Below are 57,671 nucleotides of genomic sequence, written 5' to 3'. Positions count from 1 at the left end.
ATCCGGATGCAGCGCCGGTAACAGTTCACCGCGCTCATCTGCCAGCACCGGGATCACACCCTCTTTCAGATAGCGGTTTACTTCATCAATATCATGAGCATAGCGGGCACAAACACCTTCCACGCAGCTTTCGCCGTCATAGAGTGCCTGGGCGAAAGAGACCGTACAGCGGATCACGGTCGGTTTGCAGACATCCAGCATCACCACATCAAACCCGCTGTGATAGAGACGCAGAGCCACGCCGGTTGCCAGGTCACCCGCGCCGCGGATCACCACCCGTTTGACTCTGCGGATCTCCGCCGGGCTCTGTTTCATTGCCCCGCCCGGTGCGTCATTCATCACCTGCAGCAGTTCGGCCAGAATACTGATCGCGATTTCATGCGGCGTTTCCGCGCCGATATCATAACCGATCGGAGCATGAAGCCGTGAAAGCTGCGCTTCAGATACCCCCGATTCGCTTAATTGTTTAGTGAAAGTCTGTACTTTGCGGCGGCTGCCGAGCAACCCGAGGTATTTTACCGGTTTTTCGATAAGGCAGTTGAGGGATTCCAGATCCTGGCTGTTAGTGGCGATAATCACATAATCTTCCGGCTGCGGATCGAGCTGATTCACCGCATCGGTAAATGACGGCACGTGCCACAGGCGGGTTGACGGCGGGAACAGATCCGGCTCCAGACTCCCGGCATACACATCCGCCACATGAATATCAATATTCAGGAAAGCCGCCAGCTGCGCAATGGCGCGGTTGACGTGACCGCCGCCGAGCAGGATCAGACGCGGACGCACACCGTGTACCGCAATATATACCGACATCGCACCGCCGCAGTCGGAGCCGACCGCATGCTGCCCGTTGCGGGCCATCCGGCCGTGAAACATGCGGGAGCGCCCCTCGTGCAGCGCTTCCACCGCCTCTTCGATCACTTTGCGCTCCACCATACCACCGCCGATGGTACCGATAGTTTTTCCGTCCCCCAGCACCAGCATTTGTGCGCTGTGACGGGGGGTGCTGCCTGAACATTCAATAATTTCCGCCATGGCAAACGGGCAATTTTTCTCAACCAACTTCGCTGCTTCGGTAAAAATTTTCATAAACAGACCTCAATGGATATCCCTGCATTTATCATTGATATTATTGTCGCTGCAATATGTGTGTAATTGCGGGATCTTCCCTGACGGCACCGAACCATACTGCGTTCAGCGGTGTGCCGCGGAGCCAGTCTGCCAGTATGTCCGGCGAAAAATTCTCATTTTGAGAAAAACGGTTTATCAGCCAGATCCGTAATGCATCCGGCGGTGCTGATTTCCACATCCCCTGCGGGTGCCGGATCAGGCGGCTTATCGCCCCCAAATCCAGCGTATCACCGCTGTTTAAGCCGGTAACGGCAGAGAAATGTGACCACCGGTGTACATTATCAGGCCCGACAGGCGTCCCCAGAAGCCGGCCGTCTGTCACAGCAATAACACAATCACTGTAATCAGGTATGCAAGGTTCATGCTCAGCCGGCGCTTTTATGCCAAAACCGCGAGCTCCGTCAGCTTCGGCTAAAATAACATCAACGGCATTCTGCTCCGCCAGGGCATTAATGTCCGCAGAGGAGAAACCGCTGACCTTATTATTCTGCGGGTTCCAGCCGGTATAACAGGCAAATGAGCCGCGATTTGTCACCGTATCCGGCAGGCGGACCGGATGACAGGCGAGAATGACCGGAAACCCCTCCCGGGGCAGAAACATATGCGTGGTGGTGGTGATCATCACCTTTTTTCCTAACCGGGAAAAAGCCCGTGCCAGCCAGAACAGGCAGCTGGTTTTGCCGCCCGCACCGACGATACTGATCACCATTGCATGGCCGCCCGGATGTGTATCACATAACCGGCGCAGCGGTTCAGGTATAGTGGCGCAACTTCGGACAGGGATCTGTGTATTGAGAGCCGTTGTCATCGTCATTACCGAATCCTTTGAATATCAGTCACTTTCTATGTTTATCAGCGGAGTGTATATCCATTATGCCGTCTCACCTGACCTCAGCCGATACCGCTTTATCCTATTTATCGATCCGTAAGCCGTATTGCCCGCAGGAAACAGACTGCATCATGACGGCGGCCGGGCTCTCCTCACGGATGGGTGAATGGAAAATGATGCTGCCGTGGGACCGCGGCGGTGCCACTCTGCTGGACACCAGTCTGGCTAATGCGCTGCATTTTTGTCACAGGGTCATCCTGGTGACCGGCTTTCGCGGCGCGGAACTGGCCGCGCGTTATCAGTCCGTAAAACGCATTCATATTCTCTATAATCCGGAATATGAAACCGGACTGCTCTCCTCACAGCGTCTGGCCGCACAGGCGGTGACCAGCGAATACTGTTTTCTCACCCACGGTGATGTGCCGTTTCTCACCCCGGAAATCTGGCAGACGCTGTGGGCACAGCGCGGTGATGCCGCACTCCTTCCCTGTTACAAGCAAGTTCCGGGCCATCCCGTGCTGCTCTCCCGCGCATGTCTGCTCGAGGCACTGTCACATCCGGCGGGTAATACCATGAAAAAACGGCTGCTGGCCGGTCCGCACCGTTTCCTGAATATGCAGAGTGATGCGGTGATTACCGATATCGATACGCCGGAGGTTTATCAGCATTATCGCGGGTAATCCGGATGTACACTATTACATCCATCCCATTAATAACATTAATTGTTAACATCACTTTTCCATTATCAATGTGATACGTTTTTTCTTTTTTTGAGAATCTTATTCACATGTTAATCCCATGGTAATAAAGATATTTTTTATTGATTCATATTCTCATTTAGCGCTGTGCGAGCTGTTTCACACTTTGCTGCTAAGATTAGATTTATCTCACATTTTTTTATTTCTCTGAACGCGAAATCGGCGGCTGCAAACAATCCTGGCGTAATTGTTGCAACTGTGAGTGCATACAGTTGCATGTCCCGCTCCACCGGCATGCCCCCTCATATTGCAGCAAGGAGAGTTTTATGGGAGATATAATGCGTCCCGTCCCGTTCGGCGAACTTCTGAACCGGATCTTTGAAGAATATAAGGCGAGCCGTTCCATTTTTGGTATCAATGAACGGCAGTTTTACCGCAGAGAGCATCAGCATCCTCTGATGTCCGTCTTCGGTGAAACCTGCGAGACGCCGATCGGCCCTGCGGCCGGTCCCCATACTCAGCTTGCTCAGAATATTGTGGTTTCCTGGCTGACCGGCGGCCGTTTTATCGAGGTGAAAACGGTTCAGATCCTCGATGAACTGGAGCTCGAAAAGCCGTGTATCGATGCTCAGGACGAATGTTTCAACACCGAATGGTCCACCGAATTTACCCTGCCGAAAGCCCACGACGAATACCTCAAAGCCTGGTTTGCCCTTCATTTGTTAGAAGCCATTTTTGACCCGCGCACCAAAGGCGAGGCCAAATCCTTCATCTTTAATATGAGTGTCGGTTATAACCTGGAAGGGATTAAACAGCCGCGTATGCAGCAGTATATCCACGCGATGATGGATTCCTCTCAGTTACCGGTCTTCGCGAAATACCGGGAGGAAATGAAAGCCTTTATTTCCCGTCCGGGCTTCCTGAAAGAGCTGGGTCTGGAGGATCGCAAAGCCGATCTTCTGGCTATGACTGACCGTGTACCGGGTGATTTATCCAAAGGCGTGACCCTATCCACCATGCACGGCTGTCCGCCGGATGAAATCGAGGCTATCTGCCGCTACATGCTGGAAGAGAAACGCATCAACACCTATGTGAAGCTGAACCCGACACTGCTCGGCTTCGCGCGTGTCCGTGAAATCCTCGACACCTGCGGTTTTGATTATATCGGGCTGAGTGAGGAGTCGTTCTCTCATGACCTGAAACTGGATCGCGCCCTCGAGATGTTACAGCGCCTGCTGGATCTGGCGAAGGAAGTAAACCGTGGCTTCGGGGTGAAACTGACCAACACCCTCGGCACGATCAATAATAAAGGGCGCTTACCGGGCGGTGAGATGTATATGTCAGGCCGTGCTCTGTTCCCGCTTTCCATCAACGTTGCCGCACTGCTTTCCCGCCATTTTGACGGCAAACTGCCGGTTTCTTATTCCGGCGGCGCCAGCAAATTTAATATCCGCGATATTTTTGAATCCGGTATCCGTCCTATCACCATGGCAACTGACCTGCTGAAACCGGGCGGTTATATGCGTCAGACGGAATGTCTGCGCGAGCTGGATGAATCTGATGCGTGGGGTATGACGCAGATTGATGTGGGCAAACTGAATGCGCTGGCAGAACGCGCCGTCAGTATGGAATATACCCAGAAACACTGGAAATCAGATCAGGAAATCGATGCGGGCGGCCCGCTGCCGCTGACCGACTGCTATGTCGCACCGTGTGTGACCGCCTGTGCCATCAAACAGGATATCCCTGAGTATATCCGCCTGCTGGGCGAAGGACGCTATGCGGATGCGCTGGAACTGATTTACCAGCGCAACGCTCTGCCGGCTATCACCGGTCATATCTGTGATCACCAGTGCCAGTACAACTGTACCCGTCTGGATTACGAAAGCGCCCTGAATATCCGCGAACTGAAAAAAGTGGCGGTGGAAAAAGGCTGGAAAGAGTACAAAGCCCGCTGGCACAAACCGGCCGGTTCCGGTGATAAGAATCCGGTGGCGGTGATTGGTGCCGGTCCTGCGGGTCTGGCGGCCGGGTATTTCCTCGCCCGTGCCGGTCATCCGGTGACGGTGTTTGAGAAAGAAGCCAATGCCGGTGGTGTGGTGGCGAATATCATCCCGCACTTCCGTATCCCGCGTGAAACCATTGAGCACGATATTCAGTTTGTCGCCGACCACGGCGTGAAATTTGAATACGGCTGTGACCCGCGTCTGACCGTCGATAAGCTGATGGAGCAGGGTTTCACCTATGTGCTGGTCGGGATCGGGACAGATAAAAACAGCGGCGTGAAACTCGCCGGGGATAACCGTAACGTCTATAAATCCCTGCCGTTCCTGCATGATTACAACAACAACGCACCGCTGAAAATGGGCAAACATGTTGCCGTTATCGGTGCCGGTAACACCGCGATGGACTGCGCCCGCGCCGCCAAACGGATTGCCGGTGTGGAAGATGTGACCGTTATCTACCGCCGCTCTCAGGCAGAAATGCCTGCCTGGCCGGAAGAGTATGAGGAAGCGGTGGAAGATGATGTGAAATTCATGTTCCTGCACAATCCGGAGCAGTTCAATGCTGACGGCACCCTGCTGGTCCGCACCATGAAGCTGGGTGAGCCGGATGAGTCAGGCCGCCGCCGTCCGGTGGCGACAGAAGAGACTGTCACCCTGAAAATCGACAGCGTGATCACCGCTATCGGCGAACAGCAGGACTGCGAAGTGCTGTCACAAATCGGTGTACCGATGGGCGACGACGGCTGGCCTGCGGTATACCGCAACAGCGGCGAAACCACCCGAGCCAATGTGTTCCTGATTGGTGACGTACAGAGCGGCCCGTCTTCTATCGTGGCAGCTATCGGTGATGCGGGCCGTGCAACGGATGCCATTCTGGAGCGCGAAAATATCCTCTCTCACTACAGTGATAAATACTGGCTCAATGTCGACCCGCAGGATATCACTGACCGCAAAGGCGCTATCGCCGTGCAGATGGTGGACAGCGACGACCGCGAAGCGTTCGTGAAACAGGAAGCAGAGCGCTGCCTGGAATGTAACTACATCTGTGCGAAATGTGTGGATGTGTGCCCGAACCGCGCCAATATTTCCGTGGCGATTCCGGGCTTCCGTAACCGTTATCAGACCCTGCACCTGGATGCGATGTGTAACGAGTGCGGTAACTGTGCCCAGTTCTGTCCGTGGCAGGGCAAGCCGTACAAAGACAAAGTCACTATCTTCAGCCTGCCGGAAGACTTCGAAAACAGCACCAACCCGGGCTTCCTGGCTGACGGCAGCACCTTTACGGTCCGCCTGGACGGCAAAGTCAGCAAACTGCAGCTGGATGCTGACGGGGAATTCAGCCGGGCTCCGCAGGAACTGGAAGAGATGTGCCGCATCATGAGCCATGTTCATAAACACTATCGTTATCTGTTAGGCCGGGTGGAGAAATAATTATGCTGATTCTGAAAAACGCCACCATCACTGAGTTCGAACCGGCGCAAATCCGCGAAGGGACCGATATCGCCATTGAAGGTGACAAAATTGCGGCTGTGGGTAACGGGCTTCATTCCCGTTACCCGGGCGCGGAAGTCAAAGAGATGAACGGCAAACTGGTGATGCCGGGAATTGTCTGCTCCCACAACCACTTCTATTCCGGTTTATCACGCGGCATCATGGCGAATATCGCACCAAGCCCGGATTTTATCTCCACCCTGAAAAATCTGTGGTGGCGGCTCGACCGCGCACTGGATGAAGAATCCCTCTATTACAGCGGCCTTATCTGTTCCCTCGAAGCAATTAAGAGCGGCTGTACCTCGGTGATTGATCACCACGCCTCACCAAACTATATCGCCGGTTCCCTGAAAACCCTGCGTGACGGCTTCCTGAAAGCCGGTTTGCGCGGCATGACCTGCTACGAAACCACCGACCGCAACGGCGGCCTGAAAGAGCTGGAAGCCGGGGTTGAGGAAAATATCGCCTTTGCGGAGCTTATCGACAGCGAGCGCAAAAGTGGTAAATCCCGCTATCTGGTGGAAGCCCATATCGGGGCACACGCACCGTTTACCGTGGCAGATGAAGGTCTGAAAATGCTGCGCGAAGCGATTAAGAAAACCGGCCGCGGCCTGCACATCCATGCGGCGGAAGACAGTTATGACGTCTCTTTCAGCCATGACAAATACGGTAAGGATTTGCTGATCCGCCTCGGTGAATTTGATCTGATTGATGAAAAAACCCTGATCGCCCACGGCCTGTATCTTTCTTCCGCAGATATTGAGCTGCTGAATAAAAAAGATGGCTTCCTGGTTCACAACGCCCGCTCCAATATGAACAACCACGTCGGCTACAACCACCGCCTGGGTGACTACAACAACGTGGTGCTCGGCACGGATGGTATCGGCTCCGATATGTTAGAAGAAATGAAGTTTGCTTTCTTCAAACACCGCGATGCGGGCGGTCCGATGTGGCCGGACAGCTTTACCCGTTTCCTGTGGAACGGTAACCGCCTGCTGGCACGCAACTTCGGCAAACAGTTCGGCCGCGTGGAAGCCGGTTATCAGGCTGACCTGACCATTTGTGATTACACACCGCCGACACCGTTCACCGGGGATAACCTGCCGGGCCACCTGGCCTTCGGTTTAGGCTCCAACAGTGTCAACAGCGTGATGGTCGATGGTGTGATGGTGTATGAAAACCGTCAGTTCCCGTTTGATACCGGACCGCTCTTTGCAGAAGCACGCAAAGCCGCGAAAAAAATGTGGGCCCGGATGGACGCACTGTAATAAAAAAACCATGACCTGCGGCAGTGCCGCAGGTCTGAAGAGCAATGTAGGGGTAACCCATGATCGAACAATTTTTCCGCCCTGCCACCTTAGCGCAGGCAACTGAGCTGAAACAACGCTTTCAGGAAAGCGCCGTCTGGTTTGCGGGCGGCAGTAAACTGAATGCGGTACCGACCAAAACTGACCGCACTGTCGCTATCTCACTGTCACTGCTGCCGCTGCAATCCATTGAGTGGCAGGACGGCATTCTGCGTATCGGTGCGGTTGTCACGCTGGAAGCGCTGCGTGAAAGTCCGCTTATCCCGCGTGCGCTGTATGATGCGCTCGGTTTTGTTTATTCACGCCACATCCGCAATCAGGCCACCATCGGCGGGGAGATCGCCGCCTGTCAGCGCGAACATGCTCTGCTGCCGGTGCTGCTGGTGCTGGATGCACAGGTTCAGCTGGCCAGCAATGATGTCATTTCGCTGGAAAGCTATCTTGCCGCCCCGGAAGACCGCCTGATCACCCATCTGATTTTACAGGACCCGTTCCGCCGCTGCGCCACCCGCACGGTCCGCGAAACAGCGGACGGCTGGTCTGTCGTCACCGCCGCGGTAGCTCTGACCGGCAATAATGAGCAGCGGATTGCGGTTGATGGTGTTGGCTGCGGTATCAGCCGCCTGCAACAGATCGAGGCAAAAAACCTCAGCGGGGAAGCGCTGGAAAAAGCCGTCAGTCAGGCGGTGAAGCCGAAAGCGGATTTGCTGGGCAGTGAAGAATACAAACGCTATATCACCGGAATTTTAGTTTCAGACCTGCTGACAGACTGCCGGCAAATGGGGGAGGAATAACGAAATGAACGTCCATTTTATACTTAACGGCACCCCGCATTCGCTTGACTGCATTCCGGGCGAAAATGTCCGCACTATTCTGTTCAGCCTGGGTATGCACTCTGTGCGTAACAGTGATGACGGCTACGGCTTCGCAGGCTCCGACGCCATTTTATTCAACGGCCGTATTGTTAACGCCTCGCTGCTGATCGCCGCACAACTGGAAGGCGCAGTGATTGAAACCGCCGAATCACTCGGCAAATGGAATGAACTGAGTGATGTTCAGCAGGCCATGGTCGATGTGGGGGTGATCCAGTCCGGTTATAACGACCCGGCGGCCGCCCTGATCCTGACTGACCTGATTAAACGCATCCCGGAACCGGATCGCGATCAGATTGATGATGCGCTTTCCGGTCTGTTCAGCCGTGACGCCGGTTATCAGCAATTCTATGAAGTTATTGATCTGCTGGTGAAACGCCGCAAAGATCCGCACTACAAAGCCGATAACGCCCCGGCGTTCCGTGATGACCTGACCGTTGTCGGGAAAGTCACACCGAAAACTGATGCTGCCGTGATGGTGCAGGCAAAACCGTGCTATGTGGAAGATCGCATTCCGGCCAATACCTGTGTCATCAAAATGCTGCGCAGCCCGCACGCGCACGCACTGATCACTCATCTCGATGTCAGCAAAGCCGAAGCGCTGCCGGGTGTGGTGCATGTGATAACCCACAAAAACTGTCCGGATGTGTATTACACCCCGGGCGGGCAGAGTGCACCGGAACCGTCTCCGCTTGACCGCCGGATGTTCGGTAAAAAACTCCGTCACGTCGGTGACCGTGTCGCTGCCGTTGTGGCAGAAAACGAAGCTATCGCACTGAAAGCATTATCCTTAATTGAAGTCAGCTATGATGTGCTGAAGCCGGTACTGTCTATCGATGAAGCCAAAGCCGATGGCGCACCGCTGGTGCACGATGAGCCGGTAATTTATGTTAACGGCGCACCGGCTGACCTGGCAGAGCAGAATAAGAACGCGGCAGATCGCGGCGAACATTTGCAGATTAACTTCCCGATCGGCGCAAAACCGTGCAAAAACATTGCTGCCGGAGTTCACGGCCATATCGGGGATCTGGATAAAGGCTTTGCGGAAGCGGACACCGTTATCGAGCGCACCTATGAATCCCGCCAGGTTCAGCAGTGCCCGACCGAACCGCATATCTGCTACACCTACATGAACGGTGACCGTCTGGTGATCCACGCCTCCACTCAGGTGCCATGGCACTTACGCCGCCAGGTGGCGCGTATTCTCGGCCTGAAACAGAACAAAGTACATGTGATCAAAGAGCGTGTCGGCGGCGGCTTCGGCTCCAAGCAGGATATCCTGCTGGAAGAGGTCTGTGCGTGGGCGACGTATGTTACCGGCCGTCCGGTGTCATTCCGCTACACCCGTGAAGAAGAGTTTATCGCGAACACCAGCCGCCATGTGGCGAAAGTGAAAATCAAACTGGGCGCGAAAAAAGACGGGAAAATCACCGCCATCAACATGGAATTCCTGGCGAATACCGGCCCTTACGGTAACCACTCACTTACTGTGCCGAGTAACGGCCCGGCGCTGTCACTGCCGCTCTATCCGTGTGATAACGTCGATTTTCAGGTGACGACTTACTATTCCAACATCTGTCCGACCGGCGCATATCAGGGTTACGGGGCACCGAAAGGTAACTTCGCCCTGACCATGATCCTGGCCGAACTGGCGAAAGAGCTGAATATCGATCTGCTGGATCTGATTGAAACCAACCGCGTGCATGAAGGCCAGGAACTGAAGATCCTCGGCGCTATCGGCGAAGGTAAAATGCCGACATCCGTACCGACCGCCGCAAGCTGCGCCCTCGGCCCGATCCTGAAAAAAGGCCGTGAGCTTATCGACTGGGATTCCCCGCGCAAACAGGACGGCGACTGGAAAACCGGACGCGGCGTGGCGATTATCATGCAGAAATCCGGGATTCCGGATATCGACCAGGCAAACTGTATGGTCAAACTGGAATCTGACGGCACCTTTATCGTCCACTCCGGTGGTGCGGATATCGGGACCGGTCTGGATACCGTGGTCAAAAAACTGACCGCCGAAGTGCTGTGCTGCTGCCCGGATGATATTCATGTTATCTCCGGGGATACTGACCATGCGCTGTTTGATAAAGGGGCGTATGCCTCCTCCGGTACCTGCTTCTCCGGTAATGCGGCAAAAATGGCGGCAGAGAATCTGCGCAAGAAAATCCTGTTCTACGGTGCGGCACAAATCGGTGAGCCGGCGGAGGATGTCACCCTTGCGGCACCGGGTGTGGTGCGCGGTAAGAAAGGTGAAATCAGCTTCGGGGATCTGGCGCACGCTGCCGAAGGCGGTACCGGGTTTGGTGTGCTGGTGGCAAACGCCAGCTATATCACCCCGGACTTTGCCTTCCCGTACGGGGCAAACTTTGCCGAGGTGGCGGTGAACACCCGTACCGGTGAGATACGCCTGGATAAATTCTACGCCCTGCTCGACTGCGGTACGCCGGTGAACCCGGATCTGGCCCTGGGTCAGATTTACGGTGCCTCCATGCGTGCTATCGGCCACAGTATGTCGGAAGAGATCCGCTACGACGCCAAAGGTGTGCCGCTGACCCGCGATCTGAAAACCTACGGCGCACCGAAGATCGGCGATATTCCGCGTGATTTCCGCGCGTTCCTGGTGCCGAGTGATGATCAGGTCGGCCCGTACGGCGCGAAATCCATCTCGGAAATCGCGGTTAACGGCGCTGCACCGGCCATCGCCACGGCCATTCATGATGCCTGTGGTGTCTGGCTGCGTGAATGGCACTTCACACCGGAAAAAATCCTGCGCGGCCTGGGCAAAATGTAATTAAACCAACCTGCCCTCACCGGTTCCGGTGAGGGCTTTTTGTAAGCAGAGGAGTCAGCTATGTCGTCTGAACATACCGTCAAAGCGGTACGCGGGAAGTTTCTGGATATCACCCGCGTAGTGACCTCGATGGACGATCTGCCCGGTGCAGTCCGCCTGATCGACGACGGACTAATGCTAATCCGGCACGGAAAAATAGAGTGGTTCGGAGAGTGGGAAGAGGGAAAACATCTGATCCCGGAAACTGTCCGTGTCCGCGACTACACCGGGAAACTGGTGGTGCCGGGCTTTATTGATACCCACGTTCACTATCCGCAGAGTGAGATGATCGGCGCTCACGGCGAGCAGTTGCTGGAATGGCTCAACCGCCACGTGTTCCCGACCGAAAAACTGTATCAGGATATTGATTACGCCCGTGAAATGTCGGCGTTTTTTATCAAACAACTGCTGCGCAACGGCACCACGACTGCGCTGGTCTTCAGTACTGTTCACCCGGAATCGGTCAACGCCCTGTTTGATGCGGCAAGCCAGCTCAATATGCGCCTTATCACCGGTAAAGTGATGATGGACAGAAACGCGCCGGACTATCTCACCGACACACCGGAAAGCAGTTACGAAGAGTGTAAGGCGCTGATTGAACGCTGGCACAAGAACGGGCGCCTGCTCTACGCCATCACCCCGCGTTTTGCGCCGACCTCCAGCCCGGAACAGCTGGCGGTATGTCAGCGGCTGCGCGAAGAGTATCCGGACACGTGGATTCACACTCATCTTAATGAAAATAAAGCAGAAATTGAGTGGGTAAAAGAACTCTATCCGGACAGCAAAAACTACCTGGATGTCTATCACCACTACGGTCTGACCGGTGAACGCAGTGTGTTTGCGCACTGTATCCACCTTGAGGAAGAAGAGTGGGACTGCCTGCACGATACCGGCTCGGCAGTGGCATTTTGTCCGACATCAAACCTCTATCTCGGCAGCGGCCTGTTTAATCTGAAAAAAGCGCTGGCGAAAAAAGTGAAAGTCGGGATTGGTACGGATGTCGGTGCCGGGACGACCTTCAACATGCTGCAGACACTGAGTGAAGCCTACAAGGTGATGCAGTTACAAAAAACCTGTTTAACCGCCTTTGAAGCCTTTTATCTCGCCACACTCGGCGGGGCACATTCATTAGGGCTGGATAACTGTATCGGTAACTTTGCCGCCGGCAAAGAAGCGGATTTTGTGGTACTTGAACCGACCGCGACCCCGCTCCAGCAGTTGCGTTATGACAACTCACGCACGCTGGCGGAGAAATTGTTTGTGATGATTGCGCTTGGTGATGACCGCACCATTTACCGGACTTACATCGACGGACGTCTGGTCTATGAACGGACCTGACGCACACCAATGCTGTAATTAAAACACACTTTCATTTCATTCTCGGGGTCTGCAATTATGTCTGATAATACAACACCGGATAACACCGGGGCGGCAGCGAAAGGCGCACTTGATGCGTACTTTAAAATCTCCGCCCGCGGCAGCAGCGTCAAACGGGAGATTCTGGCGGGCGTCACCACCTTCCTCGCCATGGTCTATTCTGTCATCGTCGTCCCCTCTATGCTCGGTAAGGCCGGATTCCCGCCGGGCGCTATTTTTGTCGCCACCTGTCTCGTCGCCAGTATCGGTTCTCTGATGATGGGGCTGTGGGCAAACCTGCCGATGGCTATCGGCTGTGCGATTTCACTCACCGCCTTTACCGCATTCAGCCTGGTGCTCGGGCAGCAAATCAGTATTCCGGTTGCGCTCGGCGCCGTCTTCCTGATGGGGGTCATTTTTACCCTGATTTCCGTTACCGGGGTGCGAAACTGGATACTGAAAAACCTGCCGATGGGGATAGCCCACGGTACCGGGATTGGTATCGGCCTGTTTTTACTGCTGATCGCCGCCAACGGCGTCGGCCTTGTGATCAAAAATCCGCTGGAAGGTCTGCCGGTGGCAATGGGGGCGTTTACCTCCTTCCCGGTGGCGATGTCGCTGATCGGGCTGGCGGTGATTGTCAGCCTGGAAAAAATGCGCGTGCCGGGCGGGATACTGCTGGTGATTATCGGGATTTCGGTTATCGGCCTGATTGTTGATCCGAATGTCACGTATCAGGGGCTGATCGCCATGCCGTCACTGAGCGGTGAGGACGGAAAATCCCTGATATTCAGCATGGATATTATGGGCGCCCTGCAAACGGCCGTTCTGCCAAGCGTACTGGCGCTGGTGATGACAGCGGTGTTTGATGCCACCGGGACCATCCGCGCAGTGGCCGGGCAGGCAAATCTGCTGGATAAAGATAATCAGATTATCAACGGCGGCAAAGCCCTGACCGTGGACTCCGTCAGTTCCATTATCTCCGGTGCGGTAGGTGCCTCTCCGGCGGCGGTATATATCGAATCCGCTGCGGGGACAGCCGCAGGCGGCAAAACCGGGCTGACAGCCGTGACCGTCGGCGTGCTGTTCCTGCTGATCCTGTTCTTCTCGCCGCTCTCATACCTGATCCCCGGGTATGCAACTGCTCCGGCACTGATGTATGTCGGTTTGCTGATGCTGAGTAATGTGGCAAAACTGGATTTCGATGACTCCGTCGACGCGATGTCCGGACTGGTGTGTGCGGTCTTTATCGTTCTGACCTGTAATATCGTTACCGGTATTATGCTGGGCTACGTCACCCTGGTGATTGGTCGTCTGGTGGCAAAAGAGTGGCGCAAACTCAACACCGGCACCGTGATTATCGCCATCGTGTTAGTCGCATTCTATGCAGGCGGCTGGGCAATTTAATCCGTCTGACAGAACAAACTGAATATCCGTTAATTATTATCATCACAGGGAGCGCGAAAGCACTCCCTGTATTTGCCGGTAAAAAGGCTGAATCGCTCATTTTTATATATTGTCTGTTCTGTTTCCGGGAACAGATTCAAATCTGATAATAATCAATAGTTGATAAATACCAATCAAATAACGTCTCCGGCCAGTGAATTCGCGCTGAAAACCATCAGCAGATAATCAAAAACCGATGTATATAACGTAAATCGGAATCAGCACTTTTTGCACCTTGTGTTTTTTTTCCCCGGAGTTAAAACAGTGCTGTTATCAGCAATATTGTTATATCTGCTGTATGACAAAACCATTAAACGGAAAATAAAATAAGGATATATGATGAAAGAATTAAGTCTGGTTGAGATTGATATGGTTTCCGGCGCCGGTATTTACTCTGATGCGGGTGCATTAATCGGCCGCGGCGTGGGCAGCATCGTTGGTTACTACAGAAAAAATGAGCAGAGCGCAGGCCGTGGTGAGAAATTCGGCAAAACTATCGGTGGTATCGTTGACCAGTCTGTTTCCATAATCTCGTCATGGGCAGGCAAAATAAAACACGCTTAAGTGTCGCCTCACTTTCAGGCAAACGGGACACGCGTTGTGTCCCTTTTTTCATGCGCCGTTTTATATCTCTTATTCATACATCAGCCGCCCCTGAATATCCGCAATACTGACCGTGACAATGCATCCGGCATTAAAATGCAGAAAATCAGATTCGATCCCGTCAGAAAAAATAACACCATTTTCCGGCATCTGCGATTCAAGCTGTAATGTCACCGAATTATCAACCGCCCCGAAAATCAGCGATGTTCCGGATGTCCGTCCCGGGAACGGTTCCCGCACACTGTACTGCAACCGCTTTTCATCCCAGCCGATACCGGCACGCAGCGGATGTGAACTGCCGCCGGTTACCCCCAGCGCACCGGCCAGAACGGATTGCAGCCAGCCCGTGGAACCCAGCCCCGTCGAGATAATCACACCGGAGGAAGACTGGGCTTCCGACTGCCCGCCGTGACTGAGAATATAACGGGCCGATGTGTGACTTTTCGGCCCGATAAACAGGTCATTGACCGCCAGCATCTGCTGACCGTCATTGGTGACCGCCTGTGCAAAACTCAGAACTTTCGACGGCATATCCCGGTTCAGTGTCCGTTTCACCACCGACTCCAGCTGCGGCAGTTCAAAAGGCAGCAATATACCGTCCCAGCGCGCAGGGTCGGGATTAACCGCGATCACCGGCTGGCCGTTCAGGTATTTCAGGGTATTTGCCACCAGCCCGTCCCGGCCGATAATCACCACAATATCACGGTCAGAAAACTGATAGCCCGGCAGCAGCGTGCGATCCGGAACCTGCACCTGTCCCGCCTGAAGCAGGATCCGTTTCGCCTCTGTCAGCTGCGCCTGGTAGCGATCGTGTTCCGCCAGGTAATCACTGACAGAGATACCGTTATGCTCCAGATAAAACTTCGCCTGCGGCCAGGTATTGAAACGGGCGATCAGCTCCTGCAGCCGGGTTTTCTGTGTGACCAGGACAAACCGTACTTCCTCCCGGCGGCTCATGCTTTACTTCCTTTTTTCATCATCTGACTGAACATATCCGGCGCGATATTCAGCTCACCAATTTTTCCGGCATTCTGTGCCAGTGATTCAAAGGCCATCGCCATCAGCTGCTCCGGCGCCATCCGGCTCAGGGCAAGGGCTTTGAGATTTTCCACCGGCAGTTCGCGGTACGCTTTCATTTTGGTTTCAATCGCGTATGCATCCGCATCGGACTGAACGCGCTGGTTATCCGCACTGAGCGCAACCAGTGTCTGACGCTGCTGCTCCTCGCCAATCTCCGACGCCAGCCGTTCCTGCGACATTGCTGCCTGCTCGCGCAGCAGTGTGCGTTCATTTTCCAGCCGGGATTCCTCTATCTGCTGCTCTTTTTTCTGCACAGAGAGATCCGTCTCCAGCTCTGCCTCTTTGATCGTACGCTCCTGCTCAACCGAGGATTTGCGCCGTGCATAAATCGCATCATCCGCTTCTTTCAGCAGGGATTCCCTGGCTTCCGCTTCGAGTGCGCGGGCCGTTTCCGGTGTCGGGGTAATGGCGGTGACAGAGAAATCCAGGATAGTGACCCCCAGCGCCTCAACCGCTGCCTGCTGCGCCAGACGTGACTGTACCAGCGCCACCAGCGACTGACTGAGCAATAATGCACGGCGCAGCGGCGTGGATTGGATCTCCGCCTGGATAATGGTTTGTGCCGCACGGACAATCCGGTCATTCAGTTTCATCGGATCGTCAGTCGCGTAAGTTTTTCCGTCCCGGTTCAGCACAAAATTAAGCACCCCGGCCGTTTTTTCCGGTGCACTGACCTGAAAGGAGAGTTGTCCCTGAACGCGGAGGTTCTGAAAGTCCGCGGTCTGAAAATTAAAAATAAACGGGGTTTCCTGCGCCGTTAACGGCAATGCTGCGATCGATGTGGTCGCGCTGTTGTACCAGAAACTCAGCCCCTGCCCCTGACGTTTGACATTACCGTTCACAGAACGGATAACAAATGTGGACGGGTCAGCTTTAAAGAATTTTAAATTAAACATAGTATCACCTCATTAGTGTCGTTATGACAATAACAATATAGTGACTTATTGACACTATTAATGTCAAGCCGAATTAGTGTCTGAATGACATTTAATTTGCAATCCGGATTTCTCTCCTTACAATAGAATCACTTACCCCGGTTTCAGGATGTGACACAAATGGATGAACAAACTTATCTCGCCGGTTATCAGCGCCGTGATTTTTTGTCGCCTCTGGTGACTGTTGATGCTGTGCTTTTTACCTATCACAATGAAACGCTGCACGTGCTGCTGGCCGAACGCGCGGAACATCCGGAAAAAGGCAAATGGGGACTGCCCGGCGGATTTGTTGATGAGACACAGGACAAAACGCTGGAAGATACCGTACTGCGGAAGCTGCGGGAAAAAACCGGCGTAACGCCGCCGTACATTGAGCAGTTATGTACAGTCGGCAATGATCAGCGGGACAAACGCGGCTGGTCAGTTACGGTCTGCTATACCGCGCTGATTGCCATGCAGGCGTGTGAAAAACAGATTAATACGGTTAATTCCGTCAGATGGATACCGCTGGATGAAGCGGAAAATATGACGCTGGCGTTTGATCACCAGTTACTTATCCGTCAGGCCAGAGCGCGGCTGCGCCAGAAATCCCTCTATTCTGTCGTACCGGGATTTGCGCTGCCGGACACCTTTACCCTTCCGGAATTGCAGCATGTTCATGAAATTCTGATTGGTCAGCCGATCCAGAAAAAATCATTCCGCCGCCGTCTTGAACAGGCTGATTTGCTGATTGATACCGGTGAAAAACGGGCTGAACGCGGTCGTCCGGCGGCACTGTACCGTCTGAAGCCGGAATCAAAGGAGTACCGTTTTATCCGTAACCTGGAGACAGACGGGGAATAACACGCTGTTGTGTCCGGACTATTTTCTGACGGCTTCCGCGATCGTCAGCAGCACATCCGGGCTTTTCACATTGGGATAAACGCCGCTGAACGGGATGACAATGTAACGCCCGTTTTTAACGGCCTCCAGGTGAGACAGCGCCGGATGATTTGCCAGCCAGGCTTTTTTCTTTTCTGCCGGTGACCAGACAGCATCTGCGAGGATGATATAGTCCGGCTGTTTATCCAGCAGGGTTTCCGGGGAGACGTGAATACCGGCCATCGGCATGTTTATAAAGGTATTTTCGCCTCCCGCCAGCGTGATAATTTCGGTCATAAACCCTTTTTTCCCCTGTGACATCAGGGTGTCGCTCTGGCTGTCGAGGTAAAAGATAGTGGGTTTACGGGAGAGCGGCGGCAGGGCTTTTACCTGTGCCAGTGTGGTATCGATGCGGGCCACCGCAGCATCCGCCTCTTTTTCCCGCCCGAGGATTTTTCCCAGCCGGTACAAATCCGTTTTAATACTGTCAAATCCGCTGTATGCCTGACGTTCACAGGCAAATGCCATCAGATAGCTGCCGATCCCCGCACGTTGCAGATCGTTTTGTCCGCCCATTGAGGCCATAAAGGCAGAGGAAAACCCGGCAACGACAAAATCCGCCCCGGAGGCGATCAGTTTCTCCGTCGCGGGGTATTTGGCCGAAAAAACCGGAATGCCGTGGTAACGGCCGGAAGTTACCGCCTCCGCTGAATCATCAATATAACTGACACCCAGCATCTGCGGCCCGGCGTCCAGCGCCAGCAGCATATCGGCAGCATGCTGATTCATGGCAATGATATGCTGCGGCGGTGCAGACTGATCCCACTGCGGCTCACAACGGTTTCCCGCTGACGCCCCCGCTGACAGCAGCAGAAGCACCGCACTGAGCGCATAGCGGGCAATCCCCATCTTATTTGTGCTCCGCCAGCAATGACGGCACCACTCTTCCCTGTTCTATCTGTTCAGACACAAACAGATGGATTTCTTCCGGCGTGGTCAGGCGATACCATAAATTATCCGGATAGACCGTGACCAGCGGCCCCTGATTGCAGGGATACTGGCAGTGCGATCGGGTCAGCAATACGCCATTCTCATTTTCAAACAGGTTGCGTGCCGCCAGCTGATGGCGCAGTTGCGTCAGCAGCGATTTAGCCCCGCGGCAGACACAGCGCGGCCCCATACAGAAGAACAGGTGATAGCGGTACGGCGGCGTTTTTTCCCAGTTCGGATTCGATTCTGCTTTCGGCTCACGGCTGTTTGACTGTTTTTCCAGTTCCGTCATCACATCACCGGCCTGTTTGGCATCCGCTGCCGCATCCGCCCCGGTAAGTACACACAAACTCCGGAATACCCGTAACTGCGGGTAATGCTCCGCAATAGCCTGAACCAGTTCCGACGTCAGGGACATCAGTTTTTCACCGGATTGCGCCGGGTCGGTCAGCACCATCAGCAGGACACAACGGGTATCTTGTGTGACTGTTTCTCCCAGCTGATGTAATACCGCCCCGCTGTCTGCACAGCAGGCGGTATCACCGGGAAAGCCTCTCTCACTGAGCGACAGCCAGAAACCGGTCGGTAAGCACGCGTCATTCTGCAACGTATTCAGATACAGTGTGACATTCTTTCCCATAGCTCAGTGTCCTCAGAAACGGTAGGTGTAACGCAGTTCAGCGGTTAACGGACGACCGAGGTTATCCACTTTTTCCAGGCCGTTGCTGGTCAGCCCCGCCGGATAGTCGCGGTCAAAGAGGTTTTCCACCAGCAGCGTCAATTTATGCTGCTGCGCATGATCAACATACAGCCAGGCGCTGGCATCAAATACGGTGTAGTGGCCGTAGGTATCATTGCCGGATTTCAGTTCCCCCACATAACGGGCAGCCAGTTCCGCGCCCCACTGTTTCGCCGGGGCGTCATAACCGACACGGCCGCGGGTAAAAAACTCAGGGATGTCGTTGAGTGTCGCGCCATTTTTGGTATCCAGCCAGTTGCGGGTGATATCCCCGGAGACATACCAGGATTCATCAAAGTTCAGTTTTGTAGAGAGCACCACGCCTTTGGTGCGGATTTCACCGTCACCGTTCACCCATTTGTCATATTTACCGACTTTCACTGTGGTGATCAGATCATTGATTTCACGGGCATACGCTGTTGCGCCGAACTGCCAGGCTCCGCCGTTTTCCCACTGCGTCAGATAATCAAATCCGGCTTCGATATTTTTACTGGTTTCCGCTTTCAGATTGGCATCACCAATGGTTTGCTTGCTTTCATCATTCACAAACAACTGCTCTGCGTTCGGCAGTTTAAATGCCGTTCCCACCTGGCCGCGTAAACTGAGTTTTTCATTCACTTCATATTTAGTGCTCGCCATCCAGACCGTTGCATCCTGACCACCCTCAAAGCGCTCATAACGCACGCCAAGACTTGGTTTCAGTTCCGGTAACACCGGTACATCCGGACGTACCTGAAGATAAACAGCGTTCGCTTTTGCGGTATCTGTTTCGATCTTCATGACTTCATCTTTACCTTTGTACCACTGGTTATCTGTACCGAGGACAAACTCATTATCCCCGAACAGGTAAGATTTGACCTGCGCCTGAATACCGTAGTCACGGAATCCCCAGTAAGAATCGTCATTCTGGATATCCACAGAGCCGTCAGCCAGATAACGGCTGCGGTCATAACGGGTATTCCAGTCATTAAGATGCGCTCGGATTGAGTAACTGGTGTCCTGTGTCAGGAAGTGCTCGAAGGAAACCGTCGCCAGATGGTGATCTCGTTTATTCATCGCCTGCCGGTGATGGTTCGGGGACACCATATCCAGATCCGCCTGCGTATACTGGTAGAATCCCTGTAACTGCGCAGTATCCGCAATAGTTTGTGTGACCTGAACACCCACAGAGGTTACGTCATAGCCACGTTTTTTCTGACCAATCGTGCCGTTGTAATCACTGTCGCGGTACGGCTGATAACCGTCTGATTTACTGCGGGTCACCCACGCCATCAGACCGGTTTTACCGATATCGTTATCAAACGCTTTCTCGATATACCCTTCACCGTAACGGCCTTTATCCGTATCCGCGCCGACACTGAATTCACCGGACAGCACCTCTGAGGTCGGTTTTTTGGTAACAATATTAATTACACCGCTGATCGCCTGAGTACCAAAAGAGAGACTTTGTGCCCCCTGTAACACTTCGATGCGGTCAATCGCAATCAGCGGCAGGGTATCAAGATAGATCCCGCCGAACAGGCGGTTATTCAGACGGACGCCGTCAATCAGAATTAAGGTGTCATCCGGGCGGCCGCCCATAAAAGAATATTTTCCGTAACCGTAAGCCCCCTGTCCCAGAGAGACATATAACCCCGGCACATACTGCTGTAATACCTGGTTTAAATCGGATGACGGCCCTGAACGCTGGATTTCCTCACGGGTAATAACCTGTAATTTATTCCCGTAGTCGGCCAGCTCATTTACGGTGGTGGATTCAATCGTGGAGGATCGGACAATAATCGTGTCGTCATTATTTCCCTGTGTTCCGGCCTGTGCACAGAACGATAACAGCACCATGGCGGATAACGGTGCCAATACAAACTTAACTGATTTCATACCTTTCTCTTTTATTATTTTGTTGTGATACATGCCGTGAAGACAGAGTCACCCTGACTCAGAACCAGACAATATACTGAACGAATTCAATGGGTAAATATGAGAACAGTTCTTTTTCCCGCTTTGTGAATACGGACAGATTCAGCCCCTTTTTTCTTTAAATTCCTGTGGGTTGCTGTGTCTTTTTTGTTTCATTTGTTAATTATCATTAATGACAACTATCTCCTTAAATCCATCAATTGATATGTTATAACATAACAATAACGACATAAAAACAGATCCGGTAATAAAAAAACGCAACCCTCTGAATACGGAGGGTTGCGGTCTGAAAAAACGCGTAATTAATATTTTTCGAAGAGTGACTGAATTTTCTGCGGATCAGTGGTTTGTGTCAGCGCCAGTTGCAGTAACACCCTGGCTTTTTGCGGATTCAGCCTGCCGGAAGCCACAAAGCCGTATGCGTCATCATCCACTTCTGCGTTACGGGTGGTATAGCCCGTTGGCACCCGGCTGGCGCGGACAACCACCACACCGTCTTTGGCTGCCGCGGCTAACGCATCAAAAATACCTTTATACATATTACCGTTGCCCACACCGGCGCTGACAATCCCGGCATTTCCCTCTTCCCGCAGGGCTTTTACCGGCGCATCTGACGCATTGGCATAATTATAAACAATACCGACTTCCGGCAGTTCGCTGAGTTTACTGACATCAAACACCGCACCGGCCTGACGTGGTTGCGCGGCCTGATAATAGGTCACTTTGCCGTTATGAATAAATCCGGTATCACCGGCATTCACCGCTTCAAATGCCTGCACTTCCGTCGTGTTCATTTTGACCACATCACGCCCGCTGATCACCTTGTCATTCATCACCATCAGCACACCGCGATCCGCCGCCTGTTTATCTGTCGCCAGCACCACGGCATTATAGAGATTCAGCGGGCCATCCGCGCCGAGCGCGGTGGACGGACGCATTGCCCCCACCAGCACAACCGGTTTGCGGCACGATACCGTCAGATCAAGAAAGTACGCAGTTTCCTCCAGCGTATCAGTGCCGTGTGTGATCACGAATCCGTCGGTTTTATCACAGGTCCGGTTAATTTCCTTTGCCAGCGTCAGCCACACCTTGTCATTCATATCCTGTGAGCCGATATTCACAATCTGCTCACCACTGATATCGGCCAGTGCTTTGACTTCCGGTACGGCATCAATCAGCGCATCGATTCCCACTTTTCCGGCCTGATAGCCGGACGAAACAGATGATTCCCCGCCGCCGGCAATCGTGCCGCCGGTGGCCAGAACTGTCACGGAAGGAAGTGCAAAAGCCGGGGTCATAAAGAGAGATATCAACGCGGACAGCAGAATTTTGTTGCGGTTTTTCATACCTGAATGCTCCATTGCTCAGTAGAATTATAAATATCCAATTAATAAATATAGAACTAATTGGATATTTAAATTCTTCTTATTGAGAATATTCACAGCAAGATGCTGAAAATGAGATCGGTGACAGGATTTTACAATGATAACTCAGGTGCAGCCTCCCTGACCTGCCGGAAAACTCAGCACGATGCAGGTCAGAAAGCGGAAAGCGGGACAAAACTACATCAGACGGCGGCTCAGCGTCTCCGATGGTTTTTCATTAAACAGGCGCTGGTAATCGGTAGCGAACTGCCCGAGATGCCAGAATCCCCACTGCATTGCCGCGTCTTTGACGGTAGTCTGTTTTGAGTACGGGCTGACCAGTTCACGGCGCACAGCATTGAGGCGGATCGTTTTCAGATACGCATTCGGACCGATACCGAGTACCTGCTGGAAAGCGTTTTGCAGCGTGCGGCGGCTGACATACAGCTCGTTACACAGCTCGAGAACAGTCACCGGTTCGGTGGCATTCTCAAACAGATATTCGCGGGCCTTGGACACCAGTTTCAGGTAGTTCACACGGTTGGTGTAGTGCTCATCCGCCACGGTGCTGGCATCTTCCAGTAACCCGAGAAATGCGGTCAGCAGGTTGTGGCTCAGGACACGGCTGACGGTGCGGTTGCGCTCCTGCTCAATTTTGGAGTGCCAGAGAGCATGGCGGATATACTGCCAGATCGCCTCTTTTTTGAAGGGGTTCACGCCCACAGCCGGATTTTCGCTGAGCAGATTCATCAGCCGCTCCGGGTTTTGCAGCACGACAGAGTGTTTTTTCAGGATATCGTGAGAGATCACCAGCCCCTGGATGTGATAGTCATCCGGCGTGCTCAGCTCAAACTCTTTCCCGCCCGGACGCACCGCGATTTTCTGGCGGCACAGCATCTGATTGCCGATATAACCGGTATTCTGCTGCTCCCCGGGAATACCGAACCAGAACGCATTCGGCCAGACCATACAGGACTGGCGCAGGGACAGATTGGTGTATTCGTGGAACACCTGAAGCCCGTCAAACAGGGTTTCGGTCAGTTCACCTTCAAACCGTCCCGGCGTCAGCTGATCATAAAGCTGCTGCCAGGCCGTAATAGCACAGGCCTGATCATAGGCATCATGGGTATAACGTTGTGTAAAATTCTGCTCGATCACGATAGGTCTGAGATCGCGGTCATGCGGCACTTCATCATTAAGGTGATGTAAATCTGGTGTGATTTTTTTCATCATTATTTTTTCCCCAAAATGAACGGCCGCCATAAATGTTAACCAGCGACCAATTGCTGCCAGAAATCGGGATGAGGATTCGGTACGACCATGCTGTAAACCAGCGCACCTTTATCTGCGGCGACTTGTGATGCGGCTTTTTTGGCAGTTTCGACGTCTGCGACATCGCCGCTCATCACAAAGTAACATTTACCCCCGATACCATACGCCATATGAAGTCGTATTAACGTGACGCCGGCGGCTTTAACAGCAAAATCCGCCGCCTCAATACAGGTCGCGACACTAAAGGTTTCCACGACCCCGACGGCTTCGCGGGCATTCACATCCGTCACGCCGCCGATAGCGGGCAGTACGTCCGGGTGGATATTACTGAGCAGAAACTCATCCACCACCTGTGCGCCGCCTTTTTCAACACCACACTGCATTGCCTGCTGTGCGGCAGCAACATCACCGCCGACCATCACCACATATTTGCCGGGACACACGGTTTTGCCCATCAGCAACGTGACTTCCGCACTTTTGAGCATAAAATCGGTGACTTCCATCCCTTTGGCGATGCTGGACAGTTCCACCATCGCAATTGCACTGTGCATAGTTATTCCTTCTCTATCGTGACAGCCGTGCTGTCAATATGACGAACCACACCACTGATACTGGCGTGAACCGGCGCACCCAGTGCTTTTTCCGGGATAGCGGCGATCAGCATGCCTGCCGTGACTTTATCCCCCTCACTGACAACCGGCACCGCCGGGGCACCGATATGCTGGCGCAGCGGAATAATCACCTGTTGCGGCGCATAGATCTCATCGGCCATCGGCGCTTTGTGCATGAATTCTGTCAGTTCCAGACGACGGACCAGGCGTTTGACCGGCAGCATGCGGTGCTGAGCCATCGGATCTTCCGGGCGCAGTTCACCTTCGTAGCGGATACCTTCTTCGCGCAGCTTCACTTTCAGCATCTGATTGAGGCGCATCGGCGAGATTTCCACCGGGCAGGACCAGGCTTCGCAAATCGCACATTCTGAACAGGTCAGTGCCGCAACGACAGCTGACGGCGCGGAAATTTGTTCATAACCAACCGCGCGGACAATCAGATGCGGCGGCAGTTCGTGGCCGATCATATGACGCGGGCAGAGCTCGGTACACATTCCGCACTGTTCACATACGGTGCGCGCCTGGTTGATCACCGTGCGCTCCGAACGGGTCCGGCGCTGAATTAAAATATGGTCATCCGGCAGGACTAATAAGCCGCCGGTGGTTTTGGTCACAGCATCATCAAGGGATGTCTGTAATTTGCCCATCATCGGCCCGCCGTTGATATACGCCGGGTTGCTGATGGTGGCTCCGCCAGCCAGTGCCAGTACTTCACGCAGTGTGGTACCGACCGGGACGGAAACGGTAACAGGATGATGAACCGCACCGTTCACTGTTAAGACGCGGTGTGTCACGGCCTGCTCCTGTTCAACGGCATACGCCACATTGATCAGGGTCTGCACATTGCTGACCACCACACCGACAGACAGCGGCAGTGCCGCAGGCGGCACACGGCGGCCGGTCGCCAGCCAGATAGTGATCACTTCATCACCGGCCGGATAAACATCCGGCAGGATATGCAGACGGACAGAATCCGGCACGCGGGCATTCAGGATATCAATGGCAGCCTGATGCTTGCCTTTGATGGCAATAATGCCCTCTTTCGCCCCGGTGGCACGCATCGCATAGAGCAAACCGCGGATCATCGCATCCGCCTCACAAACGGCCAGCTGCTGATCCACCTGCAAAAGCGGCTCACATTCAGCCGCATTGACGAGATAAATTTCAGCCTCAGCCGCCAGCTTGACGTGGGTCGGGAAACCCGCCCCGCCTGCGCCGACAACCCCTGCATCCTGCACACGCTGACGAATGATTTCGGGCCCGCACTCATGCAGACCCGGCATCAGATTACTCATCGCGGTTTCCCTCCTGTTTTACCCGGTAGCGGCTGCCGCGTTTGCGCAGTTTGCCCTGCTTAAACAGGTTCTCCAGCACATCACGGCTGTCCTCTATCAGGCAGCTGAAATGCATGGCCGCTTCTCCGGCGGTCACGCCGTGGCGGTGTTTGGCTTCAGCGGCAAACGTCATCATGGCATCCGCATCCGGGGCGGCAGCAGACACTGCCGCCGCGGCCGGAGCCGGAGCCGGTTCAGACGCCGGTACCGGTGCCGGAGACTGCGGTTTTACCTTAACCGGCACACCGCTGAAACCGGTGACCAGCCATTCGGTATCACCATCCGGACGACCGATGACCTTATGGCCAATCACTTTACCGGTGCGGGTTGCCGCAGCAATCCCCGCATCCACCGCCGCACGGCACGCCGCCAGATCGCCCTCAACAACAAGCGTCACCATCCCCGGGATCACCATTTCATAGTTAAGGATGCGGACATTGGCCGACTTCAGCATCGCATCCGCCGCATCAATGCCGGACACCAGGCCGTATACTTCCAGTAATCCCAGTGAATCGATCATGGCCTATCTCCTGTGTTAATGACTGAACTGACTATACCCTTATTCATTCAGACCGCAGGTTCGTTGGCTGCGTCCTGAATGACGTCGGGTATCCCCGGACTCAGGCGCGCTGAATCGGGTTGCGCGCGATATCCAGAACGGCTTCACTGAATGCATCACAGGCGGCTTTACATGCTGCCTGGCTGCCGGTCAGGAAGGCGGCTGAGTAGTTGGTTTCTGACGGAGGCGGCACATAGGTTGCCAGCTGCACGTCAGCCGCTTTCAGTGCGGCATCGATCCCGAAGGTCGCTTCCAGCGGCGGTGCCACCAGATAGGCAATCGGATCACCGTGTCTGATTTTGTCGCCGTCAGACAGGTAAGAACCGGTACGGGAGATCAGATGCGCCAGGAATGCCGTATCTTCTTTGTCATTCGCCCACTGAAAAGCAGGGCCTGACTCAATCGTTGCCATCATGGAATCCAGACCCGCACGCACTTCTGCCGGGTTAGGACCACCGAGGATAATCATCACTTCACCGGCGGTCGGTGACGGTGAGTTTGACGCCCCTGCATACAGGGAACGTCCGTAAACCACTTCCACCAGGGCTTGTTTGGTCGCTTCGTCAGCGGCGATATACGCAACATCATCAGAGTCAACAGTAATAAGGCCCAGGCTGCGGATGTGTTTCGGTAATTTCAGTTCACGGCAGAAATCTTCGTGCGCATTGGCGATAAGACGCATCGCTGTCACGTTCGGCCGGATAAGATCTAATGCAGGCATATTCAGTTCCCCGTTAACGGTTCATGTTGATACCGGATGCTTTCTGCTCCAGCATGCGTTTGGCTAAATCGACGATAACTGCGGCAGCTTCCACCGGTGGTGTACCCGCGCGGTGAATGTTCGAGATACAGGTACGGTCTGCTTCCACCGTGCCCGCCACTGTCGGTGAGTACACCGCGTAGCAGGAGAGGCTTTCAGACTGACCCAGCCCCGGACGTTCGCCCACCAGCAGGATAACCACTTTCGCGCCGAGCACTTCACCGGCCTGGTCTTCAATTTTCACGCGGCCGTAACGGACAAAGAACGGCGTGCCCACTTTCAGACCGGACTGCTCCAGACCTTTCATCAGCGGCGGCAGAATTTCGTCGTAGTTTGCAGTAATCGCATCGGTGGACAGACCATCAGAGATAATGACCTGCACATCCGGCGCCTGCACACACTTGGTTTTCAGCAGTTCGATGGATTCTTTGTTCAGAATACGGCCCATATCCGGACGGGTCAGATACTGGTTTTTGTCTGTGATTTCAGACTGTAATTCCAGCAGGTTCTGTTTTTTCACCCATTCCGCCGGGACTTCTTTCAGAACGGTATCTTTGGAGCGCGAGTGGTCAGCCAGGAAGCGCAGCAGGCTCTGGGTACGCGGACGCACACCGGCACGGCCGGAGCAGACACGGGAACCGGTGCTGTTACGCAGTTCCTGTAACACTTCCGCACGGTGCGGATTCTGCACGCCGATCCACTGTTTTGCTTCCGGTGAACCGAGATCCCACTCAACGGATTCAGCAGACGTACTACCCTGATTCAGCACAGCCTGCGTTGCCGCGGCAACCGCCTGTACGTTTTCGCCCGTGTGTCCCATCTGAGCCATCACGCTGCGTACGATGTCATTAATTTGTTTTTGATCCATGGTGATTTACCCCGAAAATCAGAAGAACAGTGACGGATCGCCGGCACGATTGGTAAGACGCCCGTTTTCCATCAGACCCATTTTTTCCAGCCAGGCTTCGAATTCCGGCGCAGGGCGCAGGCCGAGTAACTGACGGACAGTGGCGATGTCATGGAACGCAGTGGTCTGGTAGTTGAGCATGATGTCATCACCCAGCGGCATACCGATGATGAAGTTACAGCCCGCAGAGGCCAGCAGGATCATCAGGTTTTCGTTGAGGTTCTGATCCGCATCCGCATGGTTGGTGTAACAGCAGTCACAACCCATGGAGATTCCGCTCAGTTTGCCCATAAAGTGATCTTCAAGACCGGCACGGATGATCTGGCGGTCGTTATAGAGATATTCCGGTCCGATAAAGCCGACAACGGTGTTCACCATGAACGGATCATAGTGACGCGCCAGACCGTAGTTACGGGCTTCCATGGTCACCTGGTCAGCGCCGTAGTGAGCGCCCGCTGACAGTGCGGAGCCTTGTCCTGTTTCAAAGTACAGGCAGTTAGGACCGGCGATACGGTTATACTGCGCACCGACGTGACGGGCTTCATCCAGCATTTCCAGCTCAACACCGAACTCACGCAGACCTTTTTCACTGCCGCAGATGCTCTGGAAAATCAGGCCGCCCGGCGCACCGCGTTTGATAGCTTCCATCTGTGTGGTGACGTGTGCCAGCACACACCCCTGAGTCGGGATATCATATTTATCAATGATGCCGTAGATAGCATCCAGCACGCGGCTGAGGTTATCCACATCGTCTGTTACCGGGTTAACACCGATAACCGCATCACCGCAGCCGTAAGAGAGGCCTTCATAAATCTGTGCCACGATACTCTGCACTTCATCACGGGTATCGTTCGGCTGTAAGCGGCCGCTGAAGTGGCCCGGCAGACCCATGGTGTTATTCGCACGTTTCACGACAGGAATTTTCTTCGCGCCGTAAATCAGGTCTGCGTTGGAGCAGATTTTTGCCACACCGGCGATGACTTCTGAGGTCAGGCCTTTGCGCAGCAGATTGATGTTATCAAGAGAGGTGGTGTCGCTCAGGACATGCTCACGCAGCTCACCGATAGTCCAGTTTTTGACCCGGTTGTATTCGGTTTCGTTGATATCATCCTGGATCAGACGGGTTACGCAGTCTTCTTCATACGGAACGACAGGGTTGTTGCGGACATCCGCAATTGTCAGTTCGGACAGCACTTGTTTTGCTGCCACACGTTCCTGGGCGTTACTTGCCGCGACACCCGCCAGGATGTCCCCGGAACGGAGTTCGTTAGCTTTCGCGAGAACGTCTTTCACGTCCCGGAACTGGTAGGTCTGACCAAACAGCGTGGTTTTTAATTTCATATTACGTTCCCTCAGGAAGGAAATGCGAGTGATTTAACAGTAACAGGGACGACAGAGCCGCTGAATAACGGCGAGCCGATGTCGATATAATCGCCTGTGTGCGTGATAACTTCGTCGATAACAGCCAGTTCGCGGCCGTTCATCAGCGGACGCAGCAGCATGCCCAGTGCCTTACCGAAATCCTGTCCCGCAATCACCAGCAGCGGCATGGTATTCGGGTATGTTTTGGTAAAGCGTTCCAGGGCGCCGATACAATACTGTACCGAGGCATAATTGGTCGGCAGTGATTCCGGCAAGGCCAGCGCGTACAGATCCTGCTGCGGATTAAGATCCATCTGCGTCAGGGCGCGGCTCCAGGTATTCACCAGATCTTCATCATCCGCGCGGCCCAGTGCCGGATGTACCACCGGAATATTGCGGACAGGCAGTGTGATGCTGTCCAGCCAGATGGTGCTGCCGGACAGGGATAACGTATGCGCACCGGCGCCGATCACCGTGGCACGGACAGTCTGTGCCGGGGTCTGCATCGGTAACGCACTGAAATCCGCATTACGGTGAATAGCCTGTGCCAGCAGCGGTCCGATATCGCCGAAACGGAAATCGTTGCCGCTTTCCGGATTGCTGTAACACTCACCGACACCGCCGGAGAGTGTGACCGCGTAATAACTGCTTTCCGCAGGCAGACCGTCTGTCATCAGCAGCTCACGTCCCAGCGGGGAGAGATTGCCGCTGATCACTTCATACAGCAGCTCACTCATGCGATCGGCAATGGTATTCAGCTGTACCGGCGTCAGAGACATCGGATCAGTCTGCTCACCAAAGCAGTCACGGGCGATCAGACGGCCCGGCGCGTGCACATAAGTGACGCGTCCGCTGCTGTCCGTTTCAAACAGACGGCCGCCGACGTTCAGACAGGCGGAACTGACCACATGACCGGCTTCGAACAACACGTAGTTTGCTGTGCCGCCGCCGATATCAATGTTCAGTACCCGCGCCATCTTCTGCTCAGAGAGTGTCTGGGCTCCGGAACCGAAACCGGCAATCACCGATTCCAGATGCGGCCCGGCGGTGGCGACCACGAAATCCCCGAGTTTCTGGGATAACGCGACCACTGCCGGACGTGCATTGCGGGTTTTGGCGGTTTCACCGGTAATGATGATGGCACCGGAGTCAATCGTCGCCGGGTCCATCCCGGCGGCGGCGTACTGATCCAGCACCAGCGCCAGCAGTTCTTCCTCACGCAGGTGGCCGTCTTTATCCACCGGCGTGAACAGAACCGGGCTCTGCCAGATAATGTTGCGATCCACAAACTCATAACGCGGCACCTGTGACACCGCCGCGCGGTTTACCAGAACGAGACGGGAGAAAATCACCTGTGTGGTGGTGGTGCCCACGTCAATACCGACACTTAAGAGTTCGAGGGTTTTCATGCTTATTTCTCCTCCGCGACAGTTTCAGCCGCTTCTTCAGCCGCTGCAGCCGCATCTTCCTGCTCAATATTTTTCGGCATCATCATGATGGCAACGAAAATCGCAGTGATACCGCCGATAATTTTCCCGGCAATCATCGGGAAGATCATCGGAGCCATGTTGGCGGCGACGAAGCCCAGGTGGTCACCCAGCGCAAAGGCTGCGGATACGGAGAATGCACAGTTGATGATTTTGCCGCGGGTATCCATTTTCTTCATCATGCCGAACATCGGGATGTTGTTCGCGAGAGTCGCGATCATACCGCCTGCCGCCATGTTGTTGATTTTCAGCAGGCTGCCGATCTTCATAAAGGATTTTTCAAACCAGCGGGTCAGCAGCAGCACCATCGGGTAAGCCCCTAACAGCACCGCAGAAATAGAACCGATAACTTCGATGGCGCGCATCACCTGGCCCGGCACATCACCTTCTGTCATAAAAATCGGATCAAGGCCCGGGATCAGGTTCCAGCCCACAGTGAACTTCGCCACTGCTGCTGCCAGACCGATAGTGATGATACCGACAAGGATTTTTGCGAAGATCTGGAAACCGTTGATCATTTTCTCAGGAATGAATTTCAGACCGAGGCACACCAGCGCCGCCACGATGATCACCGGGATCATATTGACCAGCAGCATGGTCATACTGAAATCCACCACCTGACCGTCAATTTCCACACCGGAGAATTTCGCCACCAGACCACCGGCAATACAGCCGACCGGAATGGTCACGATACCCGCCAGCACACCGAGTGCCAGGAAGCGGCGATCTTTCTTCTCGATAATGCCCAGTGCGACAGGAATGGAGAACACCATGGTTGCACCCATCATGGACGCCAGCAGCACACCGGAATATAACCATGCTGCCACATCACCGCCTGCCAGCTCTTTCGCGAGGAAGAAGCCGCCCATATCGATAGCCAGAATACTGCCCGCAAATACAGACGGGTTCGCACCCAGCATTTCATAGACAGGAATAATCACCGGCCCGAGCAGCATCGCGATAACCGGTGCCAGCGCAGTCATACCGACCATTGCCAGACCCAGCGCACCCATTGCCATAAAGCCTTCTTCGAACTGTTCACCGGAACCGGCAATGCCTTTCCCGACTTTACCCAAGCCGATTTTACCGAGAATTGTCTCTGAGCCACCGAACTGGCTGAAGATACGATCCACGGCTGCTATCAGCATAAAACTCATCATGATGTACATGATGATTTCATTAATGCCCATACCCTTCTCCTTCCGTGCCTGTCGCGCAGGCTGTTCTTATTGATTGACTCAGGCTGACTCGTAAATCGCCGTTATCTGAGCCGCTGTGACCGCGCGCGGATTGGTTTTGATGCAGATATCCTGCAATGCCGCTTTGGCAAAACCATCGAAATCCTCACGTTTTCCGCCCAGGGATGGCAGCGTCTGCGCAAGTTCCACGTCACTGATCAGTTGTTCCACGGCTTCGATGGCCTCCGTGTCGGTCATCGGACGCTGAGTCAGCGCATGACCAATTTCGCTGTACGCCTGTTTACAGACCAGGCGGTTAAAACGCATTACCTGCGGCAGCATGACGGCATTCGCCTTGCCGTGCGGAATGTTGTATGCCGCGCCAATCTGATGCGCCATGGCATGGCACAGCCCCAGACCGGCATTGGAGAACGCCATCCCGGCCATATAGGAAGCCAGCATCATGTCCTCACGGGCTTTGATGTCATGCCCCTGACCGACAGCGATCGGCAGTGCGTGGCTGATCATGGTGATCGCCCGCAGTGCCAGCGCCTGTGTCAGCGGCGTGACGTTGCTCGCCACATACGCTTCGATAGCATGTGTTAAGGCATCGATACCGGTCATTGCAGTCACATGCGGCGGCACGCCGAGTGTCAGACAGGCATCAATAATGGCGAGATCAGGCAGTAACTGGCTGTGTGCCAGCACCAGTTTGATATGGTTTTCCGCCGTGATAATCACGGAAACGTTGGTTGCTTCCGAACCGGTACCGGCGGTGGTCGGGATCGCGATAAACGGCAGACGCGGATTCAGCGCCGCACCCGGCATCATATCCGCCAGCGGCAGATCCGGATTGGCTGCCAGTACCGCCACGGCTTTCGCCGCATCCAGCACAGAACCGCCGCCGAGAGCGATAATACCGTCACACTGCACACTCAGCAGATGCTCAACGGTACGGAACACATCTTTATCCATCGGCTCGCCCGGCGGGCACGGCCAGATTTCATAAGCAATGCCGCTGCGGCTCAGATTGCGCTCCAGCACATCGGTCAGACCGGTCTGTAACAACATGCCGTCCACCATAATAAAAACGTGCTTAATTCCGCGCTCTGCGAGAACATCCCCGCTGCGGCCGACGGCACCCGGACCGATAAGTGTGGACGGCGGGACAGAAAATTCACGCACCTGACGGGCATTCACCAAATCAAGCGCCTGATAGATAGCGGACTGAACCTCAGCCGCGGGTAAACGATTATCCGGCATGACGGTTTTCTCCCTGAGATACACCACAGACGGCAATCGCCAGCGGTGTCATAAAAATAGAATGCTGTGGCAGTACCACGGTAAGATGCGGGAAACGCGCCTGAAACAGCGACTGTACGCCGGGCTGCATACAGGAGCCGCCCGCCAGCCACAATTCAGTCACATCCTCACCGCGGATATGATCGTCGACGATATCCGTCATTTTTTCGTAGACCGGACGAATAACCGGCCAGATGCTTTCACCGCGTTCGCGCTTCATCTGCTCGGCATCTTCCAGCTCAATGCGCTGATTACCCGCCAGGGTCAGGGAAATATGATGACCACCGGTGGCTTCATCACCGGAACGGGTCACTTCACCTTTCTGCACAATCGCAATCCCGGTGGTGCCGCCGCCGATATCCACAACGGCAGCCTTATCCAGCCCCATCATGTCAGCGACCGCAGACGGCTCATCCAGCACTTTGGCGACCACCAGACCGGCGGATTCCAGCACATTCACTGAGATACGCGGATCGGTACCCGGCGGGAACGACGTTGTCGCCACCTCAAACCGGAAACCGAACTGTTTTTCCAGCGTATCCAGATGTTTATTCACAATTTTTACTGCACCGAAGAAATCCCAGACCACACCGTCGCGTACCACATCTGCCCAGTCCAGGCACACCGCGACCGGCTGACCATCCGCATTGACCACCATGGACACCACATCACAGGTGCCGAGATCGATACCCAGCCACAACGGCGCATCTTTGTGATCACCCGCCTGCGGCTGATTACAGATTTCCGCTGCCTGCTGTAAGCGCGATGCCAGCCATTCCTGATTGCGTTGAACCATCGGTTCCTCCGGTTTAAAACTAACGTCAGGGTTAACGTGAGCGACTCACACTAACCGGGAAAAAGGCGGTGAAGCCCGCAGGCTCCACCGCAGCGGCTTACACGATGCGGAATGAATCCACCATGGTGCAGCGGCGCAGACGGACAAAGGTCCGCGCACAGGTCACACCTTCACCGGTTGGTGTGGTGATAGTCATGGTTGTCCAGCCTTCGCCGCCCAGTCCCAGACCGGCAATACACGGTCCGTTTTTCACGAAAATACTGGTGTCGATGGCATTCGCCATGCGGTTCAGGTTGCTGATGTTGTTGGAGTGCATTGCTGCGGTATGATGGCAGCCGCCCTCCAGTTTCACCGCCAGATCAATCGCCTGATCCACATCTTTCACGCGGATGATCGGCAGAACCGGCATCATCAGCTCCGTGACAGCAAACGGATGTTTGCAGTCAGTTTCTGCGATCAGAAGACGGGTATCTGCCGGGACAGTCATACCGATAGCTGCGGCAATTTTCGCTGCGTCACGGCCGACCCAGTCACGGCTGACAGTGCCGTGGCCGGTTTCATCGACATTCTTCAGCAGTACCGGGATCAGCTTCTCGCTCTGTTCACGGGTCAGTAATACCGCATGATTGCGCTGCATTTCGGTGATCAGTTTGTCTGCGATGCAGTCAACCGCGATCAGCACTTTTTCATCCGCACAAATGATGTTGTTATCGAATGATGCACCGTGAACAATGGCTTTCGCCGCACGTTCGATATCGGCAGTTTCATCCACCACGACCGGCGGGTTACCGGCACCGGCCGCGATCAGACGTTTGTTGGTGTGTTTGCGGGCAGATTCCACCACCGCATCACCCCCGGTCACGACCAGCAGACCGATCCCCGGATATTTGAATAAACGCTGTGCGGTTTCGATATCCGGTTTGGCAACAGTCACCAGCAGGTTGTTCGGGCCGCCTGCGGCAACAATGGCTTCGTTCAGAATTGTGATAGTGCGCTGTGAGACTTTTTTCGCTGCCGGATGCGGCGCGAAAATCACACTGTTACCCCCTGCGATCATACTGATGGCATTGTTGATTGCCGTCGCCGCCGGGTTAGTGGATGGTGTGACAGAGGCAATAACACCCCATGCCGCATTTTCGATTAAGGTTAAACCGTGGTCGCCGGTTAACACTTCAGGACGCAGACACTCAACACCCGGGGTGCCGTTTGCCTGTGCTAAGTTCTTCGCGAGTTTATCTTCCACACGGCCCATGCCGGTTTCTTCAACAGCCAGAACCGCCAGCTCGCGGGCATGTTCGGTTGCCGCACGGCGGATTGCGCCGATGCAGAGATTACGCATTTCAACCGTTTTTAATGATTTCTGTGCTTCTTTGGCGGCAAGGACGGCATCGTCCAGGGATTCGAATACCCCGAAGCCGTTATTCTGTGAGGCTGCCGCCTGCTGTGGTGCCGCTGATGCAGCCGCCGGTTGTGTGCCTGCACTCATGCTGGCCAGAACCGCTTTTACCACATTCTCAATTTCTTTCTGATCCATATTCACCCACGCCTCTTTCTGTGACTCGTTGCGGCGATTTATTTATGAAAAATCACCTGACTTTCCATAACGGCCTCATCCACAATGCCGATGATGCTGAGATCGACCGGTGACGCTTCTTTGCTCTGAGCACGCCGCGCCGAACTTCCGCTGACGATCAGCACCCATTCACCATTACCCGCACCGATACTGTCGGTTGCGACGGCCACCTCACCGTTTGGACGCCCCTGGCGGTCAATCATTTCCACCAGCAATAACTTGTCGGATTCCAGTCCGGGATGACGCACGGTGCACACGATTTGTCCGATAACGACAGCCAGTTTCATGTTCACCTCTCTTTATATTTCAGCAGCCTGAATACAGCCGGCTACGGATTTCAGGTAAAAAAATCCCCTGCCGTCTGTGTGACAGCAAAAAAACCGGGGAGATTAAAATCGCGTGGCGTCAGAAGCACGCCACGCTAACAACGATTAATCGATTGATTTATCGCCGGACATTTTGATAGGAAACACTTCTTCCAGATCGCCATGCGGACGAGGAATAACGTGTACAGAGACCAGTTCACCGATACGCTGAGCCGCTGCCGCACCTGCGTCAGTTGCTGCTTTACATGCTGCAACATCGCCGCGCACCATGGCTGTTACCAGACCACCGCCGATTTGTTTAACACCGACTAATTTAACGCGTGCTGCTTTGACCATCGCATCGGATGCTTCGATTAATGCAACCAGACCCTTAGTTTCGATCAGTCCTAATGCTTCCATGATATTTTCCTCTCATTGAGATCCCATCAGGGACCGGTTTAAATAACGCTTTCTGCTTCAGTGCGGCGGACAGGTTGTCCGGCCTGAGCTAACTGTGTTTGTGCTACCAGCACCAGTTCAATAATGTCGCGGGCATTACAGCCGCGTGACAAATCATGCACCGGTGCATTTAATCCCTGAATCAGCGGGCCGAGTGCCCGGTAACCGCCGAGACGCTGGGCAATCTTGTAACCGATATTGCCGGCTTCCAGTGACGGAAAGACCATGACATTTGCCCGCCCCTTTAACTCACTGTTCGGGGCTTTTTGCGCAGCGACACTTGGCACAAATGCCGCGTCGAACTGCAGTTCACCATCCGCCTGTAACTGCGGGGCGCGTGCATGAATGATTTCCACTGCCTGCTGCACCATCGCCACATTAGGATGTTTCGCGCTGCCTGCTGTTGAAAAAGACAACATCGCCACGCGCGCGGTTTCACCGGTGATTGCCGTGAAGGTTTCCGCACTGCTCAGCGCAATATCCGCCAGCTGTGCAGAAGTGGGTTGAGGTACGACACTGCAATCAGCGAAACCCAGCACATTGCCTTCCGTTCCCGGCGGCAACATGATGAAAATTGATGATAATGTTTTCACGCCCGGCTTCAGGCCGATGACTTTCAGCCCGGCACGCAGAACAGCGGCGGTTGACGAGATATTCCCCGCCACACACAAATCCGCTTTTCCGGCGGCAACCATCGCGGCACCAAACCACAGCGGCTGACGCATCGCCTCATCCGCATCTTCCGGGGCTTTTTCGCCGAGACGCGCAGTGATGGCATCCGCAAACTCTGCCCGCCACTCATCCGCACTGTCCGGATCAATGGTGGTCAGGCCGTCCATAATGACACCGGTACGCAGCGAGAAATCACGCAGCGCAAACGGGTTCGCCAGCAGAACGGGCTCCGCCAGGCCATTTTGTTTCAGATAACGGGCGGCGTGGATCACGCGCTCATCCAGCGCATCCGGCAGAACCACCCGCGGCGGGTTAAGTTGTGCCTGCTGACGGCATCGTTCAATGAGCATGTGTTCCCCCTTTCATCAGAGCCTGTTTCAGTGCCGGTGTGGTCATCATGCCGCCTTCGCGGACGACCATCACCATCAGGACATATACCGCGCTGGAGAGGCGGTTAAGCGCCTGCATAATGTCAGGGCGGATGACCTGAAAATAACAATCGATATAAATACGCGCCGCACTGATTTCCGTTTCACGGACTTTGGTCCGCAGCAGATTCAGCGCCGCCGCATCACGGCCGTGACTCACATCCGGAACGATATGGTCATGACCCAGGTATTTCAGCGGATTATGAGACAGCTTGTGCAGCTCATCCGCGTTCAGGTCAGCAATACTCTGCTCAGCGAGCGGCTCATTGAGCGCATCTGCACGCATAATATTGCCGAGCACAGAGCGGATATCCGCCAGCCAGCCTTTCAGCGGCGTCTGTGCAAATTCAGTCTGTAACCAGACGGCTTCGGCGATAGTGGCATCCAGCGCGGCACGGAACGCCAGACGCGGATCATTTTTCGCCACCATCGTGTGGCCGTTAAGGTGTGTCAGCGTGTCCGGCTTTTTCGCCACCGGCTGATGGCATAATTCGCAGGCCGCGACATCCGCTTTATCCTTACTGGTTAACCCGTGTACCGCTTTCAGGTCAGGGACAGCCGTTTCGGTTTTACCGGATTCATCCGGGGTTTCCACAAACAGACGACCTTGTTTATCCTGAAATTTCACCTGTAAACGGCGGCTTTCGATCAGCTCGCGGGCGGATGGTGTCATCCGGCTGTCAGCAGGCAGATGAATTTCACTGCCGTCGCTCAGCGTAAAGTTATCCCGCAGCCAGTCTTCAGTGATAAAGGTCATGGCGATACCCCTCAGCAATCCTGCCAGTTAGCCGGCCAGGCCACATACAGGAAGCGGACAGTCGATGGTGTGCCGAACTCAATCGCGGAGCCTTTCGGGATAAACATCACATCACCGGCTTTCGCGATCATGGTTTCGCCCTGATGGCGCACATGCAGCTCGCCTTCCAGAACCAGATCCACTTCGTCGTAGTTCAGTGTCCACGGGAAGAATGCGTTTTCCCACTGCATAAACCCGGCAGCCATGCTGCTGTTGTCCTGCGCGGTGATCAGATCCGCAATCCCGACACGGTGCGGACCCGCACCATCGAAATTACCGAATTTAACCGAACTGCTGTCGACCACTTTAATGCCGCCTTTGCCGGTGACACTGCGGTAGCTCTGGGTATTCGGAGTATCGGTGTTCTCTTCCGCCGGTTTGAATGCTGCCACTTTCGCCTTGATCTGCGCGATACGCTCCTGCACCACTTTATCGACCAGCTGTGCAATCAGGGTTTCGGTAACATTGCCGTCAGGCAGCTGCGCGATAATGCATTCGCGGATTTTCTGACGCTCTGCGGATGAAATATTGGGTTCTGTTCCGGCGGTTGCTGCCACCGGTGCGGCAGCCGGTGCGCTGTTCTGCGCAGTATCAACCTCACCAATCACAAAGCCCAATTGTTCAGCCACAACATGGGCTTCCGGCGTGACAATGCTCTCTTTCAGCACCACATCCAGACGGGTTTTGCCCGCTGCGTGTGCTTCCCGGATGTCATTGGCCGTTATTAATTTCTTCATCGGATATTCCTCTTATTGGCTGTCGGCAGTGGCCAAAAACTGTTTCACTTTCAGGACGTCATCAGGATTAAGGCTGTTGATGGCAAGCATCGGTTCCTCAAATCCCCGGGTGGAGAGCAGCTCGCGTATTGCCGGTACATCCGCATCCGGTGCATCTGCTTTGCTGATAACCGCAAAGCGGCGCATACGGGGATAAATATCAAGTAATCCGGCAGGGATCCGGCACTCCGGGTTATTTGCCGCGTGGACATAAACCAGCACATCACAATCTGCCAGCGTATTAATCAGCGCGTGGTAGAGACGGGGATGGCTGAAATATTCACCCGGTGTATCAACACTGCCCTCATCATTGAATTCAATCGCCTGTGTTTTCCGGGCAAGGTCAAAATCACCCTGCAACGCATTGAATAATGTCGTTTTTCCTGCACCCACATCACCCACAAACACAATTCGTTTCATTCAGACGGCATCCTTAACTGCACCCGGCTAACTGCGGGTGATATCACAAATGGCATAACTGAGGAGCTGGCTTAATCCGCGCACTGTCTGGATCAGTGCTTCTTCCACTGCGCCGACAGAGCCGTAAATCACGAGCGCACCGGTAAAACGGTCAAGAAAACCGATTTCCACACTGGCGGCCTTTGTGGCAAGATCACCCGCAATCATCGCGGTTTCACCCGGGGTCAGTGTCATAATGCCGATGGCTTCAGCACCGGGAACCCCGATTTTTTTCGCCAGATCACTGCTCGGATGCGCAATCAGATGCGCCAGCGTGACCTGTTTGCCGGGAACAAATTCCTGGATGATACGTTCCTTTTCCATCGTGCTTACCTCGTCACTCTCCTCATAAGAATTGATTCAATCCTAGTCACACTCTGAAAAAGGGGATAACAAAAATCGGCAACCACGATTAAATGTTGAATCAGATCACTAATTGGCAAAATTGTTAATTTTTAACACCGGGAAAACACAGACATGAAATAGTACGGTCTGACCATGGCGCTATTGTGACAAAAAAGATAAATTCACGAAAAATAAGGTATTCTCATTACGTCATTTTCCGGAAAATAAGAAACGGAACGGTAAAAATATTCACTTGTTAAAACCGGCTCTGATTTTTTATTTCTGTATTTCATTGTGTGAGGTAACTCTCAAATTGACATTATCCCCGTACGGCTCACTTGAACGGAAGATGACACTCACGTAACTTAGAAACCAATTTGGTTTAAACCAAAAATAGAGCAACGAATGAAAAACACACAAACTGCTGCTGATCTTGCCAGAGAACAACTCGATACCCTGCTGAGCAATGGTGCTATCGCCCCCGGCGATAAACTGCCTGCCGAACGTCCGCTGACAGAGCAACTCGGTGTCAACCGGATGTCACTGCGTCAGGCACTGCTCAGTCTGGAAGGTGACGGAAAAATTTTCCGTAAAAACCGCAGTGGCTGGTTCGCGGCACTGCCGAAATTTAATTACAACCCGAAATCTCCGGCGAGTTTCAACCAGGCAGCCAAAGCGCAGGGCCGTCTGCCGTCGTGGGAATACACCGATAAACAGCTGCTCACCGGCGCACCGGCAGATATTGCTGCGGCACTGGGGCAGACAGCCGGAGAACCGGTTTGCTGTATCAGCGGATGGGGCGCACTGGACGGACACAAAGTCTTCTGGCACCAGACGTACATCAATCCGTCCGTTGCCCCGGATTTTGCGGAGAAACTGGATAACCACTCTTTTGCGGCCATCTGGGAAAACGAATATAACATCATCACAACGACAGCCCGGCTGGCCTTTAAGCCGGTACGCATGCCGGAAGCAGCCAGTAAAGCTATCGGCTGTACCGCAAACTCCCCGGGTATCCGGGTGGAAAAATACCGTTGTGATGAAGCACATAACATTGTTCAGATCGACATTGAATACTGGCGGTTTGAATCTGTTTATTTTTTTGTTGAGCTTTAGACACAGGAATCTGAATTATGAATACTGATGACGCCCGCCGGATAATTGAACGTGCAGATACGTTACCGTTATATCTGCATGCTTACGCTTATCATCTGAATATGCGTTTTGAAAAAATATTACCGGGTGATTTACTTGATATCGCAAACGAACATCATTTGCCGGGCGTCAAAATACATGTGCTGGATGGTGAAACCCAATCACTTTCAACTATGACCGATGATCAGCTTGCGGTATTTGCAGAGAAAGCAAAACGTTATCATCTCGATATTAATATTGAAACCAGTGCGTCTGATAATAAAACTCTCGATGAAGCCATCAGAATCGCATTAAAAACCGGCGCAAGCTCTGTCCGGTTTTATCCGCGTTATGAAGGGGCGCTGTCTGATGTATTGCGCCTGATTGCCGCCGATATCCGGTATTTAAAAGAACATTATCAGCACAGCGGACTGACATTTGTTCTGGAACAACATGAAGATTTAAAAGGCCATGAACTGGTCAGTCTGATCAAAGACGCTGATTTTCCTGAACTGACACTGTTATTCGATTTCGGCAACATGATCAATGCCTGCGAATTACCGATGGATGCCCTGGCAGATATGCAGGAATACATTACCCAGGTACATATTAAAGATGCGGTTATTCTGGAAGAAGGTGACGGTTTCGGCCATACAGCCTGCCGTTCCGGAGAAGGCAATCTGCCGTTTAAAGACATGCTCCGCGCCCTGATTTGTCTGGGTGAGGATAAACCACAGGTTATTTCTTACGGTCTTGAAGAGGAGGTGGATTATTACGCACCGGCGTTCCGTTTTAAAAATGAGGGCAATGACCCGTGGATTCCGTGGCGTCAGATGAGTGAAACACCATTACCGGAAACTGAAATAGCAGAACGTCTTGCCGGTGAAAAAAAGGATGCTGTTAATCAAATCCACCATGTCCGGAAAATAATTAATGAATTAAAAACAGAGGCAGCCAGGATCATCAGTAAATAAACGCATCTGACACAAACACAGCATTTTAAAATAACATTTCATACTGACTGAGAATATTTCTTTCTCAGGCGGGAGGCACTATGCTTGACAAAAAAAGATGGGCTATTTTCAGCTTATTGGTTTTATGCGGCGGTACTATCTATAAATTACCGTCACTGAAAGATGCATTTTATGTTCCGATGCAGGAATACTTTCATCTGACAAACGGTCAGATTGGTAATGCGATGTCGGTAAACTCAATTGTCACCACTATCGGCTTCTTTCTGTCTATTTATTTTTCTGATAAATTGCCGCGCCGCCTGACAATGTCATTTTCATTAATTGCCACCGGGTTACTGGGTGTTTATTTATCAACGATGCCGGGCTACTGGGGTATTTTATTTGTCTGGGCGTTATTCGGTGTCACCTGCGATATGCTCAACTGGCCGGTATTATTAAAGTCTGTCAGCCTGCTCGGTAACAGCTCACAGCAGGGCCGTATTTTCGGTTTTTTTGAAACCGGCCGTGGTGTGGTCGATACTGTCGTCGCATTCTCTGCACTCGCGGTATTTGCCTGGTTCGGCAGCGGCTATCTCGGATTTAAAATGGGGATTTTATTTTATTCCGGAATGGCCATTATTATCGGCGGCATTATTCTGCTGTTCCTGAAAGATGACAAATCTGTTGTGACCGAAAAGACAGATAAAAAAGAGACTACTGAAAAAGCCGGTGTCGGCAGTGTATTAAAAGACCGTACTGTCTGGCTGATCGCGCTGAGTATTTTCTTTGTTTATGCGGTTTACTGCGGATTAACCTTTTTCATTCCGTTCCTCAGTAATATTTATGCGCTGCCGATTGCATTGGTGGGGATCTACGGTGTTATTAACCAATATTGCCTTAAAATGGTCGGCGGACCTATCGGCGGGCTTATTGCAGATAAGATTTTACAGTCACCGACCAGATACCTGTTTTACACCTTTATCCTCAGCGTCATTGTGCTGGTAACCTTTATTTTTCTGCCGCATGAAAGCATGCCGGTTTATCTGGGCATGGTCTGCACATTAGGTTTCGGTACAATCGTCTTTACCCAGCGCGCTATTTTCTTTGCGCCTATCGGTGAAGCCAATATCAAAGAATCCAATACCGGTGCCGCGATGGCTCTCGGCAGTTTCATCGGCTACGCCCCTGCGATGTTCTGTTTCAGCCTGTATGGCCATATTCTGGATAGTTATCCGGGTATGACCGGTTATAAAATTGTCTTTGGTCTGATGGCGCTGTTTGCGTTCTGCGGGGCTTTCGCTTCCGGTATTTTGATTATCAGTATCAAAAAACGTAAAGCGCTGACCGCTGCTGCCGTTCAGTAATTTTTCCTCTGTCTCTGATATGCCGCAGCCGGTCTGCGGCATATCCCGCCCTTTTACCTACCACCAGAGAGGTATTGACAAAAAATAATCAAACCTTTGTTTTATACAAGCTGAATTGATTAAGCTGCATTTGATATACATCAATGAGAAAAACCCGGATCGCCGTATTTTTAGCCTTAATCCACACAAAATCTGAGGCTGAAATGAGCAACGTCAAGTTAGCAATCATCGGTAACGGCATGGTCGGCCATCGCTTTACCGAAGAGCTTACCGATAAAGCGGGCGCCGGACAGTTCGATATCACCGTATTCTGCGAAGAGCCGCGTGTCGCTTATGACCGCGTGCATCTTTCCTCCTATTTTTCTCATCATACGGCAGAAGAATTATCGCTGGTCAAACCCGGTTTTCATGAAAAACACAATATTACAGTTTTAACCAATGAGCGGGTGATCACCGTTAACCGGCAGGAAAAGGTGCTGCACACCAACACCGGCCGTACCGTACATTATGACAAGCTGGTGATTGCGACCGGCTCTTATCCGTGGGTTCCGCCGATCAAAGGCAGTGATACCCGCGACTGTTTTGTTTACCGGACAATTGAAGATCTCAATGCGATTGAAGCCTGTGCCCGCCGCAGCCGTAAAGGTGTGGTGATCGGTGGTGGTCTGCTGGGGCTGGAAGCCGCCGGGGCCCTGAAAAATCTGGGTATTGAAACCCATGTTATTGAGTTTTCACCGGTCTTAATGGCAGAACAGCTCGATGCGCTCGGCGGCGAACAGCTGAAGCAGAAAATTGAGCGGATGGGTGTGAGGGTACATACCGGCAAAAACACCACGGAAATCACCGCATCCGATAACGGAGAGAGCCGCAAAGTGCTGCATTTTGCCGACGGCTCATCGCTGGAAACCGATTTTGTCGTTTTCTCCACCGGGATACGCCCGCGTGACCGCCTTGCCCGCCAGTGCGGACTGGCTGTCGCGGAGCGCGGCGGCCTGGTGATCAACGATCAGTGTCAGACATCCGACCCGGATGTGTATGCTATCGGGGAATGTGCGTCATGGCACGGCAGGACTTACGGACTGGTGGCGCCGGGCTACAAAATGGCGCAGGTGGCGGCGGATCATCTGCTGGGGCAGGATAATCAGTTTACCGGCGCGGATATGAGTGCAAAACTGAAACTGCTGGGTGTGGATGTCGGCGGCATCGGCAATACACATGCGACAGATAACGGCTGCCACAGTTATATTTACCTTGATGAAACCAATGAGATTTATAAACGGCTGATCGTCAGTGATGATAATAAATATCTGCTGGGTGCGGTGCTGGTCGGGGATACTGAAGATTACGGTAATCTGCTGCAACTGGCACTGAACCGCATCGAACTGCCGGAAAACCCGGATGTTCTGATCCTGCCTGCCCACGCCGGCAGTAAACCGGCAATCGGCGTGGAGTCCCTGCCGGACAGCGCGCAAATCTGCTCCTGTTTTGATGTCACCAAAGGGGACATTATTCAGGCCATTCATAACGGCTGCCAGACGGTGGCGGATATCAAAGCGGAAACCAAAGCCGGAACCGGCTGCGGCGGATGTGTTCCGCTGATCACACAGGTACTGAATGCCGAACTGACCAATCTGGGTATTGAGGTGAATCATCACCTCTGTGAGCATTTTGCGTATTCACGCCAGGAGCTGTATCACCTGATCCGTGTGGAAAAAATCAGTACGTTTGATGAATTGCTGGCCCGCTACGGCCAGGGTTACGGCTGTGAAGTGTGCAAACCGACTATCGGTTCCCTCCTCGCCTCCTGCCGGAATGATTATATTCTGCGGGACGATCTGGTGTCATTACAGGATACCAACGATAACTTCCTCGCCAATATGCAGAAAGACGGCACCTATTCCGTGATCCCGCGCTCACCGGGCGGTGAAATCACCCCGGAAGGCCTGCTGACCATCGGTCAGATTGCGCAGGAATATCATCTGTATACCAAGATTACCGGCTCACAGCGCATTGCGATGTTCGGAGCGCAAAAGCAGGATCTGCCGGCTATCTGGGAAAAACTGATCGCCGCCGGATTTGAAACCGGGCACGCCTATGCCAAGGCTCTGCGGATGGCGAAAACCTGTGTCGGTACAGCATGGTGCCGGTTCGGGGTCGGTGACAGCACCGCGCTGGGCGTTGAGCTGGAGCACCGTTATAAAGGTATCCGCACCCCGCATAAAATGAAGTTCGGCATTTCGGGTTGTACCCGCGAATGTTCGGAAGCACAGGGAAAAGATATCGGGATTATCGCCACCGACAAAGGCTGGAACCTGTATGTCTGCGGAAACGGCGGGATGAAACCGCGCCACGGTGATCTGCTGATGGCCGATCTCGATAAAGAGACGCTGATAAGCTACATCGACCGCTTTATGATGTTTTACATCCGCACCGCCGATAAACTCAGCCGGACATCCACCTGGCTGGAAAACCTCGACGGCGGGATTGATTATCTGCGCGATGTGATTGTCAGCGACAAACTCGGGCTGAATGCACAGCTGGAGCAGGAACTGGCGCAGCTGCGTGAAAAAGTCATCTGCGAATGGCAGGAAACAGTGAACAACCCGCATGCCCGCAAACGCTTCAGCCACTTTGTTAACAGCCCGCTGCCGGACCCGGATGTTCAGATGGTAAGTGAGCGCTTACAACATCGTCCGGCCAGACCGGAAGAGCGGATTGCTGTCACACTGATCGGAGAGGAATAATCATGAGTCAATGGATAACCGTTTGTCAGGTCAGTGATATCACTCCCGGAACCGGCGTGTGTGCACTGGTTGGTGATGCTCAGGTAGCGCTGTTTCGTCCTTATCCGGACGACTGTATTTTCGCCCTGAGTAATATCGATCCCTTTGCGCAGGCCAGCGTGTTGTCGCGCGGATTAATTGCGGAACATGACGGTGAACTGTGGATTGTCAGCCCGCTGAAAAAACAGCGCTTCCGGCTGACTGACGGACTGTGCGCCGAAGATGCCGCGTATTCCGTTGCCCGTTTTGCCGTTAAGGTGACGGACGGTACGGTGAGTGTTTCCGCTGTACCGCAATAATCCCCGTACAAAAAAAAGCGCAAAATGACTGAGGACATTTTGCGCTTAATACATATTACATGACACATAAAAACTGATTTTTATTGTTGCGCGGTACCGGTATCCCCTGTACCGCGCCTGTCTTGTTTATTCTGAACGCCCGGTCAGGCTGATGTTGCCTGTGACACCGGAGGTTCAATAACTGACTTTGGTTTTCCGCGGCAGCCTTCACCGTAGTGCTCACCTTCCCAGCGGCCGACCATTGCAGCACCGATAGCGTTACTCATCACGTTAGTGGCTGAACGACCCATGTCGAGGAACGGATCCACACCCATCAGCAGAATCAGACCCGCTTCCGGAATGTTGAACTGGTTCAGCGTCGCCGCGATAACCACCAGAGATGCACGCGGTACACCGGCCATCCCTTTGGATGTCAGCATCAGAATCAGCAGCATGGTAACCTGCTCACCCATAGACAGGGTGATGTTACATGCCTGAGCGATAAAGATAACTGCGAAAGAACAGTAAGCCATTGAACCGACAAGGTTAAAGGAATAACCGATTGGCAGTACGAAGCTGGCGATCTTGTTGGAAACACCGAACTCTTCCAGTTTTTCCAGGGTACCCGGGAATGCCGCTTCAGAACTTGATGTGGTGAATGCCAGCAGTGCAGGTTCAGTGATACCTTTGGTCAGACGGAAGATACAACGACCGACAACCAGAGCAGCCAGACCAATCAGAATCACCCACAGCATCGCCAGTGTGAAGTAGAATTCACCCATGAAGATACCGGCACTGACCAGTACACCCAGACCACGCTCGGCGATCATACCGGAGATAGCGGCAAATACAGTCAGCGGAGCAAACAGCATGACGTAGCCGGTTAATTTCAGCATCAGGCTGACGAGGGATTCCAGCACATTCACAATCGGCAGGCCTTTATCACCGATAGCGGAGAGGCTGATACCCATAAAGATTGAGAATACAACGATTTGCAAAATTTCGTTACGCGCCATTGCATCAACGATACTGGTCGGAATCGCATGAGCAATAAAGGTTTTGAAGGAGAAAGGAACAGGTTCCACTATACCTTCAACCGCAGCAGCAGTATCAGCAACGAAGTTAATACCTGCGCCCGGCTGGAACAGGTTAACAATAACCAGACCTAACAGGATTGAGATAAAAGATGCGCAGATAAATAAGAACAGTGTTTTAGAGAAAACACGACCTAACGTTTTCGCATCACCCATTTTCGCAATACCAACAACCAGTGTTGATATAATCAATGGAGCGATAATCATTTTAATCAGTCGTAAGAAGATATCAGTAATAATAGAGATATCTTTTGCATAGACCTTATTAAATTCAGCGGATGCCATTTCGTTAAAGCTGAAGCCGACAATCACACCGATAATAAGGCCAATGACTATCCAAGTGGTTAAACTCTTCGATTTCATAATAATTCCATTCTGTGTTGGGTCGCATTTATTCTCAACTTACTTAATATCCTCTGAAATTTTATTTCAGTTATTTTTACCCAGCCTTCCGTGGCTTTAAATATTAAATAAATTTATACAACACACTGAGAAAAATGACGATTTCTGTTTCTGAAATCGATGCGGAGTACAGGAAAGCCCCGTACGCCACATCGAGTTGTCGTACTAATGAGATATTGAATGACTGATATTGTTAAATATCAAATTCCATTTTTAATAAAGGCGCGTGTTGCTGGGCACCATAAACATCGGTATCTCCGACAGCACCAGAAACAATATGTCTCGGCATTACAATTTTCACAGCATTCGCCGGGTCAAACCAGACAATATTATCGATAAAGTCAGGTTTCACACAATACAGACCGGCAACTAAGTCTTTATTAAATTGTTTTGAATTTTTTACCGCGGTATAAGTTTCTTTATCCTTGAATAAAATATCCATCACAATTTCATACGGACCGGAGTTTTTAGAACGCACAACTTTGGCTAATTCTAAAATTGACTTTTTCATTTCGCCACTCCTTCAGGTGTTACATTCTCCATACGGAACTGGAATTTAATATCCGGGGTGTATTCCATCAGATGATAGATGGAGAACTCATACACTTTACCGGCACGGATATCCGACGGAGAGAACGGGAAGGCTAAGTTGCCCGCGGTGGCGATACGGCCATCGTACCCGTAGTGCAGCATAGTGGAACGTGCCAGGGAACAGATACTGTCCGCCTGCTCCTGAGTCGGAGCAACAACATCCAGTAAAATACCCAGCTCATAACTCTTGGTGACAGTTTCAGGTTCTGCGTCACCCATCACACCGTTTTTACCGTACAGATGGAAATTCATTTTCACGGTATCAGGGTCGATGCTGAGGTTTTTCTCAACACTTTTACGCACTTCCACCAGAATCTTATCCATACCGGCGATCATGATAGGGTCATGCGTACCGGCGATAGTGATGGTGCGGTAACCGACCGGACGTGCTGCTTCCAGTTTAACGGTATACGGTGTTGATACATGGCGTGAACCGGTTACACGAACCTGTCCGTTACCCAGATCTTCAAACTTACACTCTTTCAGATCCAGCACGCCGCCCGGTCCCGGTAATACATACGGGTTGGATTTCTCATACAGGGTGTGAGCCGCTGCTGAGGTGTCCGTAAATTTACGGATCGGGTTGAATGCTTTCAGGGTGAAACCGGTTTCGTCGATAATCCCCATCGCACAGTCGGAACCGGAACCCGGGGTGGCTGCGATTGCAGCACACTCCAGAATCTTACCGCAGTGCAGTGCCAGACCTTCGTCAAACCCTTTCATAATCGGCAGAGCCGCGAAGCAGCAAGGGTCATAAGCACGACCGGCCAGTACCACCTGAGCACCGGCGGCCAGTGCTTCCTGGAACGGCTCGACACCCATCTGAGCAACGATATAGGTACTTTCGTCGATCACTTCATGCGTCAGTTCAGGCACGAAAGCCAGCGGCGTGATTTTGCCTGCATCCAGCGCTTCGTGAACCGTTTTCTTCTCAACATCCGCAGGGATCAGGGCCATCTTGAATGACAGACCTTCTTCCTTTGCCAGTTCCAGAATGATTTCACGGCACCATTCCAGATGAGGCTGTGCACCTGAACCACCGGCAGTACCGATGACAACCGGAATATTGTTTTTCACACCCGCTTTCAGCATATAGCGCAGGTCGCGTTTTACCCCGGCACGGTCGGTAAAGGCTTTACCGGAACCGAGGTAGTGAGGACCCGGGTCAGAAGACCCGGCGTCGACAGCGATAAGATCCGGCGATTCTTCCATCGCCTTCATAAAACTCTCTTCCGGAAATCCGTACCCCAGGATGGCAGTAGGGGACAGGATTTTAAATGTCCTGGACATAATGCTTCCTTATGCTTTCGCTTTCAGTACAGCCAGTGTGCGGTTCATTTCGTTATGAACGATGTTCATGCCTTCATCAAAGCCCATGCCCGGCTTGATCAGCATACGCATCGGACGTGTTGCAATCGCGATATGCACACAGGTACGCGCACTGACGTCGGTTTCGTTACAGGTACCGCCCTGGTATGCTTCCATACCGTGTTTCTGGCAGTACAGCACCGCGTCAGCGATGTTGTGAACAGAACCCAGGTCAGGAGTTTTGATCTGAACCATGTCGCAGCAGCCGGCATCGGTGAAGTCGATGATGTCCTGACAGGTGTTACACCATTCGTCAGCAACGATTTTCACTTTGGAGCCCAGTTTTTTCAGGTGATCCATAATGCCTTTCATCAGGCGGATCTGGTCTGGTTTGTTACCCGCATCAACCGGACCTTCGATGTACAGTTCCAGATCACCGGCCTGCTCCTGCAGACTTGCGATATATTCTGCGCAGCGAATCGGATCTTTGTCGAAAATTAAACCGATAGTGCCGTAAACGTCGATATGCAGTGATGGTTTGTAAGTGTCTTCAGTGCGTAACTCAACGATACGCTTGGCCAGCCACTCAACATAAGCGCGCAGTTTTTCACCCTGACGGCCCAGTTTTTCATCCACGTTGTTGATAAGGCCGTGCGGCAGAACGTCAACGTGTTTGAGGATCATTTTGTCCACAGCGTTGTAGCGATCATCACCACTCTGACCAAACAGAGGGATTGGATCAGCCACAACCGGCAGATGCCATTCGTCACACACGACTTCTGCTTTCAGACGGTTGCTTGCCAGCGCGGTGGCGTCGAGCAGAGCCTGGGACAGACCATAACGGATAGCGGTATGCAGTTGTTTGCCTTCCACTTTCAGTTCATCGAAGAACTTAGCGTTGTTGCGGAACTCACTGACATCACGGCCTTCCAGCAGCGGTTTGATGTGTTTTTCCAGGAACGGAATGAAGTTTTCCGCCAGGAATAACGGGTCACGGCCACCTGCACCGGAGTACTGAACCGCGGCACAGTCACCCATCGCCACAGAACCGTTTTCCAGGATTAACTGGACTGACACACACTCACCTGCCTGACGCACTGCGGTAAAGCCCGGAGTGACCGGCTTACCGGTGTAAACGAAACCGTCGTGACCTGCGCCGTCTTTGATAGCCTGCTGGTCGTCAAAATAGAAAGATGAGTTACCCGCTGTGAACAATGCCTGTTTAATTTTCATTATGGTCTTCCTACTAATTTACTGTGAGATACTGCGTTAATATCATCAATAATCATCTGGAATGAAGCTTCACGACCCTCTTCGCGGGCACGCTCGGCAACGAAATCATGGTGCATGGACAGAACATCATCCGGCAGCGGAACCGCGCCTGCATCGAACACACGGATTGCGCCGTTGTTGTCACGGATAGGCAGCATTTTTCCGGAGTTACACATCGCAGGTGCGAACGGAATATCCAGAACACCAGCTTCGAATGCGCGGACAGTACCGACCGCAATATCGCCGTTACCCAGTTCAAGGACTTTCTTCATTACTGCGCGGACTTCGCGTTTAATCAGTTCCACTTCCAGATCCACGTCTTTGCACGGCGGGAATTTCTGGTCACGGACCATGTTCAGCATCTGGTTAGAGGCACGCAGACCCTGGCAGTTTGCTTCAGCGGTCGGGATACCGAATGCTTCATGCGGAGATTTGGTGATGACTTTGGTTGCACCGGACATACCGGCAACCGCCGCACCCCAGGAAATCACTGCTGCCGCACGGGATTCATCTTCAGGGAAACCACCCATCCACTGGTGGAATACAGTACTCAGTTCATAATCTTCGTAGCCGTAAGCACGGAAGTATTCATGAGACAGTTCACGCAGGGAGCGGATTGCCGCGATATCCTGCACTAAGTTACCGACCTGACCGTAACCGACGGTGATGGATTTAACGCCCTGCTCCAGCGCCACCAGACCTTCGATAATAGCCACAGTGTGGGAGATAAATGGCGGGATCAGCGTACCGGTTAACGGACCGAATGGTTCGCGGTTGATACGGATACCGTTTTCTTCATATAAACCGATAACGCGGTCGCAGTACTGCCAGTCACGGATGGATTTTTCCAGGGTGACGCGTTTTGCGTAAGGGATGTTATAAGAGATACCACCGCCTTCGTAACTGGTGAAACCACTCGCCATGGAGATTTCACACAGCAGACGTGCATCCGGAGTCCCGTGACGGATCTGCAGTGGTTTATCCAGAGATTCAGTGATGTGGCGGCAGGCTGCAACACCGTGGTTAACAACCGGCAGACCGTTCAGTTTAGAGGTACCGGCCTCAACAGATTTCTGGATACCGACAGCCGCTTCTTCATAACGGTTCAGACGGGTATACGCATCGATAGTGGTCGGCAGCAGGTCACACTCTTTCTGCAGTTTTTTCAGCAGCTCAATGTGCTCTTCGATTAACGCAACACCTGCACGCGGCTGGCTTAATGTGATGCCATCGCGGTCAGCTTCGAATAATTTTTTGGCAAAGTTTTTATCTTCAGAGATAGTCGCCTGATATTTGACGCCATCTTCAAAGTTTTCCACGTCTTTCCCTGTCACCCAGGTCTTTAATACGTCTTTGCGCTCGGCCATAAAGTCGTCGATTGCAATTTTTTTATTCTTCAGTTCCATTTAATGGCTCCAATAATCTTGCTATCTGGTCAAAATCTGCACGCCGGTCTGAGCTGCTGCTTTCGGATACCGGCAGGCGACGTTGGCTAACAGAGGAAGTAACCCTTGTGAATCCCGGTAGTACTCAAATTCATCCGGCAGCAGAATCTGACGGCCTTTGTTATCGAATTTGCGGTACCGCATATACTGTTTGATGTTAAAATCAGCAGTCCGCGACAACCAGCCGCCGGTACCGATGATTTTTCTGACCCGTGATAAATCACGGCCAATCTGCAAATCCACTGTACCTGCACAGGTGGTCACCTGCTGTTTTGTGCCCGCATGGCGTTCAGTCCCCAGTGCGACACAAATCCCGGCTAACAGATGGTCGTAAACACGTTCTTCGTCTGTCTGCGGCAGGTAATCAGGGTGCTCATTGACGTAACGGGTGTAGCGGTAAAAGGCATCCAGCTGCTCCGGATGATTCACAAACTGCGCTTCGGCTAATTCACGGCCTGCCTCACCGGCGATCACCGCCGAAACACGCATGCCAAGGTCACCTTCCACAGTCCGCTTCACTTTCGGCTCCGGAATTCCGTGTAAAATGGTATCCGGCAGTAAGCTGTTGTTGCAGGACGAATAAATATCCGTCGTTGCGCCACCCATATCCATCAGCACAAACTCTTCCCAGCCGGGAACGTTGTCACGGATTTGCTGTACTAACTCAAAGACAGAGAATGGTGTCGGACGCGGCTCTTCGCCGGTCTGTTCAACAATGACGTCCAGTCCCTTGCCCTTCACAATCTTCTTCAGAAAGATGTCACAGATAGCTTTACGCGCATCAAACGGGTTCGGACTATCCAGACTTGGTAAAATGTTATCAACGACAGTCAGTTCTTTATGGCCGAGGATCTCAGCAATATCGTCCTGAATATCACGGTTACCCGCATAAATGATGGAGCAGTTCAGATCGGATTCCGCCAGCATTTTCGCGTTTTGTAATCCGTATCCGACATCTCCGCCATCCGTCCCGCCGGTGAACAGGAAAATATCCGGGGGTGTCTGTTCGAGTTTGCGGATGTCAGTCCGGTTGAGCTTGTACGCAAAGTGCTGAGACACTTTTGCGCCCGCTGAGTGAGCAGTAACTTTTGCTGACTCAAGGGTAATCGTCGGAACCAGACCCAGTGCCGCTACCGCTAACCCGCCTTTGGCGGAAGAGGAATAGTTAATGTTAACTTTCCCGGCTTCCAGTAAAGGACGTGCATCGGACACATTGAGGATTTTATTCAGTACAGTGAAAAATCCGTCTGCCAGATGCTCTATCGTCGTGGGGGTCAGGGCATAATTTTTTAATTCAATATGATCATCACTTCCCACGTCGAACACGGCACCTTTTGTCCAGGTTGAACCGATATCTATCGAGACGTTGATCATTACGCGGTCATTCCTTCTTTACGTGCCGGGCTTTTTTCAATGTCTTTTTTCATGACATCGCAGACATATTCCAGGTCTGTGTTCGGGAAGAACACACGGTTAAAGCCCATGTCACAGAATTTTTTCTCGATTTCAGCCGGTTCCTGTTTACCGATAACCAGGTTGCCGCCGACATACAGAAGAATGTCACCCAGACCACGTTCGATGCAGCGATCACGCATACCTAAACAGTCCACTTCACCGTGACCGTAAATAGAAGAAACAATGATTGCCTGCGCACCGGTTTCAATGGCAGCATCGATATATTCATCCTGGCTGACCATGACACCCAGGTTAATCACATTAAAATTGTGCTGAGAAAACACGCGATCTAAAACTTTGTTACCGACGGCATGGCAATCGGCACCAATTACACCCATAACAATGGTAGGCTTCTGCATGATATACCTCTAAATAAACTGAATATTCGGAATTAAAGTTAAAACAAAACCGGTTAAATCCGCTTGGTATTAATTAAGAAAGTATCTAAGTACAAATCTGGTATTCATCCCTATTTAATTCCTTAACTTTCCACTGATGATAATGTGCAATTCAGGGGGTTTAAAAACAATTGATATAAAGTAAGGATATCTTGCAAAAACGGAATGGTTTTAAGCGGAGGATAAAACAAGATACAGATCACACTTAAATTCCCTTTAAAATCAATTAAATACCATTAAAAACAACAAACAAAAACTTTAATTAACAATTATTTAAACCTAATGATAAATAAATCAATCCTGATTTTGTGATCATCGTTATATTATTAAAGTCAACATAAATAGCAATTAATTTTTAATGTTTAAACTATATTTTATAGTATATTCCATATGAATATATTTTGATAAATAATGACGAAATAGTGTGACGCGCATCTTATTTAAGTATGTAACAAGATGCCACAGATAAATAAAAAAAATAAATGATGCAAAAAAGTAAATACTTTATTATTAATATGATAATTCTGCTGATTTACTTTTGTTATTATGACACTGAAATAAGCCATTCAGCTCACATAATTACCCCGGAACCGCTATTACGGTGCCGGGATTTTATTTTTTCAGCGGGTTCCGTGCTCTTCGGTAAACTGCGCCAGCAGATAATTGAGATAATCTGTCAGCAGTTCATCATCTTCCAGCGGCAGGAGTTGTTCCAGGGCAGTATCGGTAAAGAATTTCTGCCAGAACAGCCGTTTGGCATCCCGGGAGGCCGGGGTGGCTTTCACCTGTTCACGCAGCCGTGCGGCGGCGCGGAGTTTCACCGGTGCATCCGCCGGAATGGCCTGCATAACACGGTGTTTCAGGAACTGTGTATAAACAGGGTTTCCCCCGCAGGTCAGCGCAATCTGAACCGGCGGCACATCGATAGTGGCCGGAGAGATAAATGAGGCGCTTTCCGGCGCGTCAGTGACGTTGCAGAAGCAGTGGCGGGCATTGGCCTGTTCCAGCACCTGCTGATTGATTTCCGGCGAGTCGGTGGCAGCAAACACCAGCCAGCACGCCTGCGGCCACAGTGCCGTATCAAAGGCGGCTTCTGTCAGGGTCAGGTGAGGATTTTCCGCCAGTGCGGTGAAATCACCGTGGAAACCGGGCGCAATGACGGTGACATGCGCCCCGGCCTGTAACAGCGTGCGGCATTTATGGGCGGCGACTTCCCCTCCCCCCACAACCAGGCAGGTCTTTCCCTGTAAATCACAAAACAGCGGATAACGCAGCATAGTGTCTCCTTTGCAGACAGCGTCAGAATCAGTTGTCTGAATCATATCCTGCCCGTTGCCGGGACGCAGCAAAGCGGCGCGTACTTTGTGGTGCCGCGCGGTAAATAAAGGAGGAAAATACTCAGCACCGGGGCCGGGGTTGATAACCGGCAAAACAAAAAGTCGCTGTAAACACTTCCCTGTGCGCTCAGGCGCGTCATCCGTGACGCGCATGCTTTTCGTTTCTTTGCCTTTTACAGTACGGACGTTTGCTATTAATAAAGAGAGGAAAATACTCAGCACCGGGGCCGGGGCTGATAACCGGCAAAACGAAAAGTCGCTGTAAACACTTCCCTGTGCGCTCAGGCGCGTCATCCGTGACGCGCATGCTTTTCGTTTCTTTGCCGCTTATCTGCCTTTTACTTTGACATGATGAAAATTCAGGATATTCAATATCATTTCGCAGGTGTCAGGACGTTAAATAAAAAGTGACTCAGGAGTCATCTGCTAAATTATTCAATTTGCAGCAAGGCGGCAAACGAAAGAAACCGGGGAGCATACATCAGTATGTGACCCGGTTTATTGAGTGCAGCCAACACGGCTGCGGATTGAAGAAAAATCAGCACGCAGGTCATCTGCTAAATTATTCAATTTGCAGCAAGGCGGCGAATGAAAGAAACCGGGGAGCATACATCAGTATGTGACCCGGTTTATTGAGTGCAGCCAACACGGCTGCGGATTGAAGAATGACGCAGATAGGAATACTCAAAATCATTCGGTCTGTGGCAAGGCGGCAAAGTGAAGATGACCGGGGAGCATACACCAGTATGTGACCCGGTCAGCTGAACGAAGCCAACACAGCCACAGGCTGAAGGATGATGAGTATTAGCGGACACCGCCCGGTGTCATGCTCACCTCATGCACCTGCGGATAAAACCGGTCCAGCTGATGCCGCTGTATCCAGTCATAAATAAAATCTTTGTCGTGCAGAGTGTCATCATAGATAAGCCCGGCCACGCTGCCGCTGTGTGCGACATTCAGGCCGTAGATCTTCCCTTTATCTGCGAGGGCATGCAGTTCGCTGAAACCGGGTTTGGGCAGCAGATCCTGGCTGGCGATGGCGCTCAGAGTGGCCGCTTCGCCCAGGCGCTGCGGATCATGCTGCTCACAGGCAGCGGTAAGCTGTTTCCAGGCCAGAGCAAGCAGAGGTTCCCGTGCCAGCAGGGTGGCCCGGCGGTCACGTTTGTGGAAATCCTCGGTCAGCACCACATCCGGGCTTTCCAGCAGCAGCAGTTTCAGATCCGGCGCCCAGCCGAGTGATATCTGAGTCTGAGCGGTCTGGTGGTCAAACAGCGTCAGGGAAGAAAACAGCGTGCTGTCTGTCGGTTCAACCGCCACGCACAGTTCCGCAAGGGTTTCCGGTGATAATTCATGGCCGTAAAAACGCGCGGTCGCCTGAGCGGTGGCCGCAATATCCGCCGTACTGCTGGCCAGCCCTTTGCCGACAGGGATGGTGGATTCATATTCGATCCGCAGCATACCGGTGGCTTCCGGCACGATATCCAGATGTTTCAGCACCCGTTCGAGCATCTGCCGCATACGGGGCCGTTCCAGTCCCAGCGGGACGCCCTCTTCCACAGAAACATAGCTGTACCAGTTGATGGGACAGGAAACCAGTTTTTCGCCCCCGAGGATCCATCCCTGCAACAGCTCTCCGCAGGATGCCGGACAATGTGCCTCAGCCATGTTGAAATACCTGTTTTAATGCACCGATAAGATGGCGGTTTTCCGCCTGACTGCGGACAGCGATCCGGTAGTAAGAGCCATCCAGTCCCGGGTAATTCTGACAGCGGCGGATCAGCAGCTTATATTTGAGCAGGGCAGACTGAAGTTCCACACCGTTAAGACAGCGGATAAAGATATAGTTTGCCACCGGCTGCCGGATTTTCAGCAGCGGGAACTGCCGCAGTTCATTGCACAGATATTCCCGCTGTGCGGCAATAAAGTCCTGAGTTTTGCGGATATAGTTTTCATCATCCAGCAGCACCTCACCCACCAGCGCCGCCAGGCCGTTGATCGTCCACGGCTCACGCCAG

The 57,671-nt window shown here is 52.7% G+C and carries 51 protein-coding genes (2 of these 51 only partly in view); 14 read left to right on the top strand and 37 right to left on the bottom strand.

The features are described from left to right. Nucleotides 1-1,089 carry the 5' portion of a selenium-dependent molybdenum cofactor biosynthesis protein YqeB gene (yqeB, locus tag AAZR23_RS12790; RefSeq protein ID WP_218427486.1) on the bottom strand. The gene continues 528 nt to the left of window position 1, outside the view, so only the first 1,089 of its 1,617 coding nucleotides appear in the window; the start codon lies at nt 1,087-1,089; its stop codon lies beyond the left edge, outside the window. Between the two features lie 40 nt (nt 1,090-1,129). Next, nucleotides 1,130-1,945: a selenium cofactor biosynthesis protein YqeC gene (gene yqeC, locus AAZR23_RS12785; RefSeq protein ID WP_166707055.1), complete on the bottom strand. Its 816-nt coding sequence runs from the start codon at nt 1,943-1,945 to the stop codon at nt 1,130-1,132. A gap of 59 nt (nt 1,946-2,004) precedes the next feature. Between yqeC and AAZR23_RS12780 the strand changes: the two genes are divergently transcribed. From AAZR23_RS12780 to AAZR23_RS12745, 8 genes are all read left to right on the top strand, one after another. Next, nucleotides 2,005-2,640 carry an NTP transferase domain-containing protein gene (locus tag AAZR23_RS12780; protein WP_434692997.1) on the top strand — a complete coding sequence of 212 codons (636 nt, stop codon included), beginning with the start codon at nt 2,005-2,007 and terminating at the stop codon, nt 2,638-2,640. 344 nt (nt 2,641-2,984) lie between these two features. Next, nucleotides 2,985-6,095, top strand: a complete 3,111-nt coding sequence (gene ygfK, locus AAZR23_RS12775; protein WP_434692995.1) for a putative selenate reductase subunit YgfK — start codon at nt 2,985-2,987, stop codon at nt 6,093-6,095. 2 nt (nt 6,096-6,097) lie between these two features. Continuing rightward, nucleotides 6,098-7,423 (top strand): putative aminohydrolase SsnA, encoded by a 1,326-nt coding sequence (ssnA, locus tag AAZR23_RS12770; RefSeq protein ID WP_434692994.1) that lies wholly within the window; start codon nt 6,098-6,100, stop codon nt 7,421-7,423. Nucleotides 7,424-7,482: 59 nt separating this feature from the next. Next, nucleotides 7,483-8,256: a molybdopterin-dependent oxidoreductase FAD-binding subunit gene (gene ygfM / locus AAZR23_RS12765; protein ID WP_434692991.1), complete on the top strand. Its 774-nt coding sequence runs from the start codon at nt 7,483-7,485 to the stop codon at nt 8,254-8,256. A 4-nt stretch (nt 8,257-8,260) separates the two neighbouring features. Next, nucleotides 8,261-11,131: a molybdopterin-dependent oxidoreductase Mo/Fe-S-binding subunit gene (locus AAZR23_RS12760; RefSeq protein ID WP_434692989.1), complete on the top strand. Its 2,871-nt coding sequence runs from the start codon at nt 8,261-8,263 to the stop codon at nt 11,129-11,131. 60 nt (nt 11,132-11,191) lie between these two features. Continuing rightward, nucleotides 11,192-12,508, top strand: coding sequence for a guanine deaminase (guaD, locus tag AAZR23_RS12755; RefSeq protein WP_434692987.1), 1,317 nt, complete (start codon nt 11,192-11,194; stop codon nt 12,506-12,508). A 57-nt stretch (nt 12,509-12,565) separates the two neighbouring features. Beyond that, nucleotides 12,566-13,933, top strand: coding sequence for an NCS2 family permease (locus tag AAZR23_RS12750; protein ID WP_107679465.1), 1,368 nt, complete (start codon nt 12,566-12,568; stop codon nt 13,931-13,933). 375 nt (nt 13,934-14,308) lie between these two features. Continuing rightward, the gene (locus AAZR23_RS12745) at nt 14,309-14,536 is read left to right on the top strand and encodes a hypothetical protein (protein ID WP_141651494.1); all 228 of its coding nucleotides are present in this window, start codon (nt 14,309-14,311) and stop codon (nt 14,534-14,536) included. A gap of 69 nt (nt 14,537-14,605) precedes the next feature. Here the strand turns inward: AAZR23_RS12745 and AAZR23_RS12740 are convergent, their stop codons facing one another. Next, a complete protein-coding gene (locus AAZR23_RS12740) occupies nt 14,606-15,532 on the bottom strand; it encodes a sugar kinase (protein WP_434692984.1) in 927 nt (308 codons plus the stop codon). Continuing rightward, nucleotides 15,529-16,551 carry an SPFH domain-containing protein gene (locus tag AAZR23_RS12735; protein WP_052927093.1) on the bottom strand — a complete coding sequence of 341 codons (1,023 nt, stop codon included), beginning with the start codon at nt 16,549-16,551 and terminating at the stop codon, nt 15,529-15,531. The genes AAZR23_RS12740 and AAZR23_RS12735 overlap by 4 nt, the downstream gene beginning before the upstream one ends. 159 nt (nt 16,552-16,710) lie before the next feature. On the opposite strand from AAZR23_RS12735, the gene AAZR23_RS12730 reads away from it, so the two are divergent. Continuing rightward, entirely contained in the window at nt 16,711-17,433 is a 723-nt protein-coding gene (locus tag AAZR23_RS12730) for an NUDIX hydrolase (RefSeq protein WP_046892039.1), read from the top strand. Between the two features lie 18 nt (nt 17,434-17,451). On the opposite strand, the gene AAZR23_RS12725 is transcribed toward AAZR23_RS12730, so the two are convergent. The 23 genes from AAZR23_RS12725 to eutS form a co-directional block, all read right to left on the bottom strand. Continuing rightward, nucleotides 17,452-18,360 (bottom strand): ABC transporter substrate-binding protein, encoded by a 909-nt coding sequence (locus AAZR23_RS12725; protein WP_434692980.1) that lies wholly within the window; start codon nt 18,358-18,360, stop codon nt 17,452-17,454. Between the two features lies 1 nt (nt 18,361). Continuing rightward, nucleotides 18,362-19,081, bottom strand: coding sequence for a (2Fe-2S) ferredoxin domain-containing protein (locus tag AAZR23_RS12720; RefSeq protein WP_434692977.1), 720 nt, complete (start codon nt 19,079-19,081; stop codon nt 18,362-18,364). A 12-nt stretch (nt 19,082-19,093) separates the two neighbouring features. Further along, complete coding sequence (locus AAZR23_RS12715) at nt 19,094-21,058, bottom strand: TonB-dependent receptor plug domain-containing protein (RefSeq protein ID WP_434692974.1); 1,965 nt, start codon at nt 21,056-21,058, stop codon at nt 19,094-19,096. A 341-nt stretch (nt 21,059-21,399) separates the two neighbouring features. Next, entirely contained in the window at nt 21,400-22,443 is a 1,044-nt protein-coding gene (gene ansB / locus AAZR23_RS12710) for an L-asparaginase 2 (protein WP_434692972.1), read from the bottom strand. Between the two features lie 216 nt (nt 22,444-22,659). Further along, nucleotides 22,660-23,694, bottom strand: a complete 1,035-nt coding sequence (gene eutR, locus AAZR23_RS12705; RefSeq protein ID WP_230059469.1) for an HTH-type transcriptional regulator EutR — start codon at nt 23,692-23,694, stop codon at nt 22,660-22,662. Between the two features lie 35 nt (nt 23,695-23,729). Continuing rightward, on the bottom strand, nt 23,730-24,284 hold the full coding sequence (locus AAZR23_RS12700; RefSeq protein WP_046892034.1) for a BMC domain-containing protein: 555 nt from the start codon (nt 24,282-24,284) through the stop codon (nt 23,730-23,732). 2 nt (nt 24,285-24,286) lie between these two features. Continuing rightward, nucleotides 24,287-25,639: a 4Fe-4S dicluster domain-containing protein gene (locus AAZR23_RS12695; protein WP_046892033.1), complete on the bottom strand. Its 1,353-nt coding sequence runs from the start codon at nt 25,637-25,639 to the stop codon at nt 24,287-24,289. Then, nucleotides 25,632-26,198 (bottom strand): BMC domain-containing protein, encoded by a 567-nt coding sequence (locus tag AAZR23_RS12690; RefSeq protein WP_182107486.1) that lies wholly within the window; start codon nt 26,196-26,198, stop codon nt 25,632-25,634. The genes AAZR23_RS12695 and AAZR23_RS12690 overlap by 8 nt, the downstream gene beginning before the upstream one ends. A 100-nt stretch (nt 26,199-26,298) precedes the next feature. Then, on the bottom strand, nt 26,299-26,958 hold the full coding sequence (gene eutL, locus AAZR23_RS12685; protein WP_107679471.1) for an ethanolamine utilization microcompartment protein EutL: 660 nt from the start codon (nt 26,956-26,958) through the stop codon (nt 26,299-26,301). 13 nt (nt 26,959-26,971) lie between these two features. Continuing rightward, nucleotides 26,972-27,865: an ethanolamine ammonia-lyase subunit EutC gene (gene eutC, locus AAZR23_RS12680; protein WP_046892030.1), complete on the bottom strand. Its 894-nt coding sequence runs from the start codon at nt 27,863-27,865 to the stop codon at nt 26,972-26,974. Between the two features lie 18 nt (nt 27,866-27,883). Beyond that, nucleotides 27,884-29,245 carry an ethanolamine ammonia-lyase subunit EutB gene (locus tag AAZR23_RS12675; RefSeq protein WP_107679472.1) on the bottom strand — a complete coding sequence of 454 codons (1,362 nt, stop codon included), beginning with the start codon at nt 29,243-29,245 and terminating at the stop codon, nt 27,884-27,886. Nucleotides 29,246-29,256: 11 nt separating this feature from the next. Next, complete coding sequence (gene eutA, locus AAZR23_RS12670) at nt 29,257-30,675, bottom strand: ethanolamine ammonia-lyase reactivating factor EutA (RefSeq protein ID WP_046892028.1); 1,419 nt, start codon at nt 30,673-30,675, stop codon at nt 29,257-29,259. A 2-nt stretch (nt 30,676-30,677) separates the two neighbouring features. Further along, on the bottom strand, nt 30,678-31,943 hold the full coding sequence (gene eutH / locus AAZR23_RS12665) for an ethanolamine utilization protein EutH (RefSeq protein ID WP_166707042.1): 1,266 nt from the start codon (nt 31,941-31,943) through the stop codon (nt 30,678-30,680). Between the two features lie 48 nt (nt 31,944-31,991). Continuing rightward, complete coding sequence (locus tag AAZR23_RS12660) at nt 31,992-33,194, bottom strand: iron-containing alcohol dehydrogenase (protein ID WP_434692966.1); 1,203 nt, start codon at nt 33,192-33,194, stop codon at nt 31,992-31,994. Beyond that, nucleotides 33,184-34,029 (bottom strand): ethanolamine utilization protein EutJ, encoded by an 846-nt coding sequence (gene eutJ, locus AAZR23_RS12655; protein ID WP_046892025.1) that lies wholly within the window; start codon nt 34,027-34,029, stop codon nt 33,184-33,186. Before eutJ ends, AAZR23_RS12660 begins: the two co-directional genes overlap by 11 nt. A gap of 97 nt (nt 34,030-34,126) precedes the next feature. Beyond that, complete coding sequence (locus tag AAZR23_RS12650; protein WP_004236100.1) at nt 34,127-35,563, bottom strand: aldehyde dehydrogenase family protein; 1,437 nt, start codon at nt 35,561-35,563, stop codon at nt 34,127-34,129. A gap of 38 nt (nt 35,564-35,601) precedes the next feature. Continuing rightward, nucleotides 35,602-35,889 (bottom strand): ethanolamine utilization microcompartment protein EutN, encoded by a 288-nt coding sequence (gene eutN, locus AAZR23_RS12645; protein WP_004236102.1) that lies wholly within the window; start codon nt 35,887-35,889, stop codon nt 35,602-35,604. 144 nt (nt 35,890-36,033) lie between these two features. Then, the gene (gene eutM, locus AAZR23_RS12640; RefSeq protein WP_004236103.1) at nt 36,034-36,327 is read right to left on the bottom strand and encodes an ethanolamine utilization microcompartment protein EutM; all 294 of its coding nucleotides are present in this window, start codon (nt 36,325-36,327) and stop codon (nt 36,034-36,036) included. Nucleotides 36,328-36,365: 38 nt separating this feature from the next. Then, nucleotides 36,366-37,388, bottom strand: a complete 1,023-nt coding sequence (pta, locus tag AAZR23_RS12635) for a phosphate acetyltransferase (protein WP_112550243.1) — start codon at nt 37,386-37,388, stop codon at nt 36,366-36,368. Beyond that, nucleotides 37,378-38,223 carry an ethanolamine utilization cob(I)yrinic acid a,c-diamide adenosyltransferase EutT gene (eutT, locus tag AAZR23_RS12630; RefSeq protein WP_046892023.1) on the bottom strand — a complete coding sequence of 282 codons (846 nt, stop codon included), beginning with the start codon at nt 38,221-38,223 and terminating at the stop codon, nt 37,378-37,380. The genes pta and eutT overlap by 11 nt, the downstream gene beginning before the upstream one ends. 11 nt (nt 38,224-38,234) lie before the next feature. After that, a complete protein-coding gene (eutQ, locus tag AAZR23_RS12625) occupies nt 38,235-38,999 on the bottom strand; it encodes an ethanolamine utilization acetate kinase EutQ (RefSeq protein ID WP_046892022.1) in 765 nt (254 codons plus the stop codon). A 12-nt stretch (nt 39,000-39,011) separates the two neighbouring features. Beyond that, nucleotides 39,012-39,458, bottom strand: a complete 447-nt coding sequence (gene eutP / locus AAZR23_RS12620) for a EutP/PduV family microcompartment system protein (RefSeq protein WP_046892021.1) — start codon at nt 39,456-39,458, stop codon at nt 39,012-39,014. Between the two features lie 27 nt (nt 39,459-39,485). Next, complete coding sequence (gene eutS, locus AAZR23_RS12615; RefSeq protein ID WP_166707040.1) at nt 39,486-39,821, bottom strand: ethanolamine utilization microcompartment protein EutS; 336 nt, start codon at nt 39,819-39,821, stop codon at nt 39,486-39,488. A 426-nt stretch (nt 39,822-40,247) separates the two neighbouring features. On the opposite strand from eutS, the gene AAZR23_RS12610 reads away from it, so the two are divergent. The 5 genes from AAZR23_RS12610 (at nt 40,248) to nirD (ending at nt 46,375) form a co-directional block, all read left to right on the top strand. Next, the gene (locus AAZR23_RS12610; protein WP_166707039.1) at nt 40,248-40,958 is read left to right on the top strand and encodes a UTRA domain-containing protein; all 711 of its coding nucleotides are present in this window, start codon (nt 40,248-40,250) and stop codon (nt 40,956-40,958) included. A 17-nt stretch (nt 40,959-40,975) separates the two neighbouring features. Then, entirely contained in the window at nt 40,976-41,950 is a 975-nt protein-coding gene (locus tag AAZR23_RS12605) for a sugar phosphate isomerase/epimerase family protein (protein ID WP_434692961.1), read from the top strand. Between the two features lie 80 nt (nt 41,951-42,030). Then, a complete protein-coding gene (locus AAZR23_RS12600; RefSeq protein ID WP_182107493.1) occupies nt 42,031-43,293 on the top strand; it encodes an MFS transporter in 1,263 nt (420 codons plus the stop codon). A 203-nt stretch (nt 43,294-43,496) separates the two neighbouring features. Then, nucleotides 43,497-46,037 carry a nitrite reductase large subunit NirB gene (gene nirB / locus AAZR23_RS12595; protein ID WP_434692958.1) on the top strand — a complete coding sequence of 847 codons (2,541 nt, stop codon included), beginning with the start codon at nt 43,497-43,499 and terminating at the stop codon, nt 46,035-46,037. Between the two features lie 2 nt (nt 46,038-46,039). Further along, nucleotides 46,040-46,375 (top strand): nitrite reductase small subunit NirD, encoded by a 336-nt coding sequence (gene nirD / locus AAZR23_RS12590; RefSeq protein ID WP_434692957.1) that lies wholly within the window; start codon nt 46,040-46,042, stop codon nt 46,373-46,375. Nucleotides 46,376-46,518: 143 nt separating this feature from the next. On the opposite strand, the gene AAZR23_RS12585 is transcribed toward nirD, so the two are convergent. The 10 genes from AAZR23_RS12585 to cobD all read right to left on the bottom strand — a co-directional run. After that, on the bottom strand, nt 46,519-47,811 hold the full coding sequence (locus AAZR23_RS12585) for a dicarboxylate/amino acid:cation symporter (protein ID WP_434692955.1): 1,293 nt from the start codon (nt 47,809-47,811) through the stop codon (nt 46,519-46,521). A 232-nt stretch (nt 47,812-48,043) separates the two neighbouring features. Further along, nucleotides 48,044-48,361 (bottom strand): DUF4387 domain-containing protein, encoded by a 318-nt coding sequence (locus tag AAZR23_RS12580; RefSeq protein WP_004236121.1) that lies wholly within the window; start codon nt 48,359-48,361, stop codon nt 48,044-48,046. Next, nucleotides 48,358-49,731 (bottom strand): acyclic terpene utilization AtuA family protein, encoded by a 1,374-nt coding sequence (locus tag AAZR23_RS12575; RefSeq protein WP_046892014.1) that lies wholly within the window; start codon nt 49,729-49,731, stop codon nt 48,358-48,360. Before AAZR23_RS12575 ends, AAZR23_RS12580 begins: the two co-directional genes overlap by 4 nt. 9 nt (nt 49,732-49,740) lie before the next feature. Next, a complete protein-coding gene (locus AAZR23_RS12570; protein ID WP_046892013.1) occupies nt 49,741-50,982 on the bottom strand; it encodes a methylaspartate ammonia-lyase in 1,242 nt (413 codons plus the stop codon). Then, nucleotides 50,982-52,427: a methylaspartate mutase subunit E gene (locus AAZR23_RS12565; RefSeq protein WP_107679479.1), complete on the bottom strand. Its 1,446-nt coding sequence runs from the start codon at nt 52,425-52,427 to the stop codon at nt 50,982-50,984. Before AAZR23_RS12565 ends, AAZR23_RS12570 begins: the two co-directional genes overlap by 1 nt. A gap of 21 nt (nt 52,428-52,448) precedes the next feature. Continuing rightward, nucleotides 52,449-53,840, bottom strand: coding sequence for a methylaspartate mutase accessory protein GlmL (glmL, locus tag AAZR23_RS12560; protein ID WP_107679480.1), 1,392 nt, complete (start codon nt 53,838-53,840; stop codon nt 52,449-52,451). After that, nucleotides 53,840-54,280, bottom strand: coding sequence for a methylaspartate mutase subunit S (gene glmS / locus AAZR23_RS12555; RefSeq protein ID WP_046892010.1), 441 nt, complete (start codon nt 54,278-54,280; stop codon nt 53,840-53,842). Before glmS ends, glmL begins: the two co-directional genes overlap by 1 nt. A gap of 659 nt (nt 54,281-54,939) precedes the next feature. Beyond that, nucleotides 54,940-55,641 carry a precorrin-2 dehydrogenase/sirohydrochlorin ferrochelatase family protein gene (locus AAZR23_RS12550; RefSeq protein WP_230657371.1) on the bottom strand — a complete coding sequence of 234 codons (702 nt, stop codon included), beginning with the start codon at nt 55,639-55,641 and terminating at the stop codon, nt 54,940-54,942. Between the two features lie 819 nt (nt 55,642-56,460). Further along, entirely contained in the window at nt 56,461-57,321 is an 861-nt protein-coding gene (locus AAZR23_RS12545) for a GHMP family kinase ATP-binding protein (RefSeq protein WP_434692947.1), read from the bottom strand. After that, a protein-coding gene (gene cobD, locus AAZR23_RS12540) for a threonine-phosphate decarboxylase CobD (protein WP_260249962.1) crosses the window boundary here: on the bottom strand, nt 57,314-57,671 show its 3' end. The gene runs 725 nt beyond the window's last position; only the last 358 of its 1,083 coding nucleotides appear in the window; its start codon lies off the right edge, out of view; the stop codon is at nt 57,314-57,316. Before cobD ends, AAZR23_RS12545 begins: the two co-directional genes overlap by 8 nt.

It is taken from the genome of Morganella sp. Je.2.23 (genome assembly GCF_051129855.1).
Classification (GTDB): Bacteria; Pseudomonadota; Gammaproteobacteria; order Enterobacterales; family Enterobacteriaceae; genus Morganella; species Morganella sibonii.
The sequence above is the reverse complement of the archived record's forward strand: the minus strand, read 5'-3'. Positions and strand labels throughout refer to the sequence as shown.

What these genes read in the sequence shown, in the direction of transcription:
- eutH (WP_166707042.1), bottom strand. Translation starts at nt 31,943, where the DNA reads ATGGGCATTAATGAAATCATCATGTACATCATGATGAGTTTTATGCTG.
- AAZR23_RS12610 (WP_166707039.1), top strand. Translation starts at nt 40,248, where the DNA reads ATGAAAAACACACAAACTGCTGCTGATCTTGCCAGAGAACAACTCGAT.
- AAZR23_RS12600 (WP_182107493.1), top strand. Translation starts at nt 42,031, where the DNA reads ATGCTTGACAAAAAAAGATGGGCTATTTTCAGCTTATTGGTTTTATGC.
- AAZR23_RS12725 (WP_434692980.1), bottom strand. Translation starts at nt 18,360, where the DNA reads ATGGGGATTGCCCGCTATGCGCTCAGTGCGGTGCTTCTGCTGCTGTCA.
- AAZR23_RS12575 (WP_046892014.1), bottom strand. Translation starts at nt 49,731, where the DNA reads ATGTCCAGGACATTTAAAATCCTGTCCCCTACTGCCATCCTGGGGTAC.
- AAZR23_RS12650 (WP_004236100.1), bottom strand. Translation starts at nt 35,563, where the DNA reads ATGGATCAGAAAGAAATTGAGAATGTGGTAAAAGCGGTTCTGGCCAGC.
- AAZR23_RS12695 (WP_046892033.1), bottom strand. Translation starts at nt 25,639, where the DNA reads ATGAGTAATCTGATGCCGGGTCTGCATGAGTGCGGGCCCGAAATCATT.
- AAZR23_RS12720 (WP_434692977.1), bottom strand. Translation starts at nt 19,081, where the DNA reads ATGGGAAAGAATGTCACACTGTATCTGAATACGTTGCAGAATGACGCG.
- AAZR23_RS12675 (WP_107679472.1), bottom strand. Translation starts at nt 29,245, where the DNA reads ATGAAATTAAAAACCACGCTGTTTGGTCAGACCTACCAGTTCCGGGAC.
- eutC (WP_046892030.1), bottom strand. Translation starts at nt 27,865, where the DNA reads ATGGATCAAAAACAAATTAATGACATCGTACGCAGCGTGATGGCTCAG.
- AAZR23_RS12740 (WP_434692984.1), bottom strand. Translation starts at nt 15,532, where the DNA reads ATGAGCCGCCGGGAGGAAGTACGGTTTGTCCTGGTCACACAGAAAACC.
- AAZR23_RS12605 (WP_434692961.1), top strand. Translation starts at nt 40,976, where the DNA reads ATGAATACTGATGACGCCCGCCGGATAATTGAACGTGCAGATACGTTA.
- AAZR23_RS12780 (WP_434692997.1), top strand. Translation starts at nt 2,005, where the DNA reads ATGCCGTCTCACCTGACCTCAGCCGATACCGCTTTATCCTATTTATCG.
- eutL (WP_107679471.1), bottom strand. Translation starts at nt 26,958, where the DNA reads ATGCCTGCATTAGATCTTATCCGGCCGAACGTGACAGCGATGCGTCTT.
- AAZR23_RS12565 (WP_107679479.1), bottom strand. Translation starts at nt 52,427, where the DNA reads ATGGAACTGAAGAATAAAAAAATTGCAATCGACGACTTTATGGCCGAG.
- AAZR23_RS12715 (WP_434692974.1), bottom strand. Translation starts at nt 21,058, where the DNA reads ATGAAATCAGTTAAGTTTGTATTGGCACCGTTATCCGCCATGGTGCTG.
- eutP (WP_046892021.1), bottom strand. Translation starts at nt 39,458, where the DNA reads ATGAAACGAATTGTGTTTGTGGGTGATGTGGGTGCAGGAAAAACGACA.
- AAZR23_RS12750 (WP_107679465.1), top strand. Translation starts at nt 12,566, where the DNA reads ATGTCTGATAATACAACACCGGATAACACCGGGGCGGCAGCGAAAGGC.
- glmL (WP_107679480.1), bottom strand. Translation starts at nt 53,840, where the DNA reads ATGATCAACGTCTCGATAGATATCGGTTCAACCTGGACAAAAGGTGCC.
- eutA (WP_046892028.1), bottom strand. Translation starts at nt 30,675, where the DNA reads ATGAAAACCCTCGAACTCTTAAGTGTCGGTATTGACGTGGGCACCACC.
- AAZR23_RS12550 (WP_230657371.1), bottom strand. Translation starts at nt 55,641, where the DNA reads ATGATTCAGACAACTGATTCTGACGCTGTCTGCAAAGGAGACACTATG.
- AAZR23_RS12730 (WP_046892039.1), top strand. Translation starts at nt 16,711, where the DNA reads ATGGATGAACAAACTTATCTCGCCGGTTATCAGCGCCGTGATTTTTTG.
- guaD (WP_434692987.1), top strand. Translation starts at nt 11,192, where the DNA reads ATGTCGTCTGAACATACCGTCAAAGCGGTACGCGGGAAGTTTCTGGAT.
- AAZR23_RS12700 (WP_046892034.1), bottom strand. Translation starts at nt 24,284, where the DNA reads ATGCACAGTGCAATTGCGATGGTGGAACTGTCCAGCATCGCCAAAGGG.
- AAZR23_RS12580 (WP_004236121.1), bottom strand. Translation starts at nt 48,361, where the DNA reads ATGAAAAAGTCAATTTTAGAATTAGCCAAAGTTGTGCGTTCTAAAAAC.
- AAZR23_RS12735 (WP_052927093.1), bottom strand. Translation starts at nt 16,551, where the DNA reads ATGTTTAATTTAAAATTCTTTAAAGCTGACCCGTCCACATTTGTTATC.
- eutM (WP_004236103.1), bottom strand. Translation starts at nt 36,327, where the DNA reads ATGGAAGCATTAGGACTGATCGAAACTAAGGGTCTGGTTGCATTAATC.
- ansB (WP_434692972.1), bottom strand. Translation starts at nt 22,443, where the DNA reads ATGAAAAACCGCAACAAAATTCTGCTGTCCGCGTTGATATCTCTCTTT.
- eutN (WP_004236102.1), bottom strand. Translation starts at nt 35,889, where the DNA reads ATGAAACTGGCTGTCGTTATCGGACAAATCGTGTGCACCGTGCGTCAT.
- nirD (WP_434692957.1), top strand. Translation starts at nt 46,040, where the DNA reads ATGAGTCAATGGATAACCGTTTGTCAGGTCAGTGATATCACTCCCGGA.
- eutS (WP_166707040.1), bottom strand. Translation starts at nt 39,821, where the DNA reads ATGGAAAAGGAACGTATCATCCAGGAATTTGTTCCCGGCAAACAGGTC.
- eutR (WP_230059469.1), bottom strand. Translation starts at nt 23,694, where the DNA reads ATGATGAAAAAAATCACACCAGATTTACATCACCTTAATGATGAAGTG.
- glmS (WP_046892010.1), bottom strand. Translation starts at nt 54,280, where the DNA reads ATGCAGAAGCCTACCATTGTTATGGGTGTAATTGGTGCCGATTGCCAT.
- AAZR23_RS12690 (WP_182107486.1), bottom strand. Translation starts at nt 26,198, where the DNA reads ATGATCGATTCACTGGGATTACTGGAAGTATACGGCCTGGTGTCCGGC.
- AAZR23_RS12545 (WP_434692947.1), bottom strand. Translation starts at nt 57,321, where the DNA reads ATGGCTGAGGCACATTGTCCGGCATCCTGCGGAGAGCTGTTGCAGGGA.
- ygfK (WP_434692995.1), top strand. Translation starts at nt 2,985, where the DNA reads ATGGGAGATATAATGCGTCCCGTCCCGTTCGGCGAACTTCTGAACCGG.
- AAZR23_RS12570 (WP_046892013.1), bottom strand. Translation starts at nt 50,982, where the DNA reads ATGAAAATTAAACAGGCATTGTTCACAGCGGGTAACTCATCTTTCTAT.
- AAZR23_RS12660 (WP_434692966.1), bottom strand. Translation starts at nt 33,194, where the DNA reads ATGCCGGATAATCGTTTACCCGCGGCTGAGGTTCAGTCCGCTATCTAT.
- pta (WP_112550243.1), bottom strand. Translation starts at nt 37,388, where the DNA reads ATGCTCATTGAACGATGCCGTCAGCAGGCACAACTTAACCCGCCGCGG.
- eutJ (WP_046892025.1), bottom strand. Translation starts at nt 34,029, where the DNA reads ATGGTTCAACGCAATCAGGAATGGCTGGCATCGCGCTTACAGCAGGCA.
- AAZR23_RS12585 (WP_434692955.1), bottom strand. Translation starts at nt 47,811, where the DNA reads ATGAAATCGAAGAGTTTAACCACTTGGATAGTCATTGGCCTTATTATC.
- nirB (WP_434692958.1), top strand. Translation starts at nt 43,497, where the DNA reads ATGAGCAACGTCAAGTTAGCAATCATCGGTAACGGCATGGTCGGCCAT.
- AAZR23_RS12760 (WP_434692989.1), top strand. Translation starts at nt 8,261, where the DNA reads ATGAACGTCCATTTTATACTTAACGGCACCCCGCATTCGCTTGACTGC.
- ssnA (WP_434692994.1), top strand. Translation starts at nt 6,098, where the DNA reads ATGCTGATTCTGAAAAACGCCACCATCACTGAGTTCGAACCGGCGCAA.
- ygfM (WP_434692991.1), top strand. Translation starts at nt 7,483, where the DNA reads ATGATCGAACAATTTTTCCGCCCTGCCACCTTAGCGCAGGCAACTGAG.
- yqeC (WP_166707055.1), bottom strand. Translation starts at nt 1,945, where the DNA reads ATGACGATGACAACGGCTCTCAATACACAGATCCCTGTCCGAAGTTGC.
- eutT (WP_046892023.1), bottom strand. Translation starts at nt 38,223, where the DNA reads ATGACCTTTATCACTGAAGACTGGCTGCGGGATAACTTTACGCTGAGC.
- AAZR23_RS12745 (WP_141651494.1), top strand. Translation starts at nt 14,309, where the DNA reads ATGATGAAAGAATTAAGTCTGGTTGAGATTGATATGGTTTCCGGCGCC.
- eutQ (WP_046892022.1), bottom strand. Translation starts at nt 38,999, where the DNA reads ATGAAGAAATTAATAACGGCCAATGACATCCGGGAAGCACACGCAGCG.